Origin of the sequence: Frankia sp. CgMI4 (assembly GCF_001756285.1) — a bacterium.
Taxonomy (GTDB): domain Bacteria; phylum Actinomycetota; class Actinomycetes; order Frankiales; family Frankiaceae; genus Frankia; species Frankia casuarinae.
The window spans coordinates 57,672-115,342 of sequence record NZ_MAQZ01000043.1 but is presented as its reverse complement, the minus strand read 5'-3'; the positions used below and the strand labels follow the sequence as shown (position 1 = coordinate 115,342).

The following is a 57,671-nucleotide window of genomic DNA, read 5'->3' as shown; positions in this document are numbered from 1 at the left end:
TGAACCGGCCGGAGCTGGCCGGCGTGCCCTTCACCCACATCTTCACCTCCTCCGACGCAGGGACGTCGAAGAGTGACGGGCTGTTCCAGCACATGCTCGCAGCGTCGAACCTGCGGCCGTCCCGGGTCGTGCACCTTGGCGACCACCCCGTCGCCGACGTCGAGGGCGCCCGCGAGCACGGGCTTGTCGCCATCCATTACCCGAAGTACTCCGGGGCGCTGGAGCAGACCCTTGAGCTCGAGGGTCTGCGTAAGGCGCCGAGCGACGACCTCCCGATCGACCCGGTAGACGGCGACTACGGGATGACCGCGTTGCGAGCCCGGTCACTGCACCGTGCCGACGCCCTCGCGGTCCCCGCGGGGCTGCGCCGGTACTGGGAGGCCGGCGCGACGGTCTTCGGGCCGGTCTTCACCGGTTTCGCGGAGTGGGCTGTGGAACGGGCCCGTGACTTCGGCGCCGACCACATCCACTGCCTGATGCGGGAGGGCGACTTCCTTTCCCGCCTGCTCGTCGGTCCCGGCGAGGATGTCGGGGTCACCATTTCGACGCTGTGGGCGTCGCGGCAGGTGTGCGCGCTGGCCAACGTCTTCGAGGGCAACCCCGAGGAGCTCAGGAGCTTCCTGGTCCGTCGGCACGCGCCGAGTGTGGGGCAGTTGYTGCGCCAGCTCGGGGTCCGGCTGGAGAACGTCGCCGGCATCTCGGCGCTGGCCGACCGCCGCCTCGACGTGCCCGGCCTGCTCGACGACACCCTCGAGGCGCTCTGTTCCGATGAGCGGATCCGCAGCGAGATCRTGCTGACCGCGTCCCGCCTGCGTGAGCGTTACGTGCGCTACCTCGACAGCCAGCTACCCGAGAGCGGCCGGGTCGTCTTCCTCGACCTGGGYTGGGGCGGGACGATCCAGGCGCTGCTCACCCGGCTGCTCGCCTCCACCGGCCGCGGGCTGGACATCCTCGGCCTGTACCTGGCTACGAACCAGGCGGCGATGACGCACCGGTTGGCCGGTCTGGAGCTGGAGGGATATGTTGCGACAAGCGGTCAGCCCGAGACCCTGGCGAACCAGCTCATGCGTAGCCCCGAGGTACTCGAGCAGCTTTGCATGCCCGACGTCGGGTCACTGGTCTCCTTCGACGAGATGGGTAATCCGGTGCTCAGCATCGACCGGACCTCGCGGACGCAGGTCGCCCAGCGAGCCGCCGTCCAGGACGGCGTCCTGGCCTTCCAGCGGGAATGGCTGCGTTACCGGCGCTCGGAGACCCCGATGCCGTCGCTGGCCTGCGCCGGGGCGCGCCAGGCGGGGCTGCGGACGCTGACCCGCTTCGTCGCCCGGCCGACCGCGGTGGAGGCCGCGGCCTTCGGTGCCTGGGCGCACGACGACAACTTCGGCTCCGACGCCACCGAGGGCCTGCTGCCGCCGGAGCTGGTCCGCCGGATGCCGTATCTCACCCCGGCCGACATCGACCGGATCTCCATGCGCGAGCTTTACTGGCCCGCCGGGGTGGCCGGGGTCGCGAACCGGCCGCTGGCCGTGATCAGCGGGCTGGCCGCCGCCGCGGGCATCCCRCCGGAGGAGGTCTCGCCCGAGGCCGCGGCGGGGCCCGTGGAGGTCTACATCGACACGGGCGGGGACTTCGTCAACGGTCCGAAGGAGACGGCGGTCACCCGGTCGGCCCGCGACGGCCTGTCGATCGTCCGGCTCAGCCTGGAGGCGGTCGGGGTACGCCGGATCCGCATCGACCCGGCGGGTCGGCGCGGTCTGCTCCGCCTGGACTGGCTGACGCTGTCCTTTCATATCAACAACACCCCAGAGCCGGACAAGATAACCATCACCTCGCTGGACGATCCCGCCCAGCAGCTCGCCCTCCTCGGCTGCCGGCTGCTCCAGCCGAACCTGGTAGAGATCACCGGGGACGACCCACAGTTCGYCTACACGATCGACCTCGCCACACAGCCGCAGCTCGCCGGGGTCTACGCCCTCGACGTCGAGCTGGCGTTCGGCTGGATGGGCATCCGGGGTGATCCGCTGGCCCTGCCCGCGGCGGAGCCCGCCCGCGACGGTCTGCCGCTGCGGGCGGCCCGCAAGATCCGGCGCGAGCTCGGGGGATCGCGGTGACGGACCACCCGGACTCAGAGCGCAGCGAGGTTCGGGACAGTTTCGCCGAGCTCGCCGCCGTCGCCGCCGGGATGGACGCCGGAACGGACCTCGAGGCCCGACCAGGCACCGGACCGGGCACCGGACCAGGCACGGCGCCCACCTGGCAGGGCGATCATGCCGTCGAGGTCGGGGACGCCGCCGAACCCACGCTGGCGCCCCTGCTCCTGCACTCCCTGTCCGATCTGCGCGAGATCTGGGTGCCGCTGCTGGAGACGTCCGGGGCGCGCAGCATCGCGGAGATCGGTTCCGAGAGCGGGGTCACCACCTCGCTCCTCGTCGACCTGCTGCGCCGTGGCGGTGGCGGGCGGTTAGTGGTCATCGATCCCGAGCCCGGGGTGTCGCCGGCCTCCGGCGGGGGCCTCGATGTGCACGTGATCCGGGGGCACAGCCCGCAGGCGCTCGACGGCCACGCGCCGACCGACGCCTACCTCATCGACGGGGACCACAACTACGCCACCGTGCACGGCGAGCTCACCGAGATCGACCGAGCGGTCACCTTGTTCGGCCGGTCCTACTTTCCCCTGGTGATCCTGCACGACGTCGGCTGGCCGGCAGGCCGGCGCGACCAGTATTACAACCCCGACCGCATTCCCGAGGGCGCCCGGCAGCCGCACTCGTGGGACGTCGGTGTCGAGATCGACAACAGGGAGACGGTTCCCGGGGGATTTCGGGGCATGGGAGCCTTCGCCTGGGCGCTGACCGAGGGCGGTCCGCGTAACGGGGTGCGCACGGCCGTCGAGGACTTCGTCGCAGACCACCCTGACCTGCGTTTCTTCACCGTGGCACCGATCTTCGGGTTGGGCGTGGTGATCGACCGGCGGGCTCCCTGGGCGCGTCGCGTCGCCGACCTGCTCATTCCGTGGGTGTCCAACCGGCTACTTTCCCGCCTGGAGCGCAACCGCATCGACCTCTACCTGCACGTCCTGCGGTTGCAGGACACCGCGGCGGCGGTCGCCCGGGCGCGGCAGCGGGAGTGGGCGCGCCTGGACGACGAGCGCAGCCGGCTCGCGGCCATCGAGCTCGAGCACCTGCACCGTATCGCCCAGCTTGAGCAGGAGGTCGCCGAGCTCCGCCGGCGCGAGCAGGAACGCGAGGAGCGGTGGGCCCAGAGCCACTGGGCGGCCGCGGACGTCGACGAGCCCAAGCTGATGCAGGTCGCGCGGATCGCGAACTCGGTGCTGCGGTCCCGGCTGAGCACCACCGGACAGGACCGCCTGGCGAGGGTACAGACGCGGATCGCCGATGCCGGCGCGGGTCGCGGCGCCCTGCCCGCGCTGCGCCGTCGCTCGGCCACCCCGGTGCCACCCCCGCCGGCAGCGGCGCCGCCGGGCATGCGGCGACCGCCCTCGGAGCGGACCTCGGATGGTCAGCAGACCGGTTGGTAGGGCACGTCTGAGATGTGGCGCTGCCATTCGGCATCGGTGATCTGCTTCGACGGGTCGGCGCACGCGGCGGCGATCAGGTCGGCGTCACCGATCCGGCTGATGCGCACGGTGTAGTCGTCGCTTGCCGTGGCGATGCTGTGGCTGTCCGGTGTCCACGCCAGGGCCTGCACCCAGTCCCCGTGCCCGGTGATGGTGCCGATCGCCGGCGGCCGGCCCGGTTCGGTGACATCCCACAGGTGCACCGTGGTGTCCCAGCCCGCGGTGGCCAGGGTCCTGCCGTCCGGGCTGAACGCCACGTCGAACACCCATTTCTCGTCGGCCGGGAAGGAAGCGGTGGCCGCCGGCCGAGACGGATTGGTGATGTCCCAGATTCGGGCCGTACCGTCATAGGCGCCCGTGGCGAGGCGCCGGCCGTCCGGGCTGAAGGCGACCGCCCACACGTAGTCGGTGTGCGCGGTGATGGCCGCGAGCGGTCGCGGCCGGCGCGGATCGGTGACGTCCCACAGCCGGGCCGTCCGGTCGGCGCTGGCGGTCGCCAACAGGTGACCATTCGGGCTGAACGCGACCTCGTTCACCCAACTGGTGTGGCGGTCGAGCACGGACAGTTGACTGGGGCGGCGCGGATCGGTGACGTCCCACAGCCGGGCCGTGTTGTCATAGCCCGAGGTGGCGAGGACCTTCCCGTCCGGGCTGAACGCGGCGTCGAGTACCCAGCCGTTGTGTCCGAGGATGACGGAGAGTTCGACGGGGTGGCGCGGATCGCCGAGGTCCCACAGGATCACCGACCGGTCGTAGCTGACCGTGGCGAGCAGCCGTCCGTCCGGGCTGAACGCCGCGTCGAGCGTCCACGAGGTGTGCCTGGCCAGGGTGGCGAGCTTCACCGGATGGGAACGCGCGGAGATGTCCCACAGCTGGACGAGGTTGTCGGCACCGGTCGAGGCCAGCAGGCGCCCGTCCCGGCTGATGTCCACACCGAGCGCCGACTGCGTGTGCCCGTCGAGCACCGTCGCCGTCGCGGCGGCGAAGGAGGTGCGCAGGGCGGCGCGGGCCTCCCGCACCGGGCTGATGCGGTAGGCCGCCAGGGACAGCCGGGCGGCCAGGTTCGCATCGGAGTTGCGGACGGCCTCGGCGGCCAGAGCGACGCGAGCGGCCGTCTCCTCCCGGCTCGGCCGCCGGTCACTGCCGGTGGTGAGCGCGAATGGTATGAGGGCCGCGATGAGCAGGACCGCGAGGAGCGGGGCGGCCAGCAGCGCGACGCGGCGCCAGTTCCACCGGCCGCGGTCCCGTGCCGACAGGTCGACGGGCGGCCCGGCGCCGACCGACCCGCTTGAGGCAGACCCGCCCGGGGCAGACATCTGTCCGGGCGCGCAGCGGTCCGGGTCGGTCCGCTGCGGGGGCGCGGGCATCGACACCCCGGCACGGATGACGCGGGTCACCTCCGGGTCGGGATGCGTGGTCGGACCCATTCCGACCAGACGCAGGAACAGCTCCTGGGCACTCGGCCGGGTGGCCGGGTCCTTGCGCATGGCCTCTTCGACGATCGGCCGCAGGGCTGGAGCGAGACCGTCGAGCAGTGGTTCGCKGTGTACGACGCGGTAGAGCTGCACCGGCGTCGGCCCGTCCCCGAAGGGGAAGGAACCGGTGCCCGCATAGGTCACCAGGCCACCCCACGCGAAGACGTCCGCCGCCGCCGTCACCGGCTCGCCGTTGGCCTGCTCTGGGGCCATGAACGCCGGTGTACCGATCCGCTGGATCTCCTGGCTGAGCATCGTCGGGGCGTCCAGCGCCCGGGCGATGCCGAAGTCGATGACGCGGGGACCCAAGGCTGAGAGCAGCACGTTGGACGGTTTGAGATCACGGTGTACGAGGCCGGCGCCGTGGATGGCGGTCAGCGCCGCGGCCACGCTGACCGCGACGCGCTCCAGGTCGGCCGACCGCAGCGGGCCGTCCGCGGCCACCGTCTGGGCGAGGGTGAGGCCGTCGRTGTRCTCGGTGACGAGGTAGGGCCGCCCGTCCGGCGGATCGACGACGCCGAGTACCTCRGCGGTGCAGAAGCGGGCGACCCGGCGCGCGATGTCGGCCTCCCGGCGGAACCGGGCCCGGAACTCGGGCACCCGGGCCAGGTCGGGCCGAATGACCTTGACCGCGACGAGCCGGCCGGCGTGCTCGGCGACGTCCGGCCTGCCCCGCCCGAGGAAGACGGTCCCCATCCCGCCCTCACCGAGGCGTCCCAGCAGCGTGAACTGGCCCAGTTCGGTCGGGTCGCCGCTGTCGAGGGGCTCGATGGACGGCCCCGTCAGACCGCTGCCGCCCACCGGGCCGAAGCCCGGCGCCGAGGACGTCCCCCGTCCCGACCGAGCGGCGGGTCCGGAGGGCGTCTCGGGTCCCACGGGGTTCGCTTCGGAGGCGGGGTCGGGTCGAGCGGGCGATGCGGACGGGGGCGCCACCGTCCCCGCGTTGCCCGTCTCCCGCTTGCGGCGCAAGACCCCTCCCGAACCGAGATGGTTGACATCGCGGATCCTATGCGCCTCGGAATCACCATCCGAGGCCCCCGAGCCCCGATGCGCAGCGCCGCCGTGGCCGGTTGCGCCTTGTCCGAGGCCCAGGATTCAGTGTTACTCTCCGTGAGAGAACACGCACGATGGTCGGATGGTTTCCGGTTCCTTGTCGGCGATGCCGGATCAGGGGGAGCGCGGATGCCCCGCGGCGGAGGGGCCCTGGCCGGTGGRCTCCGGACTCGTGCCGGCCGCCGGGCCCGAGCCGGTGACCGCCTTCGAGCCGGTGGTGGCATCCGGCGCGCCGGCGGTCCGCGGCCGTTTCGGCGGCAGGTGCGACGGATACGGCGCGAGGGGTGGAGCCGGCCGCTGTCCCGTCGATGGCGACCGTCCCCTGGACGAGGACGGAGGCTGAGCGGGGGCCCCGCCGGCGGAGCGGGTGGCCGGACCGCCGGTGACAAGGACCCCGATGCAGCAGGCCAGGGCTGCCACGGCGAGGACGCACACCGCGCCGGCAAGCCACGTCAGGGCGCCCTGCGGCCATGGGGCCCACGCCACCATCGCGTCCCACGCGTCGCTGAGGTCGCCGCCCGTGGGTCGCCAGAAGTGCGGAAACACCATCGAGATCGCCCAGGCCTGCAGGGTGGTCGCGCCGGCCAGGAAGAGCAGCGGCATGATCCGGGAGAGATAACGGCCGGTCGCCGCCGCACCCATCCCGACCCCGATCGCCAGCGACGCCAGGCCCGCGTACAGGTAGCGGCCGGAGATCCCGCTGACGTGGAAGTACCTGTCGAAGTTCTTCGCGGACTGCAGGGTCATCAGGCCGAACAGCGCCCAGGTGGGCCAGAGCAGGAACAGCAGGTCCACCCGGATGCGTCCGGTCCGGGCCCGGATGAGGGCGAGGGCGAAGAAGACGATGACGACGGCGGTGCCCGTGCGCACCGGGACCGTCGTCAGGTTGACCTCGAACCATCCGAAGGATCCCCACCAGCGCAGGATCGTCCCGTTGATCAGCAGCTCGGTGTAGGCACCCCAGTCGTCGCCCAGATACTGGCCGAGCGGGAATCCCGGCGTCTCCGGTTGGAAGGTGCCGTAGCGGACGATGTTGACGATCCACCACCAGCCGCCGAGCGCGATCGCCAGCGCGCCGCCAAGCAGCAGCTGGCGCCAGGGCACGCGAAGCGCGGAGGCGGGTGGTCCCGCGGGTTCGGCCTCGGCGAGCAGGAAGGGCTCCGTCCCGGTGGGGTGAGGGCCCGTTGTGCGGGGGCCGGTTGTGCGGGGGCCGGCGGGGTAAGGGGTGGCCGGGTAAGGGGCGATGGCGGCTGGTCCGGTTACTGCCACGGCGACCGCTGGTCCCCGCGCCCACGCAGCCCGGGCGTCGCGTCGGGCCCGGCCCCAGGCGACGAGGTAGGCCAGCGCCGCCATGGGAACCAGCGTGATCGCCAGTGACTTCGTCATCAGGGCGAGGCCGACGAAGACCCCCGTCCAGGTCGCGGTGCGCAGGGAGGTGTCCCCGCGCAGCACGTAGACGATCGAGACCGTGGCCAGGCCGCTGGTCAGAACCAGCAGGTTGTCGTTGTTGACGCTGGATCCGATGTGGGTGAGCTGGGGGATCCCGAGCGGTACCAGGGCGGCACAGATCCCCGCCACCCGGCTGCCACCGCTGAGCCGGTTCGCCCCGGCCCAGGCGAGCAACGGCAACGGCGCGACCATTGCCACGCTGATCAGGCGCAGGATCCCGATGATCTCGTCCCAGCGCAGGTGGTCGCCACCGCCGGGGACGGCCTTGAGAATCATGGCGTCAACCCAGTAGTACAGCGGGGGATGCTGCACGAGCTGCTGGATGCTACCCTCCGGCGCCGGCGTCCGGTCCAACTCCTCCCAGCTGGGACGATCGTGGCGGGGGACGGCGTCGGCCGCGGTGAACGGGCCGGCGGACAGGTCGCGGGGCCGCTCCTCGGATCCGTAGGGGGCAGCCATGATCGCCCCCACGCCGCCCTGCGTCACGATCGCATGGCCCGGATGCGGCCAGCCCTTGCCCTCGACGAGCCGCATCACAGCGTCCACGTGGTTTGGTTCGTCGGGCGCATGGTATTGCGGCATCATCACCGACCAGCCGGCCAGCAGCGCGGTGAAGAGCAGAGTGATCACCCAGATGGCCGCGGGGATGGTGCGGAGAATCCCCCACGGCCGGAAGCGCGTCCCCATCGGGAACACGTCTCCGCCGGCCTCGGCGTCGGCGCGGGCCGTTGCGGTCGAATCCACAGAGTCACCCACGAGTGGCAGAGTCCCATCGGACGAAGGTGGAGTCATGCTACGGACCCCCGATTCCCCGTCGACATCATGGGTGCCCTTCTCCCGTCAGCCCTGGTCGCGCACGGTGGTGAGGGTGCTCCCGGGCGGGTGTCCAGACCGTTGTCGCGGTGTTCCCGGACCGTCAGTGTTCCCGGACCATCAACGTCGCAGCCCGCAACCATCATCCTGACCGCCCGAGGGCCGGTTCACCGTCATTGAATCGGGAGGTCGATACGGATGTCCTCGGCTATCCGGCTGCGAAGTCCGCCGGATAGCAGGACCTGTCGGATAGCAGGATCTGTCGGATTTCGGCGAGGCGAAGATTCCGGTTTAGGCGTGGCCGCGGAGGTGTCCGCGTGGCACGCGGACAGCCGAGGCCGCCTTTGACGTCCGACTGCCCCCGACGTCCGGCTTCCCACCCTGGCGTCCGAGGTCCGAGGTCCGGCGTCCGGAGCGCGTGATCCGGACGCCGGATCAGCGCCAGGAGTCGATGTGGCCGACGATCTTCGCGGGGGATCCGGCGGCGACGGCTTTGGGCGGCACGTCCCGGGTCACCACCGAGCCCGCGGCGACGACGGCGCTCTCGCCGATCGTCACGCCCTTGAGCACGATGGCCCCCGCGCCGATCCAGGCCCGGTCCTCCAGCACGATCGGTCCGCTCATCGGCTGCTCCACGCCGTCGACGACCATCGGGTGAAAGTCGTTGTCGAGTAGCTGGGTGTCCCACGAGACGTTGCAGCAGGCGCCGATCGAGACGCGTTCGCGCACGAGGATCTTGGCGAACCCGTTGATGTTCGCCCCGGGGCCGAGTTCCAGCACGCCCGAGTCGACGACGATCCGCACGCCCCGCTGCAGCGACACGACACCTTCGCAGCGCAGGCGGCCCTCGGGATGCACCCGGATGATCGAGGTATCGCGTCGGGTCGACAGCCCGAACGCGCCGAGCCCCACCCGCAGCGCCGCGCCCTCGGCGAACTCGATGCGCTCCCGGCCTTCGATCACGGTGGGGGAACCGGTCCAGATCGGTTGCCTGTATGCGAGCGGGTAACGCAGCCCGGCCACGAACGAGCGGGCCGAGGTCTCCTGCGCCGCCCGCAGCGAACGAACGTGCCGCACATACTCCCGCAGATCACTTTTGAACGCACCCACGGAGCAACAGTAGGCGCTGCCCAGGTGGCCGGACCGCCCGGCTGTCGGCTCGCCGGGTCGGGCGTGCCACCCTAGAGTCGTGCGCGAGCCCTCGACGGAGCGTGCACCACCGCCACGGACCGGCGATCGGAGCGGGAACGACGACGTCGGACCGCCAGGACGCCGGCCCGGGACGCCGCTGGGCCGGAACGACGACCGGGAGCCACACCGACGTGAGTGTCAGCGCCATCCACCGACCTGAACATCCGCAGGCCGGCACCCCAGTGCAGGCGGCTTCCGGGGACGGCGTCGCCGCCGTCGGTCCGGACGCCCCCTACGTGACCATCGTGCTGCCCTGCTACAACGAGCAGGACCATGTGCTGCTCGAACTCGAGCGCATCACCGCCGCGATGGACGCGAGCGGTTACTCCTACGAGGTCCTGGCGATCGACGACAAGTCGACCGACAACACGCTCGCGGTGCTGCGCGAGGTGGCCCCGCGGTTTCCGCGCATGCGGGTGATGCCGTTCCGCCGCAACGGTGGTTCCGGCACGGCCCGCCGGATCGGGACCCAGGAGGCCCGCGGCAAGATCGTCGTCTGGACCGACGCGGACATGACGTACCCGAACGAGCGCATCCCGGAGTTCGTCCGTTACCTGGACGACAACCTCGACGTCGACCAGGTCGTCGGGGCGCGCCGCACCGAGGAGGGCACTCACAAGTGGGCCCGGGTGCCGGCGAAATGGTTCATCCGGATGATCGCCCAGCGGCTGTCCGGCATGAAGATTCCCGACCTCAACTCCGGGCTTCGCGCCTTCCGCCGGGACGTCTCCCTGCCCTATCTGCGGCTGCTGCCCCCCGGTTTCTCCTGCGTCACCACGATCACGATGTCCTTCCTGTCGAACCAGCATCCGGTGGATTACATCCCGATCGATTACGCAAAACGGTCCGGAACGTCGAAGTTCCATCCCTTCCGGGACGCGCGGCGTTACATCCTTCAGGTGCTGCGGATGGTGATGTACTTCGATCCGATCAAGGTTCTCATGCCGGTCGCCCTGTGGATCATGGGCTTGGGTTTCGTCAAGCTGATCGTGGACCTGATCCGCTACGACTTCCATGTGGCGACGTCAACGCTGCTGGCGATTCTGGTCGGCTTCCAGATCGTCGTGCTGGCGTTGATCGGCGATCTGGTGGCCCGCTCGCGCAGCGACACCTGACCGGCGTGCGCATCGCGATCGTCGGTCCGACCCATCCCTACAAGGGGGGGATCGCGCAGCACACCACCGAGCTCGCGCACCGGCTGTCGGCGCGGGGCCACGAGGTGGCGGTCGAGTCCTGGTCGGCGCAGTACCCCGCGCGGCTCTATCCCGGCGTGCAGCGCGTCACCGAGCCCGAGATGGAGCCGTTCGAGGTCACCCGCTACCCGTTGTCGTGGCGCCGGCCGGACGGATGGATCCGGCTCGGCAGGCGCCTGCGGCGGCAGGCCGACGCGGTGATCCTGGTCGTCGTCACTCCCGTGCAGGCCCCGGCGTACCTGGGCGTCCTCGGCGCACTGCGGGCCCGGGGGCCGCGCGGCCGGGGCACGGCTTCCGGGCGAGCGAGTTCCGGGGGTGCGGACCCCGGGGGTGCGGGTCCCACGGTCGTCGCGCTCTGCCACAACGTCCTGCCACACGAGCGCCGGGCCGTGGACGAACCGCTGACCAGTGCGGTGCTGCGCCGGTCGTCGGCTGTTCTCGTCCACACGCCGGCCCAGGCGGAGCTCGCCGCGCGCCTCACCCCTGCTCCGGTCCTGGTGGCCGAGATGGCCACGCACCTGTGGTCCTCGGCTCTGTCGTCCTCGCCGCCCGGGCCGGTGGCCGGCCGCGGTGGGCCATCCGCCGACGTCACCCGGCGCAACCTGCTGTTCTTCGGGCTGGTGCGGCCGTACAAGGGACTGGACGTCCTGCTGCGGGCGTTGGCCCGCGGGCCGGCGGACGTCCGTCTCACCGTCGCCGGCGAGTTCTGGGGCGGGACGGGGGAGATCGCCCGGCTGGTMGAGGAGCTCGGCCTGGCCACCCGGGTGGACCTGCGGTCGGGCTATGTCGACGCGGCGGAGGTGCCCGCGCTGTTCGCTGGTGCCGACGCCCTGGTGCTTCCCTACCGGGCCGGAACGGCGTCGCAGAACGTCGGTCTCGCGCACCTGCACGGCGTGCCGGTCGTGGCGACCACGGTGGGAACGCTCGCCACCACGGTCCGCGATGGGGTGGACGGTCTACTCGTGCCGCCCGACGACGCGGAGGCGCTGGCGGTGGCGCTGCGGCGGCTCTACGAGCCCGGCGTGCTCGCCGGTTTGCGCTCGAAGGTCATACCGCCGGACGTTGACGGGGCGTGGGAGCGTTACCTTGATGTGACGTTGGGCGCGCTTGGGCGCACATGAGCCGTGGCGCATACGCGAGTCACGGCCCATCCATGGGTCACGGCCCATCCATGGGTCACGGCCCATCCATGGGTCACGGCCCACGGGTGAATCGTGGACTCGGAAGGCGGAGTGGAATGAGCAAGGCGGACCGGATCGGCGGGGCTGACTGGACGGGCGGGGCCGACCTGTGAGCCCGGTGCGGGACGACGCCCTCGCCTTCGTGGGCCATCAGGTACATGTCATGCGCCGCCGGGAGGTCGGCACCCTGCTGTCGTGGGCGGGAGAACTGGCCGGGCGCACCCTGCTCGATGTGGCCGGCGGTGACGGCTACTGGGCCGGCCAGGCCGTCCGTCGCGGGGCTCGGGCGGTGTGCCTCGACCTCGCCCGGCACAAGCTGCAGTTCGGTCGCCGGCTGCGCGGGCATCCCGGGCTCGTCGAGGGGGACGCCTTGGCGCTGCCGTTCGCCGCGGCCACGTTCGACGTCGTCATGTCGGTCTGCGCCATCGAGCACTTCGACGATGGTCCGGYCGCGCTTGCCGAGATGGCGCGGGTGCTGCGTCCGGGTGGCGACCTGGTGATGTCCGCCGACGCCCTCACCCGGGCGGCGTCCTGGCCGGACCTGTTCGACCGGCACCGCGAGCGCTACCACGTCAGGCACACCTATTCCGGCGACCATCTCGCCAAGCTGCTCGATGATGTCGGGCTTGAGGTCATCCGGCAGACGTACATGTTCCGCAGCGAACGCGCCGAGCGGCTCTACCTGACTTTGTCCGCCAAGGGCGGCAGGACGGGATGGAACGCCGCGGCCGTGCTCTCGCCGGCCGTCGCCCTGTCGGACCGGCGGGCTCCCGACACCGCGGGCAGCGTCGTACTCACCCACGCCCGCAGACGGGAGGGCTGAACGATGGCGCCCGCCGGCCGGTCGGCAGGCCCGGGCCCCGGCCGTGAACCGCGCCGGCAGCCGGAGCACGACCCGCGGACGGGCCCGCCGGCGCCCCCCACCTCCCTGCGCAACCAGCGCATCCTCGCCGCCGTCCTGACAGTGCTGCTGTTCGGGCTGATCGTGGCCGGGACGGGTGCCGGGTTCGCGCTCTTCGGCCATCGGGGCTGGGGATACCTGGTCGGCGGGATCTCCTGCGTCGTGATGGTACTCGCGGCTCTGCGCGCCCGCGGCCGCTGACCCGCTGACCCGCCGGCCCCGGCTGTCCGGGGACCGGGCCGGCTGTCCGGGGACGGAGGAGGCAGGGGCAGACTGTGACCCGTGCGTGTGKGTTTCCTTGTCGAGCAGCTGCTCGCGCCGGTTCCCGGCGGGACCGGGCGCTACTCCGCCGAACTCGCGGCGGCGCTCGCCCGCACCGCCGCTCCCGAGGATCGGGTGACCGGGTGGTGTGCCGGGCGCCGAGAGGTCGGTCCGGCCGTGCTGCCCGGCGTCCTCGGTCCGTTCCGGCTCGGTCTGCCTCGCCGCGCACTCGCCGTGGCCTGGGCGCGTGGCGTGGGTCCGGCTCCGACGGGGGTAGACGTCATTCACGCTCCGACCCTGCTGGTGCCACCCGCGGGTGGCACCCGGGGGTTCGTGACCGGTTCGGTGGCGGACGCCCTGCGCGGCCTCGACGACCGGACCGGGTCCCGGCGCGGGCAACGGTCCGGTGGCTCCCGGCGTTCTCCTGGTTATCGGCGTTCTCCTGGTTATCGGTGCTCCCCTGGTTATGTGGACTCATATCCACCTTCCGGACTTTCCGGCGCGCCGCCCCGTCCGTCGCTGGCTTCCTGGGCCTCCGGAACCGTCGCGCCGGCCCTGGGCGATGCCCTGGACCGGCGCCGGCCGCGCCCGAAGCTCGTCGTGACGATCCACGACGCCGTTCCCTGGACGCATCCCGAGACCCTGACCCCGCACGGGGTCCGGTGGCACCGGCTGATGGGCGAACGGGCCGCACGCCACGCCGACGCGATCGTCGTGCCGACGCTCGCGGTGGCGGCCGAGATCGCCCGGCATCTGCCGATCCCCGAAGATCGCCTGCACGCGATCGGGGAGGGAGTCGCCGACGCGGTGGTCCGGGTTCCGCCCGATGCCGACGCCCGCGCCGCGCGGATGGGGCTACCCCCTCCGGGGCGTTATCTACTCACCCTCGCCACGCTCGAACCCCGTAAGGGCCTCGACACCGCGCTCGCGGCGCTGCGACGACCGGACGATCCGGGCCTGCCGTTGGTCCACGTCGGCGCGACCGGTTGGGGTGGGCTGGACGTGCGCGCGGCGGCGGCCAGGCACGGTCTGGGCGCGGACCGGGTGCGCACCCTTGGGCGGCTCAGTGACGAGGATCTCGCCGTGGTCCTGTCCCGTGCGGGCGTATTGCTCGCGCCGAGCCGGTCGGAGGGCTTCGGGCTGCCGGTCGTCGAGGCGATGGCGCACGGTGTGCCGGTCATCGTCTCGGATGCCCCCGCGCTGGTCGAGGTCGGCGGGGACGCCGCCGTGGTGGTCGGGGTGGACGACCCGGCCGCGCTGGGCGCCGCGGTGGCGAAGGTCATGGGCGATCCGGACCTGCGGGGGCGGCTGTCGGAGTCTGGACGTCTCCGTGCCCGGTCATTTACCTGGAAAGGGGCAGCACTGGCGACGTGGGCGCTCTACCGTCGAGTCAGCGGTTCCCCCGCCGTGTCCGTCGCCGACGACGGGCGGGCGTAGTGTTGCCCCCGTTGAGAAGCAAGCGGTCACCGTGAAGCAAGCGACCACCCCGTCGCGGGTGGCGCGTCAGGGAGGGAGCGCCGTGGGACCCCGGGTGCTCGTCGACGCCACTTCGGTCCCGGCCGACCGTGGTGGCGTAGGGCGTTATGTCGACGGGTTGGTCGCGKCGCTGGGCGCGACCGGCGCGGACATGGCGCTCGTCTGCCAACGGTCGGATGAGGAACGCTACAGCCGGATGGCCCCACACGCCACCGTTCTGTCCGGGCCGGCGGCCATCGCCCACCGGCCCGCGCGGTTGGCCTGGGAACAGACCGGGCTGCCACTGGTCGCCGAACAGGTGAATGCCGATGTCATCCATTCACCGCACTACACGATGCCGTTGCGGGCGCACCAGCCCGTGTGCGTGACGATTCACGATGTCACCTTCTTCACCGAGCCCGACATGCACACCGCGGTGAAGGGCACGTTCTTCCGGTCCGCGATGCGCACCGCGGTGCGCCGGGCGGCCCGGATCATCGTCCCCTCGAAGGCCACCCGGGACGAGTTGGTGCGGGTGCTCGACGGGGAGTCGACGACCACCGACGTCGCCTACCACGGCGTCGACACGTCGACCTTCCATCCGCCGACCGAGGAGGACAAGCGGCGGGTGCGCCGCCGGYTCGGGCTCGGCGACTCGCGCTACGTCGCGTTCCTCGGGATGCTGGAGCCGCGCAAGAACGTGCCGAACCTCATCCGGGGCTGGGCCGAGGCGGTGCACTGGCGGGACGAGCCGCCCGCGCTCGTCCTGGCCGGCGGCTCCGGCTGGGACGACGACGTCGATGCCGCCGTCGCCTCGGTGCCGAGCCACCTGCGGGTGATCCGGCCGGGTTATCTGCGCTTCTCCGACCTGCCGGGCTATCTGGGAGGTTCGTCACTGGTGGCGTATCCCTCGCACGGTGAGGGCTTCGGGCTGCCGGTGCTGGAGGCGATGGCCTGCGGCGCCCCGGTTCTCACCACGCCGCGTCTGTCGCTGCCGGAAGTCGGCGGCGACGCCGTCGCCTACACTCAGCCGGACGCCGGCTCGATCGCCCGGGAGATGGGCGCCCTGCTCGATGACGCCGAGCGGCGCAGGCAACTCGGTGAGGCCGGTCTCGCCCGGGCCCGGGAGTTCACCTGGGCGGCCAGCGCCGAGGCGCATCTCGCGAGCTACGCGCGGGCGGTCGCCGAGCACTGAGGCGCCCGTCGGCCCGGCCCCGGGGCAAGGACCGCCGCAAAGGGCGCGCTACGGTCTCCTCGGTGCACAAGGTGCCGTGCGTCGTCACGGGAATGTGTCGGGCRACCGGTGGTGGGCGAGAACGGGCGGGCGAGACATGGGTGTGGATCCGGAGATCCGGGTCGTCGTCGTGACCTTCCGGTCCGGGGAGGTGATCGGAGCCTTCCTCGACTCGCTGGCGAAGGCGACCACGCGGCCCTACGAGGTCGTCGTGGTGGACAACTCGCCGCACCTCGACGAGGGCACGGCGGCGGCCGCCGAGCGGGCCGAGGTGCGCTTGGTGCGCCCGGGTCGCAACCTCGGCTACGGCACCGCGGTCAACCGTGGTGCCGCCGGAGCCCGCGGGCCCTGGCTGGTGATCTCCAATGCCGACATCTCCTTCGCGCCCGGTGCGGTCGACGAACTGCTTGCCGCGGCCGACCGCTGGCCGGGGGGCGGGGCCTTCGGCCCGGGGATCATCAATCCGGACGGGGCGCTCTACCCCTCGGCCCGGGACCTGCCCTCGCTCGGCCGCGGGGTGGGGCACGCCTTGTTCGGCTGGTGTTGGCCGACGAACCCGTGGACGGCCTCCTATCGGCGGGAGCGGGGTCTCCCCCAGGAGATGACCGCCGGCTGGTTGTCCGGTTCCTGCCAGCTGCTGCGCCGGGAGGCGTTCGAGGCGGTCGGCGGGTTCGACGAGTCCTACTTCATGTTCATGGAGGATGTCGACCTCGGCCGCCGCATCGGCGAGGCGTCCTGGCAGTCGGTGTACGTGCCGTCCGCGGTGGTCGAGCATCTCGGCGGACACTCGACGAAGCGGTCGTCACGGCGGATGGTGCTGGCTCATCACCGCAGCATGTTCCGCTACCTGTCCTGGCAGTACCCCGGCAACGCGCGCGCGCCGCTGCGGCTGCTGCTCGGGGTCGGTCTCGTGGTTCGGCTGCTGCTCGCGCTGATCTTCGCCCGGGACAGCGCGGGGGCGAAGGCGACCCGTTCTGCGGATCTGCTTCCCCGGGGTGGTGCCGCGCGGGGCGCCTGAGCGGACCGCGGCCGGCCGATGGCCGGCAGGCGAGTTGCTGGTAGTCATGGATGTCCTGGATGTCCGAGATATTTGGAATATCCGGGCGGCTTGGTGAACCCCGGTCCGACACAACGTGTCGAAACCATGGCATGCCGTTCGTCGTATGGTCCTGACCCCGATCCGTTTTCAGCGTCCACCGCGTGTTCTGCGACACTGACGCCCCATGGACGCAGTGATGCTTGTCGGCGGTCAGGGGACCCGCCTGCGACCGCTCACGATGTCGGCGCCGAAGCCGATGTTGCCGGTCGCGGGGGTGCCGGTCACCGCGCACATGCTGGCTCGCGCGCGAGACGCGGGAATCGACCGGGTGGTGCTCGCCACCTCGTACCGGGCGGAGGTCTTCGAGGAGTACTTCGGGGACGGCTCGGCGCACGGACTCCAGCTGGAGTACGTCACCGAGACCGAGCCGATGGGCACGGGCGGTGCGATCCGCRACGTGGCCGAGCGGCTCCACGGGGGACCGGGCGATCCGGTCGTGATCTTCAACGGTGACATCCTCGCCGGTCTGGACATCCAGGCCCTCGTCGCGCGGCACACGGGGACCGGCGCGGCGGTCACCCTGCATCTGACCCGGGTGGTGGACCCGCGTGCCTTCGGGGTCGTGCCCGTCGACGACGATGGTCGCGTCACCGCCTTCCTGGAGAAGACCCCGGACCCGCCCACCAATCTGATCAACGCCGGGTGCTACGTGTTCCGGCGGTCCGTCATCGACACGATCCCGACGGGACGACCGGTCTCGGTCGAGCGGGAGACCTTCCCGGGACTGCYGGCCGCCGGCACGGCGGTCATGGGTTACCCGGATGACACCTACTGGCTCGACCTCGGAACTCCCGCGGCGTTCGTGCAGGGCAGTCGCGACCTGGTGACCGGCCGGATGGCGTCGCCGGCGCTGCCGGGGCCGGTCGGGGACTGCCTGGTGCTGCCCGGTGCCGTCGTGGCCGCCGACGCCAAGATCGGTGGCGGGGCGACCGTCGGGGCCGGCGCGTGGGTCGGCGCGGGTGCCGCGATCGACGGTGCGGTGCTGTTCGACGGTGCGGTTGTCGAGGCCGGGGCGGTCGTGCGGGACAGCGTGATCGGTCGGGACGCGGTGATCGGCTCCGGTGTCGCGCTCGACGGGGTGGTCATCGGCGACGGGGTACGGATCGAGCGAGGCAACGAACTACGGTCCGGGGCGCGCGTGTTCCCCGGAGTCGTCCTCTCGGCGGGCGCTGTGCGATTCAGCTCGGACCGCACCTGAGCGCAGCCGACCGGTTGCGGGTGGCGGCGGACCACTGGTAGCGCCGCCGCGTTTCCTCACGACGCGGCGGCTGCGGTCCGTCCGTGCGGAGATCTCGCGGACATCCACGGACGGGGAACAAAAACCGTCCGCTGAATGCGGCGATTCCGCGCCGTGGCCGAGGACAATCGCACTCATGAGGTTCAGCGTGGAACGCGACGCGTTCGCCGACGCGACCGGCTGGGCCGCTCGGCATCTGCCCAACCGGCCGGGCCCGGCCCGGAACGTCCTGACCGGCATCCTRCTCGCCGCGGGCCATGGCTCCCCGGCGTCTCCCGGTTCCGCGGCGGTTCCCCTGCCGTCGGGCTCCGCGGCGTCTCCCGGTTCCGCGGCGGTTCCCCTGCCGTCGGGCTCCGCGGCGTCTCCCGGTTCCGCGGCGCCCCTGGGGGCGGCCACGGCCTCGGTCCTGACGATCTGCGCGTACGACACGGAGGTGGCGGTGCGGGCTCCGGTCGCGGCCTCGGTGGACGAACCGGGGCGGGTGCTGGTGCCCGGCCGGCTCCTCACGGACATCGTGCGCAGCCTGCCCGCGACGACGGTCGACGTCGTGGTCGACGGTGACCGGCTGGTCCTGCGCTGCGGCAGCGTCCGTTTCACCGTGCCGCTGATGGACCCGGGTGAGTACCCGCAGCTCCCTAGCTTTCCCGGACCGATCGGCGAGGTGGACACGCTTGGGTTCGCGTCCGCGGTCGGTCAGGTCGCCCCGGCGGCCGGCCGGGATGAGACCATGSCCGTGCTCACCGCGGTCCGGATGGAGATCTCCGGGCGTGGGCTGGCCCTCGTCGCCACCGACCGGTACCGGCTCGCGGTACGCGGCATACCCTGGCAGCCGACAGTCGACGATCCGTGGGCGCTCGCGCACGTGCCTGCCAAGGTTCTCGCCGAGGTGGCCCGCACGCCGACGTCGGCCTCCCGCATCGTGATTGGTCTGGACCTCGACGATCCGTCCGGCGCCCGGCTCGGCCTCGCCGCCGGCGGCCGGCAGACCATCGTCCGGCTCATCGAAGGGACGTTTCCCAACTACCGCAAGCTCCTGCCCGAGGCGGCCGCGCTCGTCGTCACCGCGCAGACCGCGGCGCTCGCCGCGGCGGTCCGTCGGGTGGCCGTCGTCGCCACCCGCACCGGGCCGCTGCGGTTCACTTTCACCCACAACCAGGTCGTCGCCGAGGCCGGGGACGGTGGTGGCGCACAGGCCAGCGAGACGATTCCGGTCGAGTACGCAGGTCCCGAGCTCTCGGTGCTGTTCAATCCGTCCTACCTGCTGGACGGRCTCGGTGCCGTCGAGGACGATCAGGCGACGATCGGGTTCGTTGACGACGATCYGGTCGAGGCCGCCGCGAAACCCGCGGTGCTCACCGGCAAGGACAGCGGCCGCGGCGCTGTCGACGAGGGCGCCTACCGCTACCTACTGATGCCGATCCGCCACGRCGGGGGCTGAGCCGAGGGCCAGGACCGTTCCTCCTGATCGTCTGGTTCGGCGGTCCAGGGTATGGATCCGGGGTGATGAGCCGGCCCGGCCGCGGCCCTGACGAGGACCGGACAGCCTTGTACCCGGATAGCCGGAGACAGGCCACAGATACGCCGAAGAAACACCGTGGGAAATTCGTCCCGCGGCCTCCGCGCGACCCCGCTCGGGTTACCGATGCGGAGAGAACCCGACATCTCCCGTTCGGGATCCGGCCCCTCCTGTTTCCCCGGTTCTTACCTCTGGTGCACTGACGATGTCCGGTGGAGGCTCTAACCTGATCTGGCTCCACGGTAAGAACTCGTTGTTACTTTTCTGGTTCCTCGGGAGGCCTGCCGTGTCCGTTCTCGCCGGTGTCCGGCGTTCACGTCTCGTGTTGACCGCGTTTGCCGTCGGTCTGATCGTCGCCGTGCTCGTATCCTGGAATATCGCGCCCGCGCGGGCGGCGGCGCTGCCCAGCCCTGACCATGTCGTCGTGGTGGTGTTCGAGAACCATTCCTACTCGCAGATCATCGGTAGTTCCAGCGCCCCTTACATCAACAATACACTGAAAAGTGGTGGCGCCAACCTCACCGCGTCGTACGGCCTGACCCACCCGAGCCAGCCCAACTATCTCGCCCTCTTCTCCGGAGGTACCCAGGGCATCACCAACGACAACTGCTACACGCCGGGGTTCAGTAGCGCCGCCAATCTCGGCTCCGAGCTGATCGCCGCCGGTCGMACCTGGGGAAGCTACAACGAGGGCCTGCCCGCCGAGGGCTCGACGGTGTGCACCAACAGCAGCACCAAGTATGCGCGCAAGCACAATCCATGGTTCGCCTTCAGTAACGTGCCGCTGAACACCGCCCACACCTTCGCCCAGTTCCCGAGCAACTACTCCACGCTGCCCAAGGTCTCGTTCGTCATCCCGAACCTGTGCAACGACATGCACGACTGCTCGGTCTCCACCGGTGACACGTGGCTGAAGAGCAATCTCAGCGCCTACGCGACCTGGGCCCAGACCAACAACAGTCTGCTCATCGTGACCTTCGACGAGGACAACGGCTCCAGCGGCAATCACATCACCACGGTGCTCTACGGAGCGCACGTCACCCCCGGAAGCAGCTCGTCGACGACCTACAACCACTACAACGTGCTACGTACCCTGGAGGACCTGAGTGGACTGACCACCCACGCGGGTAACGCCGGAAGCGCATCGGACATCACCGGTATCTGGAGCTAGCACCGGTATCTGGAGCTAGCCGGGCGGGCCGTGCCCGGGACGGTGCTCGTCCTGGGCGGCCCGCCTCGTCACCGACATCTCCGCCCCGGCCGAGAGGGTTAGGGTGCCGGGGCCGGGGTGGTGGGCGACAGTGACATGGTGCCCGCGCCGGGGATCGGGGAGGCGGCCGCGCCCGGATCCACCAGGGGGCCGTCCGCCGTCACGTTCAGGGTGCCGCCCGCCGCGCCGGACTCCGGCGCGGTCGGTGAGTCCCAGGTGGCCCCGGCGGCGTCCGGGTTCGCATGCTTGGTGACGAAATCCTTGATTACGTCCGCGGAGACCGTCGAGCAGCGCTGGGTGCGGTCCCAGGCGGTCAGGACGAAGTGCTTGTTGTCGACGAAGGTGCTCMGGGGCCAGGGCACACCGATGAACCGCGGCCCGGCGTCCGCCGCGAGCTTGCGCAGCTTGTCGACCTGATCCGTCGGCAGGCTCTTGTCGTACYAGCCGATCACGAAGCCGTGTTCGAGGTTGTGTACGGCCCGTTCCACCGAGATGCCCGAGTTCGGGTTGTAGAAGGGAATGCCGTCGGGCAGGGGGTCGGGGTTGTGGTTACCCGAGGATGGCGGTGACGCCTCGTACGTGACCGCCGTGCTGACGTGCGTCGAGCCGCGGAACGGGTCGTTCGCCGTGCCGGTGCACCCGGCCGCGGTGGCGGCCGCCGAGGCCGGCGCGACGTAGCCGACCTTGCGGGCCTCGTTCTTCGATCTRCTGTCCGCGACGCTGTAGATGATGATGCCGACGAGGAGCGCGACGGCGACGAGCCCCGACGTCCCGTAGATGAGCAGCGCGCGGCGGCGTTCCCTGCGCTTCTGTTCACGGCGCAACTGCTCGAGCCGGGTGTTGCGTTCGACGCTCTTCTTACCCACGGCAACTGATCCTACGAAGTGTTGAACCACGTCGTCCGGGCAGGATGGATCCGACCCGCCGAACACCACCGGACACGCCCTGTTCCGCCACGCCGCACCGTGACCGTGGCGTCCCGGATCATCCCGGAGCCGGGCCACCCGGAAGAGGTCGGCCACGAGGTCAGCGGTGGAGGACGAACGCCGCGGTATCGCGGTCCGGTCGGGCGGGTGCGGGCGCGGCGGCGTGCCCGACCCCGACCGCGCCCATCGGTGTCCAATCGGCCGGCAGGTCGAGCACCCGGGTGACCACCTCCGGGCAGAACAGCGTCGACGACACCCAGCACGACCCCAGACCCTCCGTGGCCAGGGCGACGAGCAGGTTCTGCACCCCGGCCCCGACGGAGACGGTGAACATCCGCTCCTCGGCGGCGGCGCGGCGGGCGTCCGGATAGGGATGCGCGCCGTCGAGGACCATGATCGGAACGATCAGCAGCGGGGCACGCCGCAGCACCTCGCCGCGCCGAAGCCGACGCTCGACGGCCGCCTCGTCGAACCCGTCGCGTCGTAGATCGTCCGCCCAGGCTTCGGCCATCGCGTCGAGCAGCGCGGCGTGCCGCTCGGTCACGATCACGAAACGCCATGGTGTGGTGTGGTGCGGGGCCGGGGCGGTGAGTGCGGCCGCGATCGCCCGGTCGACCGCGGCCGGGTCGACCGGGGCGTCGGAGAAGTCCCGCACGGTGCGCCGGTCGCGCAGCGCCGCCCGGCGCGCCTCGAGGGTGCCGAGGCGGAACATGTCCTCACCAGCGGGACGCAGCAGTGCCCGCCCGCCGGCGCCGTCGTCGGGCAGCCGGCCGTAGCCGCGGACGACTGCCACCGGTGTGGCGCCCAGCTTGCCCTTGACGAGGTCGGCGGCCGCGGCGAGCTCGTCGGCCTCGGCCACCTCGGTCATCCCCAGCTCGTTGCCGTAGCCGTCGAGGTCGCCGACGTGGCTGCGCAGCGCCGCCATGCCGGCCACCCCGACGGCCATGTCGGTCAGGCCGCGCCGCCACGGCCGTCCGGCGGTATCGGTGACGATGACGGCGACATCCACGCCGAGCACGGTGGCCAGGCCCGACCGCAGCCGCCTGGCGCTGGCGTCCGGATCCACCGGGAGCAGGGCGAGGGAGTCCTTGGCGATGTTCGACGCGTCGACCCCCGCGCTGGCGAGGACGAAACCGTGGTGCGTCTCGACGATCCGGGTCGGGCCGCGCCGGGCGACCTCGCGTACCGATTCACTGTCGATCATGGCCTGTCTGGCTTCCTCGCGGTCGCCGGACACCGTGACGAGCCGTCCCTCGGCCTTCGAAACAATCTTTGAGGTGACCGCGACGACATCGCCGTCGGCGAGTGTCGGGCCGTGCGTCCGGACGGCCGAGGCCACCAGGACGGCGAGATCGTCGCCGGGACGGACCTCGCCGATGCCGGTGAGCGGGAACACGCGCAGCGCCCGTTCCGCGCTGCGCTCAGACACCGGCGAGCTCCAGAGCCGCCCGGACGATCGCCACCGTGGCCTTCAGATCGGTCATCAACAGGGGTGTCGCGGCCACGGTCGCGCCGGGAACGGTCGCGCCGGCGTCGGCGGTGTCGACGAGCCAGCCGTCGAGCAGGCCGTCCGCCGTCCCGTCTCCCGGGCGCGGGGCCGTCCCGTGCCCGGTCGTGGCGGGCGCGGTGGCCGGCTCGGCGGTGCGCCCCCGGCCGCCGTAATGCACGCCTACCGCCTGGGCGGAGGTCTCGACGCCGATGGCGGCCAGGCAGGCGTCCGCCATCCCGCGCACGGCCGCGCCGCCGATGATCGGCGACACCCCGACCACCGGCGCCGCGGTCTCGTGCACGGCCGAGCGGATCCCGGGAACGGCGAGGATGGTGCCGATCGAGACGACCGGATTCGACGGGGGGAGCAGTACGACGTCCGCGTCGGCGATGGCGGCCAGGACGCCGGGCGCGGGCCTGGCCTTTTCCGCGTTTACCGGGATGATCGCCTGTGCCGGCACGGCGGCACGCAGCCGCAGCCACCATTCCTGGAAGTGCACCGCGCGCTGGCCGTCGGCGTCCGAGATCACCACGTGGGTCTCGACCCGCTCGTCCGACATCGGCAGCAGCCGTACCCCCGGCTTCCACCGCTCACACAGCGCCCGGACCACGTCCGAGAGGGAGTAGCCGGCGTCGAGCATCCGGGTGCGCACCAGGTGGGTGGCGAGGTCGCGGTCGCCGAGTCCGAACCAGGCCGGCCCGACGCCGTAGGCGGCGAGTTCCTCGGCCACGACGAACGACTCGCCCTCGCGCCCCCAGCCCCGTTCGGCCGAGATCCCGCCGCCCAGGGTGTACATGACGGTGTCGAGATCGGGGCAGATGCGCAGTCCGTGCAACGTGATGTCGTCGCCGGTGTTGCCGATTACCGTCACGTCGGCCTCCGGCAGCGCCGCGAGCACGCCGCGCAGGAACCGGGCGCCACCGATCCCGCCAGCCAGGGCTGTAACTCTCACACCGACCAATCCTGGCACCGCGCCCCGACGGATGGGGCACCGGTGGGCGGTGGTGGATCTCCCGGCCGGGGTGATAGCGGCCACCGCCGGGCCACGGACGGATTTCTCCGGACCGGGGCGGGCGCGCCGGTCGTGTTCCTGACCGAGCCTCGGTCGGGGTTCCTAACCGAGCCTCGGTCGGGCGAACAACGGCGTCATCCATCCGTGGAACTCCGGCTTCGCCGGTATCGGCGTGTCCGTGCAGRAGGCCGAGAGCAGAAAGTGCACGAGATGGCTGGTCGGCCGGGAGGGTGCAGGGTTGGCGAGCCCGCCCTCGATGGTGGCGACCACCGCGTCCGCCGCGAGCTCCCGATCGGGTTCGGGCACGAAGTCGTGCACCGCGGCGAGCGCGAGCCCGTGYAGCCAGTCGTGCAGCCGCTCGTGGTACTCCATGACCGGCGCGGCGTGCGGGGCGCGTTCGGCGACACAGGGATGCAGCGTGCGGCGCCGCTCGACCGAGTCCAGGGCAAGGAAGAGCTTCGCCGCCGGGTCTCCGGGTAACGCRGCGATCCGGTCGACCTCAACGTCGAGCAGTCGGTTCAGCACCGCCGCGAAGGCGTGGTCCTTCGACCGAAAATACCAGTAGACGGAGCCCGGTTCGATGCCGGMGGAACGGGCGATCTCCGCGATGGACGTCCCGGCGAACCCGCGGGCCAGGAACTGCTCCTCGGCGACGGTGAGCAACGCATCGATCCGTTCCTCGCGGGGAACCTCCTGGCGGTTGCGTGGCACCTGATCAGCGTAACGACTCCCATGGTGGGGCAGGAGAAAATCGATGCCCAGTAGTGGTAGCCCCCGTGCGGTACGCCGGCGCCGTCCCGACGCCGGCATGATCGGAATCGTGTCCCGGTGTCGGTGGGTGCACTCCGGCCGGGCTCGGGTAGCGGGGTCCGGTGGACGTCTCGGGCGGATGTGTCCTGCTCACCGTCTTTCTCTTGATTCCGATTAGAGAGAGCTGTGAGAGTGAATCCCAGCTCTCTACGTTGCTGGAAGGACCGTCATGTCCGATATCAGAACCACCAAGAGCCTCGAAGCCCTGTCTGCCTCCCTTAATCGCGCGCTTGCTGGGGTCCGCGCCCCCCAGGTCGTGGCCGCCCGCCGGGCCCAGATGCGACAGACCACCGGTACGACGCCGGACGGGTCCGACGTCGCCGGCGCCGGCCGGCGAGCCGACCGGACGCAGGCTCTGGTCGAGACGCTGGCCTCGCGCCGGCGGACGAATATGTTGATCGGCACGCTCGACCGGCTGCGCAGACCCGCCACCGGGTGGCGTGCGGCCGGCCGCGTGACCCCCTGACTCCGGGCCGACCGGGTTTCCTCCCGAACCGCTCAGTACCGTTTCGACACCGCATCCCTTCGATCCCGATGGCCACCGACCGGACCGGTTCACCTGCCGGGCGCCGGGGGCGCCGCCGGAGAATCAGAGGAATTCATGATGAGTACGGCGGCGACATCCAGCGGTGCCGAATCCAGCGGTGCCGAATCCAGTTCCCCACCGTCCCCGTCGGCGCTACGCCGGGCGCTGCGCCGGGCCCGGGACGGCGCCACGCTCGACGTGGTAGAGGCCACCATTCTGCTGGCCGCGCGCGGCGATGACCTCGCGGACCTGTGCCGCTCGGYGGCCGGGGTCCGCGACGCGGGTCTGGCGTCGATCGGGCGGCCGGGTGTCGTCACCTACTCGCCGAAGGTGTTCATCCCGTTGACCCGGTTGTGCCGGGACCGCTGCCACTACTGCACCTTCGCCACCGTGCCGCACCGGTTGCCCGCCCCCTACCTCACGGTGGACGAGGTGCTCGGCATCGCCCGGGCGGGCGCCGCGGCGGGCTGCGCCGAGGCGCTGTTCACGCTTGGTGATCGTCCCGAGGATCGGTGGCCGGCGGCCCGGGAATGGCTCGACGCCCACGGCTACGACTCGACGCTGGGTTACCTGCGTGCCGTCGCGATCGCCGTGCTGGAGGAGACCGGTCTGCTTCCGCACCTCAACCCGGGTGTACTGAGCTGGGTGGAACTCGCCCGGCTCAAGCCGGTGGCCCCGTCGATGGGGATGATGCTGGAGACGACCGCGACCCGCCTGTGGTCGGAGCCGGGCGGGGCGCACTACGGATCACCCGACAAGGACCCGGCCGTCCGCCTGCGGGTCCTCACCGACGCCGGGCGGTTGTCGATCCCGTTCACGACCGGCCTGCTGCTCGGCATCGGGGAGACCCGGACGGAGCGGGCCGAGACGATCTTCGAGCTTCGAGGTCTGGCCCGCCGCTATGGGTCGATCCAGGAGGTGATCGTCCAGAATTTCCGCGCCAAGGACGACACCGCGATGCGCTCCGCGCCCGACGTCGGTGCCGAGGAGTTGGCCGCGGCCGTCGCGGTCACCCGGCTGGTGCTGGGCCCCACGATGCGGGTGCAGGCTCCGCCGAACCTCGTTGACACCGTGGAGTGCGCCCTGCTRCTTTCGGCCGGCATCGACGACTGGGGCGGCGTCTCCCCGGTCACCCCCGACCACGTCAACCCCGAGCGGCCCTGGCCGGACCTGGACGTCCTGGCGGCCGTGACGGCGCAGGCCGGGTTCACGCTGCGGCCCCGGCTCACCGTCTACCCCTCCCATCTCGGTGAACCGTGGATCGACCCGCGCCTGGCCGGACACGTCGGGGCGTTGGCCGGCGTGGACGGCCTGCTCGCCKACGGCGTGCTCCCGGTCGGCCGCCCCTGGCAGGAGCCCGACGGCGGACTCGCTGACACCGGCCGCACCGATCTGCACGCCGCGGTCGACACGGTCGGGCGCCGCAGCGAGAAACGGGCGGACTTCGACACGGTCTACGGTGACTGGGAGTCGCTTCGGGCACAGGTCAGCGCGGCCGGGACGGGGGTTGACGGAGTCGTCGGCACGGGCAGCCGGGCCATCGCGAGCCGGGCCGGCGCGGCTGCCGGTGCCGGTGCCATGCGGCGGATCGACCCCGACATGCTCGCCGCCCTGCGCCACGCCGGGTCCGATCCGGCCGGGATCACCGACGCCGAGGCGCTGACCCTGTTCGGCGCGGACGGCGCCGCCCTGGAGGAGCTCTGCGCGCTCGCGGACGGATTGCGCCGCGACGTCGTGGGCGAGGACGTCACCTACGTCRTCAACCGCAACATCAACTTCACCAACGTCTGCTACACCGGATGCCGGTTCTGCGCGTTCGCGCAACGCCGTGGGGACGCCGACGCCTACACGCTGTCCTTGGACGAGGTGGGCAGCCGGGCGGCGCAGGCCTGGGCGGTCGGCGCGACCGAGGTCTGCGTCCAGGGCGGGATCCATCCCGATCTACCGGGCGCCGCGTACTTCGATCTTGCCCGTGAGATCAAGCGGCAGGCGCCGGGGTTGCATCTGCACGCCTACTCGCCGATGGAGGTTCTCAACGGCGTCACCCGCACCGGCCTGTCGATCGGCGACTGGCTCACCGCGGCCCGTGAGGCCGGCGTCGACACGATCCCCGGCACCGCGGCGGAGATCCTCGACGACGATGTCCGTTGGGTGCTGACGAAGGGCAAGCTGCCCGCGGCGAGCTGGGTCGAGGTGGTGACCACCGCGCACCGGGTCGGCCTGCGCTCCTCGGCCACGATGATGTACGGGCACGTGGACACCCCCGCACACTGGGTGGCCCATCTGCGCCTGCTACGGCGCATCCAGGACTCCACCGGCGGCTTCACCGAGTTCGTGGCCCTCCCCTTCGTCCATCACAGCTCGCCGATCTACCTGGCCGGTGTCGCTCGTCCCGGYCCCACCCGCCAGGAGAACCGGGCTGTGCACGCGATGGCGCGCATTCTGCTGCACGGCTCGATCGACAACATCCAGTGCTCCTGGGTCAAGCTCGGGGTGGAGGGCTGTCGGGCCGTGCTCACCGGTGGGGCGAACGACATCGGCGGCACGCTGATGGAGGAGACGATCAGTCGGATGRCCGGCTCGCAGCACGGCTCGCGGCGCTCCGTGGSCGAACTCGAGGAGGTGGYCGCGGGGGYGGGTCGTCCCGCTCGGCAACGCACCACCACRTATGGCCGGATCCCTGACGAGCGCTTTCGCGCTGCCCGGGGCCGCACCGTCCGGGCCATGCTGCCGGTGGTGTCCTGACACCCGCCAAGTTCTGATCACCAAAAACTACTCTCCGTAGTCGAATGGGCTGGGGTTGCCGGGTCTGGCGGCTGATCGGTATGCGCCTGCGGCGGTTRCCCGAGCTCAGACCTGCCCTTTTAGGGGTTTATGCCCTTTAGATCTKGGCGGGATAATGCCGTTGCCGCGACCCGTCTGATCGCGCAGAGTGACGGAAGGGAGGGTTGCGTGGACCCTCGGCGACAGGCTGTAGTGACTGTGAGCTATGGTCTCATCGCTGGTTGTAGAAGATGTTGCGACGGTGGGGTTGACGCGATCGAGTCTGGAGCGTGTAATTACCGGCGTGTCATTCCCCCCGCTGGCGGGGTTCGTGCGGTAGTGCGTCGCCTGACCGGTGTGGAAACTAGTCACCTGCGCGCCGGCGCCCAGGGGTGGCCGACCGCACCGCGACGGGTCTGGAGGAGWCCACATGGAGCACGCCGACGCGGGCGTCCACACTGTCCTCGCGGACGTCGAGCGTCCCGCTGAGCATGACCCGTTCGCTGATCACCCTGAGCGGGTGYTCACCGAACGGCACACCCGGGCCACATCCGAAACGGTCCCGCGGGCGCGGGCGCGGGTGCCGGCCACGGCCGCTCCCGCCCTCCCCGAGTTGACCGGTCGGTCCGTCGCCGAGGGCACCGACCTCGTCGAGGACATCCWGGACGATTCCGTCGAGGACATCGACGATGTCGACGATGTCGACGATGTCGACGAGGCTGACGAGGCTGACGAGGCTGACGAGGCCGAGACCRAGGACTTGGAGGATCTTGGTGGATCGGCCGGGAGGTCCGCCCTCGCCCAGGTGATCGATCTGGGGATGGGGGACCTTCTCGGCGAGGCGATGGAGTGGCAGGAACGCGCGCTGTGCGCGCAGACCGATCCCGAGGCGTTCTTCCCGGAGAAGGGCGGCTCGACCCGCGAGGCCAAGCGCATCTGCTCGGGCTGTGAGGTCCGGGCCGAGTGCCTGGAGTACGCGCTGGAGAACGACGAGCGGTTCGGGATCTGGGGCGGCATGTCCGAGCGGGAGAGGCGCAAGCAGCGACGCCGAGCGGTCTGATCCCGACCGGTGACCGGCGGTCGGCGCATGACGGGCGATCCGGGCAGGTCACAGGCGGCCACGGTCGCCGCGGTGACCGTGGCCGATGACGCGGGGCCGCCGGTCGTCGCGGTCTGCGTGCTCGGTCGAGGGGGTGGTGGACCCGACGTTGCCGCCCAGGTCCGGGCCGCCCTGCGTGCCCAGACCAGACCGCCGGACCGGGTCGTCGAGGTGCGGCTCGGTGGCGGGGGATGCGTTCCCCGGCAACGCGCGTCTCCCCTGGACGGGGAGGGTCGCCTCCCGTCCGCCGACCATCCCGTCGACCCGGGCACCGACGGCGCGGATGCTCAGGCCGGTGACCCGGTCGCCGAGCCCCTCGTCGTAGAGGTGCCGTCCGCCACACCGTTCGGCGCCGCCGTRGCCGTGGGGCTGGCTCGGCTGGGGAACCCACCGGAGCACGGATTCGTCTGGCTCCTCGACGACACCGCGATCCCCACCCCGGGCGCGTTGCRCACCCTGCTGGCCTACGCCCGGCTGGACCGGGGCGCCGCCGTCCTCGGCCCCAAACTGCTCGCCCGCGCTCCGGAATCCGCCCCACCCGCCAAATTCGTCCCACCCGCCGGAGCGGGCGGTTCCGCTGGACCGGCAGGTGCGCGGTCCCGGCCGGTGACGAGACCCCGGGTGGTTGAAGCCGGGGTGAGCGTCGACCGGGCCGGGCGACGGCATCCCGGAATTCGCCCGGACTATGATGATCATGGACAGTGTGACGGGGTACGTGACGTCCTCGCCGTCGCGTGTTCGGGCATGCTCGTGCGGGCGGTGGTCTGGCGACTGCTGGGTGGACTCGACCCCGAGCTCGATGGTGGTCATGACATCGATCTCGGCTGGCGGGTGGCCCGTGCCGGCCTACGGGTCGTCGTCGTCCCGTCGGCCACGGTGACCGTGACCTCGGCCTCAGCCTTTTCCGGGGGGCCGGCCTTCCCCAGGGCATCGGCCGACCGCGCGGGGGTTCTACGGGTCCGGCTGGCGAACACGGCGACGGTGCTGTTTCCGGCGATGGTGGTCGCCCTGCTCGTCGGAACGGTCGTGCGCACCCTCGGCCTGCTCCTGCGCGGCCGACGCCGGGCGGCGCTCGCCGAGCTCACGCTCGCCGGTACCGTGCTGGGGCGGCCATGGCAGCTGCGCCGGATGCGTCGGCGCGCCGCCCGCACGTGGGCGGTGCCGCATCGGGCCGTCCGCCCGTTGTTCCCGGCCCGCCTGCCGTGGCGGCGCGGAGCCGGCGCCGATGATCTCCTTGATCGGGCCGGAGCCGCCGAAGACGTCGCCGACACCACCTTGATGGTCACCGGGCCCAGACCGGATGTGCACCCGCGCCGGCCGGCCTGGCCGCCGACGACCCTGGCGGCCCTGCTGGGTGCCGTCGGGCTCCTGGCCATGCGGGGGATGCCGGCGGACATGCTCGGCGGGGGCCTGCCGCTCCCGGCAGGCAGCCGGAACCTGTGGTCGGCCGTGTGGTCTGGATGGGCGGGGGCGCCCGATGGACCTCTGAGTGGTCCTGGGCCGGCACCCCCTTTCACCGCGCTGCTCGCCGCGGCAGCCACTCTGCTGGGGGGGAGGCCGGCGCCGGCCGCTTGGATCCTGCTGGCGGCCGGCCCGGCGCTCGCGGGCCTGAGCGTCTACCGGGCCCTCGCCCGGCTGGGACCACATCCGATCGCCCGGTTCGGGCTCGCCGCCGGCTACGGGTTGAACCCGGTGATGACCGGGTCGGTCCTCGCCGGCCGCACCGACACCGTGGGCGCGGTGATCGGCCTTCCCCTGGTGCTCGCCGCCGCCGACGCGGTCCTGCGGGACCGGCGGGACGGCTCCGGCTTTGGCGTCGGYGGGGCGCCGGGCCGGCCGGTGTGGACGCTCGCGATCTGTCTGGTCGGGTTCATCGCCTGCGCCCCGTCGACGCTGGCCATCGCCTGGGCGGGCCTGGTCGTCGTCGCGTTCCTGACCGCGCGGTCCAGGCTGCCCGGGATGATCGTCGCTCTGCTCGCGACGATCATCCCGGTGCTTCCGGACCTGCGGGTGGATCCCGTCGCTGTCCTCACCGAATCGGCGATCACCCTGGCCCGGTTGCCCCAGTACTCCCTGGCCCTGCTGGCCGGTGCGGACAGCGGACCCAGGGCCGATGTGGCCGGCTTCGTCGGTGGATGTCTGGCCTGCTGGTTGTTCGGCCGCCTCGCGGGCCGGGAGCGGGGCCGCCGGCGGCGCACGGCCGTGCTGGTGGTCCTTCCCGTGACGCTGCTCCTCCTCGTCGGGCCGCTGATCCTTGCCGCCCGCTTCCTGGCCGTGGACGTGGCCCGGCCCGGCGACACCACAGGGGCGAACCCGGCCGGCGTCGAGGGGTCCGCCCTCGCCCACGCGGTCGCGGCCGTGACCCGCGCCGCTGGGCCGGGTGCCCGCGTCCTCGTCCTGCACCAACCGGCCTCGGCCAGAACGATCCGGTACACCCTGGCCTCCGCGTCCGGGCCGACGTTTCCCGAGGCCGGCGCCCGCACCCCGCGGCGGTCCGGCCGGTTCCTCGCCGACATGGTCGCGGACCTCGCCACCAACGGTGGCCGGGCAGCCGGCTGGCTCCCGCTTCTGGGCGTGACATCGGTCGCTGTACCTACGGTCGACTCGGCCTCTCAGCTCGTCGCCCGCCTGGACGCGACGCCGTCCTTGATCCGGGATCGTCCCCGCCCGGGGGCGATCCTCTGGCGCCCCGCCGTTKCGGCCCGTGGTGCGACGGCCTTGGGAGAGCCCGGTGGGGCCGGCGCGCCGCGACCGGACGCATCCGGGTGGGCGGGCGGACCCCTGGCCTGGGTGATGGAGTCCGATCGGGCCGATCGTCGTGAGCCGGTGGCGCGGCACTCCGCTCCCGCGGCGACGAGGCCGACAACCCGCCCGATCGGTACGGCGCCGGGTGTTCCTCCCYTCCTCTCGGCGCCGCTGCCGCCAGCGCCCTCCTCGGTACGTCGGTTGGCCTCCGGCGAGCGGTTGCCCGCCCTCGCAGCCCGGTCCGGCCCGGCACGCTGCCTGGTGCTCGCCGTGCCGGCGGATGCCGGATGGCACGCGTGGCTGGAAGGCCGGCCGCTGGCTCCGTTCCGGGCGTGGGGCTGGGCAGCCGGATTCCAACTGCCGCCCGACGGCGGTCGGCTCCGCATCGACCACGACCGGACTTCACCCCACCGGGCAGTGGTGGGCCAGGCTGCGGCACTCGCCGCGCTCGTCCTGCTGGGAATCCCGGTCATGCTGGGAATCCCGGTCATGCGGTCGCGGCGGATGGCTCCCCCGGCTGCGACGCAGCCGGGGCGGGTCGGGAAGGTCGAACGGCCGTCATACCAGCGGCCGTCGTGTCACGTCGTGGTCGTTTCGCGGACGGTCGTTTCGCGGACGGTGCTGCCGCTGGCGGTCCTCGGACTGCTCGGGCTGACCGGGGCGTTCCTCGCCGGCACCGGCACCGGCACCGGCACCGGCACCAGCACCAGCACCAGCACCAGCACCGGTGCCGGGAAGGGACGGATCTGGCCGCTGTCAGGMGCCATGCTGGCCTGCCCGGACCTGACGCTGGTGGCACCCGATCCGGACGGGCCGGGCGGGCGGGCCCGTTCGCTCGGCCTGGACGTGGCCGCCGGCGGTGGACCGACGGGCCGGGTGCGGGTGTCCACGGTGGGGTCCGAGGTTCCAACCAAAGGGCTTGGACTACGGATGGACGCCCGTGGTCGACGTCACCTGGACCTTCCGCGGCCCTCGGAGAGCAGCRCCGTCACCGGCGTGGCGGGCAGCCGCGGATCGATCCTGGTGACCGCCCAGGGTGCGTCCGCCGGGGGACTGTCGGCCACCGTGACGGCCCGGGACAAAGACGGCGTCGGGTCAATGGACGGCGTCGGGCCGATTCAGGCGCGTTGCGAGCCGTCCCGGGCCCGGGTCTGGTTCACCGGACCATCGACCGTGGCCGGTCGGGATCCGGTGGTGATCTGGTCGAATCTGGCAGATGAACCGGCCCTGATCAACGTGCGGGTGCTTTCCGACGGACCGGCGACGTCGCCGCAGGACATCACCGTGCCCCCGGAGCACGCGGTGATCCGGCGACTCGCCTCCCTCGCACCGGAGGCCACCGCGACCGCGCTCGACGTCCAGGTGCGCTCCGGCCGGGTTCTCACCTGGGTCGCGGACCGGCCCAGCGCGGGGCGTACGGACTCGGTGCCGGGGACGGACCGGGCGGGGCGTGCGGATCCGGTGAGCCTTGTCCCGAGCACCTCCGCCCCGGCCCGGCGTCTCCTGCTTGGCGGGGTCGTCGTCCCRGCGGGGTCAGCGTCCTCGACGGCGCACCTGGTGCTCGCCGCACCGTTGCGGGAGGCCACGGTGCGCATCACGGTCCTCACGGGTACGGGTCGGCACACGCCGATCGGCCTGGAGGCCGTCGTCGTGCCCGCCACGGGTGCGATCACCACGCCCGTGCCGCTGCCGGCGGGCGCCGCCTCGGCGGTCCTGGTCGAATCGGCCGATGACGCACCGGTGCTCGCCGGACTGGCCGCACCGTCGGGCCGGGCGGGAGAGCGGTCGACCGGCTCGGCCGGCGGATCCACCTGGGTCGGCGCCACCAGCCTTGATCCTCCGCTCGACCCGCGCGGGCTCGACGCGTACGGCCAGGCGGTCGGCCTCTCCGGGCCGACGGGGCTGGCCGCCGGGGCGGGATCCGCGCCGGACGCGGTCGTCTCCCTCCCACCGGTGCCGCCCGGCGCGACCGGCGTCGTCGTGCTCGCAGCTCCGGCGGGAGCGGTCACGGCGTGGATCGACGGCGAGCTGGTACGGGTACGGCCGGGCACCGTCGCGACTGCCCGCATGCCGATCGGACGGGCCGGTGGACGGCTTGTCGCGGTCGGCGGCCCGCTGGAGGCCACCGCCGTGATCGGCCCTCCCCCCGGTACGYCGGGGGAGGGCCGGGTATCCGGGGATCCGCCCCGTGGGCCTACCCCCTCCGGTTCCTCCGGCTCCACCGGCTCCGCGTCGTCGACCGCCGCGTCGTCGACCGCCGCGTCGTCGACCTTCGGGATGCCCAAGCCCGTGATGCYGCGGAGCATCTCCACCGTCGTTCCGTTGTGGGGGGCGTCGAGGCTCCTCGACGCTCCGGTCTCCATCGAGGATCCCACCGTCCTGTATCAGCGCGGCTAGGCCTGTGTCCGCCGACCTTCGACCTTCGCCTCGTGGCGGGCCGGGCACCGGTCGGCGTCCTCCCAGGACGTGCGGGAGGTTCGTGACGTTTCCGGTCTTCCGGGCCGTCAGCACCCCGCCCTGTCGGTGGCGTCGCCCGTCAGCGGCCGGAAGCGGCGAGAAAGACCCGACCGGTGCCGGTGAGGGTCAACGCGGCGGATCCGGCCAGCAGGGCGGACCGGCCCCCGCGCAACTCCACCGGGGCGACGGTCGTCCCGTCGTCGGCGGTGCCGGTCACCCGGACCGCACCCTCGATGGCCAGCAGCAGCATGGGCCGTCCCACGTCCAGGGCACCCCCGGTGCAGATCGCCTCGGTGAGGGCGAAGTCCCCGACGGGGACATCCCAGCCGCGGAGCAGACCACCGGAGGAGACCGCGAGGGTACGGGGCATGAGGATCGGTGCCGCGCTCGGAGTGGGATCGAGGATGCGTAGGAGCTCKTCGACATCGATGTGCTTGGGGGTGAGCCCGCCGCGCAGCACGTTGTCCGAGGCCGCCATGATCTCGATACCCAGGCCGGAGACGTAGGCGTGGAGCAGCCGCGCGGGCTGGAAGAGCCCCTCCCCGGGGCGCAGGGTGACGTCGTTCAGCAACAGGGCGGCCGCGATCCCGACGTCGCCCGGGTGCGCGGCCGCGAGCAGACCGATCAGATCGGCCGCCCGCGCGACGTCATCGGCTTCGGCGCCGTCCACCGCGGCCCCGTCCGTCGCCGTGTCGTCCGTTTCGGCGCTGGGCGGCCCCGGCGCCGTCGGCGCTGCCGCGCCGTACGGGCCGGCGGCGAGCCGGCGGGCCGTCGCTACGAGGCCGCGAACGAGGTCACGGGCGGGTTCGCGCGGCATGGTCAGCAGGGAGCGGAGCACCTGTGCGGCGCCGCCCGAGGGATCGTCGGCCAGTGGTCGGAAGGCGGCGGTGAGGGCCGGTGAGCCCAGCCGGGCGACGATGGCGAGGGTCCGGCCGGGATCACGCATGCCGGCGAGAGCCCGAAACGGGGACAGCGCGACGATCAGTTCGGGCTTGTGATTCCGGTCACGGTAACGTCGACGTGGATCGCCCAAGCCGAGACCGGCCGCGTCGTCCGCGTCGAAGCCGGCCCGGGCCTGCGCCAGGTCCGGGTGCACCTGCAGCGACAGCGCCTTCTCGGCGGCCAGCACCTTGAGCAGAAACGGCAGCTGACCGACGAGGTCGGTGGCCGGACGGCGGATGCCGTCGTCCTCGGCGAGGGCCGTCGCCACCGGATGGGTGCCGAGCCACAGCTCCGCGACCGGCTCACCGGTCGCGGCCGCCCCGAGCAGGTTCGGAATCGCGGTTGGGGACCCCCAGGCGTACGACTGCGCCTGACCGTGCAGTGGCAGGACCCGGGCGCCGGATGCCGTCGCCCGAGCGGGCTCGTTCCTGGTGGTCACGGTCTCCCTCGTGGTGGGTGTCCTGCGGCCGGCCAGCCACCGCGGCTCGGCTGTTCCTCGCTGTTGCTCGCTATTCCTCGTCGCCCCAGCCGTGGCCCTCCGGGTCGATCACGGCGGGGTCGACCCCCATCATCTCAGCCATCTCGTGGATGATCGCATCGAGGACGAGCTCGGCCAGGTCCTCGCTGTCGACGGCCCGCGCCTCGATCGGGCGGCGGTAGACGACGATGCGTCGCGGGGTTCCCGACCGACCCTTGCCGCCGGCCGGCTGGTAATGGGCGAGCGGGATCTCGTCATCGGTCACCGCCACCGGCGGTACGTCCTCGACGGCGAACTCGACGTCCGCGAGCTCAGTGGACCACCGGTGGTCGAGATGCTCGACGGCGTCCAAGACGAGATCGTCGAAGCGGTCGCCGCGGGTGGCGTAGGCGGGCACGTCCGGCGGAAGGAGAGTGCCCCGGATGCCACGGCCGCGCCGGTCGCGCCGGCGCCGTGGCGGGATCGRCCGGGCGACTGCCGGGAACCGCTCGGGCTCGGTCACCCTGTCAGCGTAGCGTTCAAGGATGGACGGTCGTCCGTCGATCGCGGTGAACTCCGCGCCGCTTCCGGMATCGCTCGGAGTGGTGCGCCGATCCGTGGGCGCGGCAACGACGGTTCCGGTCACATCCCTGCGCTCCATCCCCCATCGCTACCAGCTCGAGGACGGTCCATGATCTCAAAATCGCTCTGGATACGTGCTGAACGAGGGATATTGTATGCGGGCCGCGATGGCATGGTCGACGCCGCGTGACGATTAGTCGTCGCGCCACGCGACACGACCCGAGGTGGTGGCCGTCGTCCGTTCCGGGGGCTACCGTCCGGAACGTGAAGCCTCGGCGCTGCTCCCRCTCGGYCTGTTCCGCAGCCGCGGTCGCCACGCTCACGTACGCCTACGCKGAATCCACGGCGGTGTTGGGCCCRCTCTCCCCGTACGTCGAACCACACTCCTACGATCTGTGCGGCACCCACGCGGATCGGCTCACCGTGCCGCTTGGCTGGGCTGTGGTCCGGCTCGAGGCCGAGGCACCCCGTGAGGGGGGTCGTGAGGTGGCCGGGGACGATCTGGAGGCCCTCGCGGACGCCGTGCGTGAGGCGTCCCGGCGGGGAGGGCCGGAGCCCCCGCAGGGTCCGCAGGCCCCACCCCCGGGTGGCCGGCGGGGTCACCTGCGGGCCGTTCCCAGTCCGTCCTGATCCGGAGCGCTCCCACCTCTTGGCCGTCCCGGTCAGGTGGTCGTCCCGATCTTCCGTTTGTCCTGGTACCGGTGGTTCGGCGAGTGGTTCGGCGCGAGTTCGCCCGGACGCGGTTCCAGCGGTGTCGGACCCGGCGGATAAGGTCAACCGAGCCGGTCGCAGTAGTGGCCGCGCGGCCGGGAGGCACCATTCACCCGGTGCCGGGGGACACCAGGGAGAAGGGTTGGAAGGGATGCGTGACCTCTCGCGGATCTTCAAGGCGTACGACGTGCGTGGCGTGGTGCCGGCGGAGTTCGACGCCGACGTCGCCCGAGCCACCGGAGCCGCCTTCGTGCGGCTGCTCGGCGCCCCGCGGATCGTGACCGCGCACGACATGCGGGAGTCGTCGGTCCCGCTCGCCGAGGCCTTCGCGGAAGGGGCGGCCAGCCAGGGCGCGGACGTGATCGCCGCCGGGCTGGGATCCACCGATCTGCTCTACTTCGCCGCCGGTTCGCTGAACATTCCGGGTGCGATGTTCACCGCGTCGCACAACCCGGCGAAGTACAACGGCATGAAGCTCTGCCGGGCCGGCGCGGCACCCATCGGCCAGGAGACCGGGCTCGCCGACATCCGCGCGATGATCGAGGCGGGCATTCCCGCCGGTCCCGGTCGTCGCGGCACCGTGGCTCGGCGGGACCTGCTGGACTCCTACGTGCGTCATCTGCGCACCTTGGTCGACTTGGCGCAGATCCGGCCGCTGACGGTCGCCGTGGACGCGGGCAACGGCATGGGCGGGCTGACCGTCCCGGCCACCTTCACCGGGCTGCCGCTGACAGTGATCCCGCTCTACTTCGAGCTGGACGGCTCCTTCCCGAACCACGAGGCGAACCCGATCGAGCCGGCGAACCTGCGGGACCTGCAGGCCGCCGTCCGCAGCTCCGGAGCCGACATCGGCCTGGCCTTCGACGGCGACGCCGACCGCTGCTTCGTCGTCGACGAGCGGGGGGAGATCGTCTCTCCGTCGACCATCACCGCCCTGGTGGCCGATCGCGAGCTGGCCCGGGAGCCGGGGGGCACGATCATCCACAACGTCATCGTCAGCCGGGCGGTCCCCGAGCTGGTCACCGAGCGCGGGGGGGTCCCGGTCCGGACCCGCGTGGGCCACTCGTTCATCAAGGCCGAGATGGCCCGTACCGGCGCGGTTTTCGGTGGCGAGCATTCCGGTCACTTCTACTTCCGCGACTTCTGGCGAGCGGACTCCGGCATGCTCGCCGCGCTCCATGTGCTCGCCGCGTTGGGCAGCCAGGACCGGCCGCTGTCCGAGCTGCTCGGGGGGTACGCCCGTTACAGCGCGTCCGGTGAGATCAATTCCGAGATCGCGGACGCCGCGGCGGCGATGAACGTGATCGAGAAGGCGTACGCGCCGGACGCTGCCGACGTGGACCACCTGGACGGGTTGACGATCTCCTTCTCGGACGGATCCTGGTTCAACCTCCGCCCGTCCAACACCGAGCCGCTGTTGCGGCTCAATGTGGAGGGGCCCGACGACGCCACGATGCACCGGCTGCGCGACGAGATCCTCGCTCGGATCCGGAGCGGAAGGGAAGCCTGATGAGTCTCGACCCGCTGCTGTTGGAGATCCTTGTCTGCCCGTGCAGCAAGCACGGTGAGCTGCGGCCCGACGAGCTGAGCGGCGCCCCCGTGCTGGTGTGCCTCGCCTGCGACCTGGCGTTCCCGGTGCGGGACGACATCCCGGTGATGCTGCTCGACGAGGCGATCCCGTTCTCCGGCGCGTCGGCGTCGAACTGACGCCGCGGCCTCGACGTGTATCTCGACGAGGCGATCCTCGACGACACCGCCCGGATCGACGCCGGTCACGCCGGCGGTCTCCTGCCGCACATCGCCTCCGCCGCCCGCCAGGTCCGTCGCGGTGCCACCCTCGCCCAGGAGGCCGGGGTCGGTCGCCTCGCCGCCGACGGACGGCCCCGGGCGGTCGTCGTGGTGGGTGTGGGCGGCGCGGCGCTGGCCGCCGAGGTGCTCGCCGCCGTCGCCGGGCCGGCCAGCCCGGTGCCCGTCATCGGTCACCACACCTACGGCCTTCCGGGCTGGGTGGGGGTGGCCGACATCGTCCTCGCGGTGTCGGCGTCCGGTGCCTCCGCGGAGACCTGTTCGGCGGTGGAGGAGGCGAACCGGCGCGGCGCGCGGGTGGCCGTGGTCGCCCCTGCCGACACCCCCCTGGCCTACCTGGCCGGGGTGGCCGGTGCGCCCCTCGTCGTGACTTCGGCGGAGCGGCCCGCTCGTGCCGTCCTGTGGTCGTTGTCGCTGCCACTGATCATCGTCGCCCGGGCCCTGGGTATCGCGCGGGTGGCGGACGAGGCGATCGAGGCGGCCGCCGTCCGCCTCGAGGACGTCGCGACCCGTTGCCGTTCGTCCAGCGAGTCGTTCGTCAATCCGGCGAAGACGCTCGCGCTCGAGCTGGCCGGTACGTTGCCGCTCATCTGGGGAACCTCACCGGTGACGAACGTGGTGGCCGAACGTGCCGTCACCCAGCTCGCGACGAGCGCGAAGTATCCGGCCATCGCCGGGGCGCTGCCGCATCCCGCCCGCCACCAGGTCGCGCTGTTCGACGGTGCCTTCGGGGCGGGTCTCGCGGCGGCTGGCGACCCGGCGCGCGACGACCTCGACGACTTCTTCCGCGACCGCGCCGAGGAGGACGAGTCGATCCGGCTCCGCCTGGTCCTGCTGCGCGATCCCGACGTCGAACGTCCGGATGTCGCCCGGCAGGCCGAGGCGGCGGTGGCGGTGGCGGCCGAGCGAGGCGTCGGCGTCACCGAACTGCGCGCCGACGGCGGCGGGCCGTTGGAACGGCTCGCCTCACTCATCGGCCTGTTCGACTACACGGCCGTTTATCTCGCCTTGGCGCTCGGGGTCGATCCCGTGCAGGTACCCGCCGCCCACGACCTCAGGCGCTGACAGACCTCAGGCGCTGACAGACCGCCGGAAGGCGGGCTAGTGGGCGGCAGGCTGATCCCCTCTGCCGGATCCCGGTTCGGCGCCGTTCTGGGGTTGCTGCGGCTGTCCCTGGTTCTGCCCGCTCTGGTCCGTGCCGGGCTGGCCGAGCGGGGTGCCGCCTCCCTGCGGCTGCCCGCCCGTGCCAGGGAAGATCTGCTGACCCAGGTTCTGCAACAGGTCGCCGAGGCCCTGACCGGGTGCCGGCGCTGGCGGGGTGTTCTGCAGACCTCCCTTGATGCCGCGCGCGACGGTCGGATCGGCACCGGGCAACGGGACTACCGGCTGGTTGGCTAGGGCGGCCCGCATCGACTTGCTCCAGATGATCGCGGGCAGGTCGCCGCCGAAGACACGGGGCCAGGTCCGGCCGTCGGCGACGACGCCCCGCAGCGGGTGGCTCTCCGCTCCCATGGGATCGCCGACGGCTACCGCTGCGGTGATCTGCGGGGTAAAGCCGACATACCAGGCGGCCGAGAACTCGTCGGTGGTGCCGGTCTTGCCCGCCGAGGGGCGGTCGATGGCCGCCTTGGTCCCGGTCCCGTGGAGCGGGACGCCGGCGAGCACGCTGGTCACGGTGTCGGCGACACCCTTGGCGAGTACCTGTTCGCACTGCGGCGGCTGGGCGATGTCGATCGGGTCGTGGCTGGAGTCGACGGCCCCGGTGGCGAAGCGGGGCGTGCAGCGCACCCCGCCGCCGGCGATCGTCGCGTAGGCGTCGGCCATCTGCAACGGGGAAACGTACATGTACTGGCCRCCACCGATGGCGGTGGCCCCGTCGGTGGAGCCGATCTTGTCCGCCTTCGGCGGTGTGACGCCCAGGCGTTTGGCCATCTCCAGGACCGCCGGGATGCCGGTCTTCTCCGCGAGCTGCACGTAGAAGGTGTTCACCGAGTCCCAGGTGCCCTTGGGGATGTCGTAGATGCCGGCCTCGGCGGGATCGGAGTTCGAGAAACCCCTGGGGCAGTCGCCCTCACCGCGGTCCAACGGGAACTTCTTGCTCTCGTAGCAGGCCGGGGAGTAGAAGGCCGTCGAGGTGCCGTAGCCCTGTTCGAGCGCGGCGGCGAGCACGAAGGTCTTGAACGTCGACCCGGGCTGGAAGGTGGCGTTGGTCGGCAGCGGCACCACCGTCTGGTTGGCTGCTGTGTTCGAGCCGTACACCCGGTTCACTGCCATGGCGAGGATGTTGCCGGTACCGGGCTGGATGACGACCTCGGTCGCCGACACCCGGTTGCTCGGCGATATGGTCGAGTTGACGGCGTCCTGCGCCGCCTGYTGCACCAGTGGGTCGAGAGTGGTCCTGATGACCAGGCCGCCCTCGTAGATGCGTCGGTTGCGTTCCTCCAGGGTGGAACCGAGCGCCGGGCTCGCCCGCAGCTGGGAGCGCACGTAGTCGCAGAAGAACGGCGCCGACGACGTCTCGCAGGAGTCCGCGGCTGGCGGCGGGGCTTTCACGACGTTCAGCGGCAGCTGCTTCGCCGCCTCCGCCTGGATGGTAGAGACATACCCCTCGGCGGCCATCTTGTCCAGCACGGTGTTGCGCCGGGCCAGCGCGGCCTCCGGGTGAGCTGCGGGGTTGTACCGGGACGGACTCTGCACGAGCCCGGCTAGYAGCGCCGCCTGTTCGAGGGTGACCTGGGAGATGGGCACCCCGAAGTAGTGCTCGGCRGCGGTGCCGATCCCGTACGCGCCGTCACCGAAATACGCGATGTTGAGGTAGCGCTCCAGGATTTCGTCCTTGGAGAACCGCTTCTCGATGTCCAGGGCGTACCGGAGTTCCTGGATCTTGCGGTCCAGGGAGTCTCCGGCCACGACCTCTCGCTCCCGCGTGGTGCGGGCGTTCTGCAGCAGCACGTTCTTGACGTACTGCTGAGTCAGCGTCGAACCGCCCTGAGCGACTCCGCCGRCCTCGCTGTTGCGCAGCGCGGCGCGGAAGACGCCCTGTGGGTCGACGCCGCCGTGCTTGTAGAAGCGGGCGTCCTCGATCGAGACGATCGCCTCGCGCATGATCTTCGGGATCTCGTTGCCGGGCACGACGATGCGGTTCTCGGCGCCGCGCAACGTGGCAATCACTGATCCGTCGGCGGCCAGAATCGTCGAACTCTGCGGCAACGGAGGCGTGACGAGCTCGCCGGGCAGCCCGAGGAAGTGGTCCGCGCTTTCCTTGGCGAACAGGCCGACCGCACCGACGAACGGCAGGGACAACAACGCGACGACCAGCCCCAGAACGATCGCCGTCAGCCCCATCTTCTTCAGGACCCGACGCCGGTTCACGGGCGGACGGGGGTTGAGCGGCCTACCCGCTCCACCGGCCCCGGCCGCGCCGGCTGCGGCCGGACCGTCGCCCGTGCCGCCGGGGGAGCGACGCGCGGAAGCGCCGTCGTCCGCATAGGTGACGCCGCTCGCCACGTTGCCCGGCCTGGCGGATCGGGATGGCCTGGCGGATCGGGATGGCCTGGCGGATCGGGGCGATGCGGCGGATCGGGGCGATGCGGCGGATCGGGGCGATGCGGCGGATCGGGGCGGGGCGGGGGCACGTTCCGGCGCGACGGCGCGCGACGGGACACCCGGCCGGGCCGGCTTGCTCGGGTCGGCCGGCTTGCTCGCGCGCGGGGGCGGGGTGGCTTGAGATGGAGTGCTCGACTCCCGTCCGACAGACGTCAACGTCACCCCCTCCGTGGACCGGCGCAAGGGCCGGAGTCTTCCTGGGACCTGTCCAGCATGCGTGAGCCGGCACTTGGTCGCTCACCGGCATCACCGCCTCGAACCCGGTGCGACGTGGCAGCGGGTGCGCGCCGGGTTCGAGGCGGTTGGTGCGGACGGTCTGATTCCTAGGTAACGCTAGACGAGCGTTTCACCGGCGGACCAGCCGCCACGTCCGGTGTGTGCGGTACGCCCCACATTGTTTAGCAGACGTTAAGGAAGTGTGGATCTGATGGTGCGTGTCCCGGCTGGTCCGGGCGGGTGCGGCCGGATGATGGGCTGGCTGCCTGCCGGGGACCGGTGAGGGCGGCGGGGGTTACCGGCCCGGCGGGGGTTACCGGCCCGGCGGGGGTTGCGGGGCCGTGGGGTAGGGGGGTGGCGGGGATTGGTCTTGGGCCGTCGGGTACTGGGCCGTCGGGTACTGGGCCGTCGGGTACTGGGCCGTCGGGTACGGGGAGAAGACGGGAGAGGGTATCGATCTCGGCCGGTTCGCCGTCAGCCGATGGTAGGCACGCCGGGTTCGCTCGGCCAACACGGCGGACAGGTAGGCCCAGCCCGGCGTGCCGGGCGGCGGCGGTGGTGTCACGACGGCCCGCACCTGCCGGACCAGCCCGCTGCCGAGGCGTTCGAGGGCCTGCGGGGACAGCTCGTGCGCCCGGCCGAGGAACTGGCGGGCACGCAGGGCCAGAGCATCATCCAACCCGGTGAGGTCGAGGGTGGCGGCCCAGCCGACGAGCTGGGGCGGGACGGACGGCGGCGCTCCGCCAGGGCGCGGCACGCTGGCCTGCAGGACGACCGTGCCGGCGAAGACGTCCCCCAGCCGCTTCGCGTGTTTCGACACCAGCATGCTGATCACCGCGGGCAGGCCCAGTAGCAGTCCGGGACGTTCGACGACCGCCCCGACCAGACCCCGGGCGAACGCGTGCCGGAAGTGGATGGGACCTCCGTCGTCGCGGACGACACGCAGCCCCATGGCCATCTTGCCGAGGGTCCGCCCGCGCGTCAGCGTCTCGCAGGTGACCGGATACCCGAGCACGACGCCGACGTAGACCAGCAGGAATACYGCGGCGATCAGGGCGTCGTTGTCGGGCCGCACGATCAGCAGGGCCGCGGCGCCGACCGCGTAGAGGATGTAGAGCTGGATGAGCAGGTCGAGCAGGCCGGCGATCAGACGGGAGCCCAGCCGAGCCACCCGCAGTTCGATGGTGATCGCTTCACCTGTGACGATCGCCTCACCCGTGAGGACACCCGTGCCGGCGAGACCGGCGGATCCCTTTCCCGTGACGACCTGGTTCATCTGGGCCCCCCGGGACCTCGATGKGTATCCGGACATCACCTTATGGCTTACGCCGCCCGGTTCGATCCTCCTCGCCGGGTGGTGCCGCCGACGGCGGTGAGGACGGTTCGGACGCGTGCGGCTCGAGGTCTGGGAGGATCTCGACGGGCTGGGAGGATGAGACCRCCATGGATCTCGATGCGTACGTCGCCGTGCACCGTCCGGAATGGGTCCGGCTTGGTCGGCTCGTCGACAAGGCCGGCCGGCCGCGGCGGATGGCACCGGACGAGCTCGACGAACTGGTCGAGTTGTACCAGCGCACGGCTACCCACCTCTCGGTCATCCGCAGCCGGTCGTACGACACGACCCTGGTCGACGATCTGACGAACCTGGTGGCGCGAGGCCGGGCGGCGGTGGGCGGCGCACCCGACCCCGGCTGGCATGTCGTCGGCCGTTTCTTCGCGGTGACGTTTCCGGTGGCCGTGTACGAACGCCGATGGTGGGCTGTCGCGACGGCGCTCGGTTCCCTGCTCGTCGCGCTGGCCGTCGGTCTGTGGGTCGTGCACGACGCCGAGGTGCAGGCGAACCTGCGTGCGCCGGACGCGGTCGCGGATCTGTGCCGCCACGACTTCGCGTCCTACTACACCGAGAATCCGGCCTCGTCCTTCGCCAGCCAGGTGTGGACGAACAACGCCTGGGTGGCCGCGCAGGCGGTGGTCTCCGGGGTGCTGCTGGGTCTCCCGACCCTGCTGGTCATGTTGCTGAACGCGCTGAATCTCGGCGTCGTCGGCGGATACATGTCCAGCTGTGGGGAGAGCGGGCAGTTCTTCGGCCTGATCCTCCCGCACGGCCTGCTGGAGCTCACGGTCGTGTTCGTCGCGGGCGGGGTCGGGCTGCGTCTCGGTTGGACGATCATTGCGCCGGGTCCGCGCAGGCGGGTGGAGGCCTTGGCCGCCGAGGGGCGCGCGGCGGTGGCCATCACGATGGGGATGGCGCTCGTGCTGGCCGCCTCCGGGCTGATCGAGGCGTTCGTGACCCCGTCGGGGTTGCCCACGGCGATCCGGATCGGGATCGGCGCGGTAGCGTTCGGCGRCTTCATCGCCTACGTCCGGCTGTATGGCGGCCGGGCGGCCGCGGCCGGAGAGACCGGTGACATCGACACCGGACGCGGCGGCGCCGACCTGCTCCCGGTGGCCTGAGCGCGGGTACACCGACTACCCGGCACCATCTCATGGGTGGCGAGCACCATCGGTTTTCAGAACGGGGGCTCCGGCCGTGGTTGAAAGCCACTGCTCGGTGATCCTCCTGAGCTCGCCGCTGGCGGTCAGTTCCGCCAGCGCGGCGTTGACGTTGCGCACCAGCGGATTACCCTTCTCGAACAGCAGGCCGAACTGCTCGGGCTCGCCGGTCGAGGGAAACTGACCGATGATGACGGAATTCTCGATCTCGGTGGCGGTCAGTTTGAACGCGGTGGGCAGGTCGACGACGATCCCGTCGATCGGGCCGTTCTCCAACGCGGTCTCGGCCTCGTTGGTGTCGTTGAAGACGGCCGGCTGCGCTGCCGGTTTCACCTGCTTGTTGATGGCGGTCAGACTCGTCGTGCCGATCGCGGCGCCGAGCTTGGCGTTCTTCAGCCCGGCGAGAGTCGTCACGTGCGCGATACGTGAGGATCTGAGCGCCACGACGGCCTGCGCGACGTCGTAGTAGCCGCTGCTGAAGTCGACTGCCTGCCGCCGTTCCGGCGTGATCGAGATCTCGTTGATGTCGAAGTCGAAGTTCTTCGCGCCGGGTGCGAACGAACTGTTGAACGGCACGTTCATCCAGTGCACCTGCGCCGCGGTGAAACCGAGTTTCGCGGCGACGGCGTAGGCGACTGCGCTCTCGAATCCCTGGCCGCTCTCCGGTCTGCCGTCGGCGAACCACGGCTCATATGCCGGTGAGCCGGTGGCGATGGTCAGCTGGCCGGGCTTGACCAGGTGAAGGGAGGCCGACCCGGTGGTGCCCGACGAGCCCGGGGTCGAACCACCCGACGACGCGCAGGACGCGAGTGCCAGTACCGCCGCGACCACCAGCGCGAKAGCGGCAGGCCGCCGTGGGCGTTGCATGGAAGACCTCCTGAGATGCCCCACCCTCGCGGATGGGCGCCGGAGCGCGGACTCTCGGGTCGCGCCGGCCTCGGGCCGGGCGGTGGGAGGGGCATGGTGTGCCTCGGCCGGCCAAGAACCGCGGAAACCGGCCTCCTGGACAAGGGCGCGACGCGGTCGGTGCGATGTCCCGTGACGCCGCCTTGGCAGCGGCCATCCCCGGACCATGCTGGTCAGAGTACCGTCTACCGCCACGGAACCATCCGGGGACACCGGCCGGCCCGGCCGGCACCTCGCGAAATCACCTTCGATGATTTCGCTGAGATAGTCGTCTAGAGCCGGCCGAGGGATTTCAGGGTGAGGTAGATGTCGGTGACGGCCGCCGCGTAGCCGCTCGGCGGTGCGTCCACCACCTCGACCCCGCGGCGGCGCAGCGTCTCGGTGAGCTCCCGTCGCCGCAGCAGAGTCTGTTCGGCCGCCGCGGCCGCGTACACCTCACGGACGTCACCTCGGCCGGTCGTCATCTCGTCCACGCGCGGGTCGCGCAGCGCCGCGACCACGACAGTGTGCCGCGCGGCCAGCGTCGGCAGAGCCGGGAGCAGCCCCTCCTCGATCACCGCTGGTACCAGGTCGGTGAACAGGACGACCAGGGACCGCCGCGAAGTCCCGCGCAGCACCGTCGACACGATTCCGCCATGATCGGCCTCGATCAGGGCCGGTTCCAGGGTGGCCATCGCGTCGCTCATCCGGGCGAGCAACCCGTGATCGTGCCCGCCTGGCAGGGTGATCCGAGGAACGCTGTCGTGCGCCACGAGACCCACCTGGTCACCCGCGCGTAGCGCCACCGCGGTGAGCAGCAGCGCGGCGTCGAGCGCGTGGTCCAGTCGGGGGGTATCGCCGATTCGCCCGGCCGAGGTCCGACCCGTGTCGAGTACGCAGACGACCCTGCGGTCACGCTCCGGTCGGAAGGTACGGACGACGACGGTCCCGCGCCGGGCGGTACCCCGCCAGTCGATCAGCCGAACGTCGTCGCCGATCACATAGTCCCGCAGGCTGTCGAACTCGCAGCCGGCGCCCGCGCCGCGGATGGCGACCTCGCCCTCGACCTCCCGCAGCCGCGCGAGAGCGGCCGGCAGATGGCGGCGTGACGTGAACGGCGGCAGCACTCGGACCCGCCATGCGCAGTGATGCCGTCCCTGCCGGCCGGCGAGGCCGAGTGGCCCCAGCGAACGGATCGTGATGCGGAACGGCTCCCGGTCGCCGCGCCGGGTCGGATGCAGCGTCGTCTCCAGGAAGCGCCGCTCCCCCGCCGGAACGGTGACCCGGTGCTCCCGCGGCCGGGACCCCGAGGACGGCGGCCAGGCGTCGCGGATGTGGGCACGCACCGTGCGGGTGCCGCCGTTCGTGACGCCGAGCACCAGCGGAACGGGCTGACCCAGCCGCCCGGCGGTCGGTCCGGAGCGGCTGAACTCCAGCGTGCGGACCCCACCCGCCAGGGCGAGGTCGAGGGCGACCAAGCCCACCACCACCAGGTCGACCAGCACGAGGGTCAGGCCCGGGGCGGGGGACAGGACGACGACCAGCGCCCCGAACAGGGCCAGTGCGACGGTACGGCCGGTGATCGCCACCGTTTCCGCCTACCGGGGCACCGGAACGGTGGCGAGTACCTGTTCGAGCACGACATCGGCCGTCACGCCGTCCAGTTCGGCCTCCGGACGGAGGCTGATCCGGTGCCGCAGGGTTGCCCGGGCCAGCGCCTTGACATCGTCGKGGGTCGCATAGCCGCGTCCCGACAGCCACGCCCAGGCCCGGGCCGTCGCCAGCAGCGCGGTGGCGCCGCGGGGGGACACCCCGAGCTGTACCGACGGTGCCGCGCGGGTCGCCCGGGCCAGATCGACGATGTAGGCCAGCACCTCCGGGTGGACTGCGACGGTGAGCACCGCGGCGCGGGCCGCCGCGAGGTCCGCTGGTCCCGCGACCGGGTGGACCCCCGCGGCGGGCAGGTCGGWGGGGTCGAACCCGTCCGCATGGTGGGCGAGGACACGGACCTCGTCGTCGCGGGGCGGCAGTGGCAGCGTCACCTTCACCAGGAAGCGGTCGAGTTGCGCCTCGGGAAGCGGATAGGTGCCCTCGTGTTCGATCGGGTTCTGGGTGGCGAGGACTGCGAAGGGGGCCGGCAGCGGCCGCGGGACGCCCGCCACACTGACCTGACGCTCCTCCATCACCTCCAGCAGGGCGGCCTGCGTCTTCGGCGGAGTCCGGTTGATCTCGTCGGCCAGCAGGAGGTTGGTGAAGACCGGGCCCTCCCGGAAGGTGAACTCGGAACTGCGGTTGTCGTACACCAGCGAGCCGGTGACGTCGCCGGGCATGAGGTCCGGGGTGAACTGCAGGCGCTTGGTGTCCAGTGCCAACGCGGTCGCGAGCGTGYGGACCAGCAGCGTCTTCGCGACGCCGGGCACCCCCTCGAGCAGTGCGTGTCCCCGGCACAGCAGGGCGATGACGAGCCCGCTGACCGCCGCGTCCTGACCGATCACCGCCTTGGCCACCTCACCGCGCAGCGCGATCAGGGACCGGCGGGCCGTCTGCGCGTCCGGTGGTGCCGGCTGCTCTCCCGGACCCGGCGCCGCGGCGGACGACGATGCGGTCGAGGGCGGGGGGGCTGTCGTCGGCGCGTCGATGCGCGGGGATGTCACCGTATGCCTACCTGTCGATCGAGCTCGTCGAGCGCGTGGGCCAGCGCCAGCAGCGCCGCGTCCTGCGTATCGCGTCGAGGGGCGCCGACGCCGGCCCGGGGAACGCCGGCCCGGGGAACGCCCGCCGCGGCGGTCCGCTCGGATCCGCCGTCGCGATACCGTCCGGCCCCGCCGGATGCCGCCCGCTGTCCGTTCTCGGCCGGGTAGCGGCCTGACTGGTACCAGTCCCTGGCCCGCCSGAGGTGACCGGGCGGTCCGGCGGTCTGCGGCGGCATGCCCGAACCGTACAGGAGCGATCCGATCTCCGAGGGTGACCGTCCCGTCTGCTCGCTGGCAGTGGTCACCAGAGCGACGGGATCGGGGCTCAGGGAACCGGCGGGGGTCCAGATCAGGGGCAGGCCCATCCGTTCGGCCAGCCGGACGCGCGTCCCGGCCCGCAGCGCGTCGGCGGTCCTGTCCCGGGCGTGTGCCGCCGCGTACAGTCGCCCGCGTCCCTCGACCGTCTCGGCCGCCCGGACGACCACCGGAAGGGGCTCCGGCACCGGCGGCCCGAGCCGCCGGCCACGCCACAGCGCCAGCAGCGCCAGGACGACGACGATGTGCAGAAAGGTCCACCAGAAGGCGGACGGCAGCAGATCCATCATGCTTTTCGTGCCGACCCCGCCGGCCCCACCCGCGTCGGGTGTGATCCAGGACAGTACGGGTTGCCGGGCGAGCAGGCCGAGGGCCAGCGCYGCGTTCCCCGTGCGGCCGAGGTGTTCGTTGGTGAGGAACCCCGCCGAGCCGAGCAGTACCAGCCGCCCGCCACCGGCGCGTGGTGAGCCCGATCGGGTGGGGGTCAGCACGGCGAGGCGTGCCTCGCCGTGCGGGTCGCCGTAGCACAACGAGACCGCCATGTCGCCGAGACCGGCTCCGTCGCCCTGGCGGGTGAAGGTCTCGTCGGCGCCGATCGAGGTTGTTCCGGCCGTGGTCGCCTCGGGCAGGAGGCACCGTGGATCACTCTGCTCGCCGCTGGGCGCGGAGCCTGCTGTGACCACCCCGACATTTAGGGCACCGAGCACCGTGGCGTCCGGCGCCACGAGGACGACGTCGGCGCCCTGCCAGACCCGTCCGAGCAGGGCGATCAGCTCGTCATGGGTGAGCCGTCCCGGATGGACGACGACCAGCGTCGCCCTACCGCCCGCCCCGGCTGGACCGACCCCGCCGCCCAGACCACCGGGGTTCGGCCCCTGCTGCCGGCCGCCGGAAGGGTTGTCCGTGGCGGAGACGATGATCCCGCGTGCCCGCAGGATCTCGGCTAGGGCCCGGGTTCCTCCGGGCTCGGCGGAGGCCACGTCCAGGTAGGCCTGGCCGTCGGGCCGCCCGGCCAGCGCCGAGACGACCACGTAACAGAGGACCAGGACGCCGAGGACGGCCACCACGAGGATCCCGCGGCGCACCGCTGGGGGCCTGGGACCGCTGCGCAACGCGCTCGGCGACCCCCGCCCGGACCGGCCGCCGGCCGTCCCGCCGCCACCGAGATGGTCGCCGGTGATCGCCGGGGCGCCGGGGATGGTCATGCCGGGACCGCGAGGGTGCCGGTGCCGCCGGTGCCGCCGGTGCCGTCTGTGCCGTCTGTGCCGTCTGCGCCGTCTGTGCCGTCTGTGCCGTCTGCGCCGCGACGCAGCTGGATCAGGGCGCGGTCGGCCTCGACCAGGACCCGGTAGCCGGCCGCGGACCCCGGGCGCCCGCCGTACCAGATCTCGCTGAAGACCTCGACCGCCGCGGCGAGCGCCGCGGCCGGCTCGAACGCCGTGCCGGGTCCATCGCCCGCCGCGCCCGTCGTCGCGCCCGGCCGGTCCGTTCCGCCCCGGGGTTGCCCGCCGTCGGGGGACGGCGCGATTCTCGCCACCTCCTCGACGAGTTCACCGGCCGTACGGCCGGGGCGCGGATCGAGCACGCCCTTCTCCTCCAGCATCCGCACGATGGCCCGTAGCCGGGACCGAACCGCCTCCGCATAGGCTCCGCCGGCGGCGTGGCCGTCAGCCTCGGCACGCAGCTGCGCCGCGGTTGACGAACTGGACAGGTCGTTATCCTCCCGCCTGGTACGCGCGCTGCGGCGCACCGGGCCGAGCCACCACCGCAGCGCCACCGCCACGACGACGAGTACGAGGACGAGCGCGAGGACCCCGAGACCACCCGACCCTCCGCCGAGGCCGTCTCCGCCGGGGAGCAGCCAGTGGACCAGATCCCCGATCCTGTCGTCGATCCACCGGACCGCCCGGCTCCACCAGCTGGGTTCGGAACTTCTGTAGAGGTGCCTGGAAAGTTCCCGCCGAGCCTCCTCCCGAGCTCCGTCCCGAGTGACAGGACCGCCGAGCGTCATCCGGAGGGCCGCAGGCCGGCGGTGCGGGCGCGGGCCGCCTCGGCGAGGGTCACGTCCAGACCCTCGCGTCTGATCCTGAGGTCGACGTAGAGCAGGACGACGGCTCCGGAGACGATCGGCGTGGAGATCGCGGTGGCGAGCAGACTGCCGATCGCCTGGACGATGTAGCCGGTGACGGTGAGATCACCCCTGATCGGGTCGCCGAACACCGACTCGGAGGAGGCCATCACGATGCTGGCGGCGATGGCGAAGATCGCACCGAGGAACCCCGCCACCAGCATGGCGAGCAGCAGAATACCGAACGTCCGCCACCATGATCCACGCACGATCGCGATCGACCGTCGCAGCGCGTCGCGCACGGTGCCGCCCTCGAGGACGYACGCGGGCGTGGCCAGCGCCAGGTAGACCCCGACGACGATCGCCCCGACCAGCAGCGCGATCAGCCCCARTACCACCGACAGCGCCACGATGACCGTGAGGCCGAGCAGGCCGGGCAGCCGCGGCGCGACCCRTCGGACCGCGTCGATTGTGGTGATTCGGCTTCCCAGGATCGCCTCGCTCACCACGACGCTGAGCACCCCGGAAAGAAAGAGCCCGAGGATGAGATCGAGACCGAGCATCGCGACGGTGATGGCGGCCCTGGCGCCCGGCGACGCGTCCTCGCCGCTGATCGCGACGGTGGTGGACACCGTCTCCACCACCGCCGCGGCCGCCACCGTCACCCCGACGGTCGCGCCGGGATTCGTGCGGATCGTGGCGAACGTGCCGTCCAGGATCTCGCCCAGAGCGAGGGGGCGCAGCGGGATGATGYCCGGTTTCGGGACGGCCGGGCCCCACCGCCACTGTCCCCACGGGCCCTGCGGGGCGCCGGGCGGCGGGGTGCCGGGCGAGGCCCAACCGGGTCCGTCGGCCATCGGTGTGTCTCCACTCGTCGCGGTCGGTGTCGAGGTTCGGTGTCGAGGTTCGATGTGTCGAGGTAAGGATGCCGTGCTTGTGGTGGGCATGCCGCGGCCACTGTGAGGATTCTGTGCTCTCGGCCAGGATGGATGCTGGCGATGCCGGCGGAATTACGCGGTCTGGCCGGGATGTGCTGGCCGGGACGTGCCGGCCGGGACGTGCCGGCCAGGCCGGCCCCACCTCGGCTGCGGGGCCGGTGGCCGACCGCGTCGCCCGGGATTGTCCACAGCCGCTTCGCGACTGCCGGGGGCGGTATCCACAGATCACCACTCGGGGCTGGTCGGCCCGCGGCCCGCGGCTGATCCTTCCTGTCATGCCTCGAGCCACGTTGTCCCTGCTCACCAGGAATCTTGCGATTCTCGCTGATCTGATCATGCCGCTTGCCTGCGCCGGATGCGGCGACTGGGGGGCGTCGGCGTGCCCGGCGTGTGTCGCCGAGCTTCGTGGTCCCGTGTTCCTCGCCGCCGCGGGCTCCCTGGCCACCCCGTGGCGGCGAGGGCTGCCGCCGTGCCTGGCCGCCGCCCGCTACGCCGACCGGGTCCGGGCGCTCCTTCTCGCCTACAAGGAGCGTGGCCGGCGCGACCTGGCCGGTCCGCTGGGCGGTGCGCTCGCCCGCGCGGTAGCGCGGGCGGTGTCGTCGGGCGCGGTGGGTGCCACCGACGTGCATCCCGGTCGCTGTCCTCGCGGGCGCGGTGTGGTGCTGGTCCCGGTGCCTTCGAACCGCGCCGCGCGGCGTCGGCGTGGTTTCGACCACCTCGAGCTGCTGTGTTCCGTGGCGGCCGCGGTCCTGCGCCGACGCGGGCACCGGGTCGGAATCGCTCCCGTGCTGCGGCCGGTGCGGCACACGGCGGACCAGGCCGGGCTGGGGGCGGCGGCACGGTTCGTCAACCTCACGGGCGCCTTCGGCCTGGTCGGTCCTGCCCGCACGGCCCGGCTGGTGCGGGCCGCCGACGATCTCTCGGACGGACCTCCCGCGGACCCGCGCATCGTCGTGGTCGACGACGTACTGACGACGGGAGCCACGGCGGGTGAGGCGGTACGGGCCCTACGAGCCGGCGCCCTGCGGGCGAGCGCCGTCGCGGTGGTGGCCGCTTCGGGCCCGACGCGCGGACGGGACCGCTTGCTCGCAATGACGGGGCCGTCGGGGTGAAACTACCAGTACGCACCGCCTGACCAGGCAGTCGGCGCAACGGCCGAGTGGCCCGACGGAGCGGGAGTGACCGCTTGTCGGTCGCAGTGCACTCGTCGTGCGGATACCGGGCCGGCGGACGGAGTAGCGCCGCCGCTGAAGGGAAGGGAGCCGAATGCGGGCAGCCAGCCGCAGAACGTTGGGAAGGTGCGACAACCGTAGATAGGGCGCCCGGGGGATCGTCTCGGCCCCGCGGAGACGGTTCCCTCCGGAAGTTCCGAGACACCGGCGCACGGTCGGCAGCCTTGGCGAGGGCCGTGGGCGTCGGACAGGCGAACAGGAGGTGGATCGCGTGGACATCGTGGTCAAGGGCAGGCACACCGCGGTTCCGGAACGGTTCCGCAATCATGTCCAGGCCAAGCTCGCCAAGTTGGAACGGCTGAATTCCAACATCATCCGGGTGGATGTCGAGCTGTCGAAGGAACGCAACCCCCGGCTGTCCGACGTCTGCGACCGGGTCGAGCTGACCGTGTACTCACGGGGTCCGGTGATCCGGGCCGAGGCCGCCGCGGCCGACTGCTACGCCGCCCTCGACCTGGCCGCCGGCAAACTGGCCGAGCGGCTGCGCCGGGCCGCCGACCGGCGGGTCCGCCACCACGCCAACCACGCTGGAGCCAAGCCGACCGGGATCACCTCGGTTCCGCTCGGCAGTCTCATGCCGTTGGAGGGCACGAAGCCGGCGGCTGCCCTACCGACCGGTGCCGAGGAGGCCGGTGCCGCCGGAAGGAGCGGCAGCGGCGGATCCAGGCCGGTCGTCGCCGCCCCGGCCGACGAATCCACCGCCAGGATCGGTGCGGGCGAGCAGAGCGAGCAGGCTCCGCTGATCGTCCGGGAGAAGACCCACGAGGCGGAGCCGATGTCGCTGGAGGAGGCCCTGTCCAACATGGAACTGGTGGGGCATGATTTCTATCTCTTCCTCGACGTCGATCTTGGCCTCCCCAGCGTCGTCTACCGGCGGGTCGGTTACGACTACGGTGTCATCCGGTTGTCCGGTTCGGCGGCGGCCGRCAGGTCGGGGCCGGCGGGCGCCGATCAGCGGGACGAGCGGCCGTCGCCAACCCGAGGCGCCTTCGTGAGCTCGGCCGCCGCCGTTTAGACGATCTGAAGGCCGCGTCCGCCGGCCGACGTGCGACCATTTGCCTCGGGTGTCGGAGTACACGGCGCACCGCCCCGCGTGGAGGCACGCGGGGCGGTGCGCCGCGGGCAGTGGTCCAGGGAGGTCAGATGACGGTGGAGGAGCAGCGCTCTGAGGAGATGCTGCCGACGCCATCGGAGGCGAACCCCATCCGGGTGCTGATCGTTGACGACCATGCGCTGTTCCGGCGTGGGCTGGAGATGGTGCTGGGGCAGGAGGTTGACATCGAGGTCGTCGGGGAGGCCGCGGACGGTGCCGAGGCGGTGACCATGGCTAAGGAGATGGCGCCGGACATCGTGCTCATGGATGTGCGGATGCCGCGCCGTGGCGGGATCGACGCCACGAGCGCCATCAAGGAGGCTGTCCCGAGCGCCAAGATCGTCATGCTGACCATCAGCGACGAGGAGGCCGACCTCTATGACGCGATTAAGGCGGGGGCCATGGGCTACCTGCTGAAGGAGATCTCTATCGACGAGGTCGCCGCGGACATCCGCGCCGTGTACGGGGGGCAGAGCCTCATCAGCCCGTCCATGGCGTCGAAGCTGCTCAGCGAGTTCGCAGCCATGATTAAGAACAAGGATGACCGTCCGCAGCTCCCTACCCCCCGGCTGACCGACCGGGAGATGGAGGTGCTGCGGCTCGTCGCCAAGGGCATGAACAACCGTGACATCGCCAAGCAGCTCTACATCAGTGAGAACACGGTCAAGAACCACATCCGCAACATCCTGGAGAAGCTCCAGCTGCACTCCAGGATGGAGGCGGTCGTGTACGCGGTCCGGGAGAAGCTGCTCGAGATCACCTGAGGCCCGGTCGGGGGGGCGTCACCGCGGCGCGGGATCGTCCGGTAGGAGCGATCCCACCCAGCAGTCCCTCCGGTTACCGTCGCCCAGCAGCAGGGCCCGGCGCAGGGTGCCCTCCACGGTGAAGCCGGCCTTCTCGGCCACGCGGCGAGACGCGAGGTTGCCCACCGCGGCCCGCCACTCGATCCGGGCCAGCCCCAGAGCTCCGAAACCCCAGCGGGTCAGCGCGGCAACGGCCTGGGAGGTCACTGCCCGCCCGCGCGCCGGCGCCGCGCACCAGTAACCAATCTTCGCGTCGCCGTCGCCGGAGAGATCCGTCAGTCCGACCGAGGCAAGGAGTTGCTCGGTCGTGGCATCCACCACCGCGAACAGCGCCCCGGTCCCGCTGGCCCAGCTCTGCGGCGACTGGCGTGAGACAAAGTCCACCGCGTGTTGGTACAGATACGGCGTCGGGACTCTCGTCCACCGGCTTATCTCCGGGTCCTGGCAGGCCAGGTGTACGGCGTCGGCGTCCCGGGGGTGCYAGGGGCGCAGATGCAGACGGCCCGCCGTGATCTCCGCCGGTTCGAGAGGTGCCATGCTCCAACCTTGCACCGGCCGCCACCGTTGCCGCCGATCCAGGGCACCCATCCGCGCTCCCGGTCGTTGGACAGTGCGGCGTGKCATGGGCGGACCATGCACGCCGTGTTGTCATCCCGTTCTGGTCGTTCCCGTCCGTACGACCCCTGGCCTCGCTCGCCGGCACCCCTTCCCGTCGCCCGCTCCTCACCGGTCCCAGCCGGAGGAACCGCGCGCGGATGGATGTTGTAGGCGGCTGTCGAAGGGCTAGCATCGTGGGGTCGGTGACCTCGCCGACGCGCCTGCCGGAGGAGTTTCGCCCGTGGTACTAGACAAGATCTTGCGTGCCGGCGAGGGCCGGATCCTGCGCAAGCTCAAGGCGATCGCCGAGCAGGTGAACCTGATCGAGGACGACTTCACCGGCCTGTCCGACGGTGAACTGCGAGGCATGACCGACGAGTTCCGCCAGCGGCTCGCGGACGGGAAGGAGACCCTCGACGACCTGCTGCCCGAGGCCTTCGCCGCCGTGCGCGAGGCGGCGCGGCGCACGCTGGGCCAGCGGCATTTCGATGTGCAGATCATGGGGGGCGCGGCCCTTCATCTCGGCAACATCGCCGAGATGAAGACCGGTGAGGGCAAGACGCTGGTCTCGACCCTGCCGACCTACCTCAACGCGCTGGCCGGTAAGGGTGTGCACGTCATCACCGTCAACGACTACCTCGCCCAGCGCGACGCCGAGAACATGGGCCGGGTCCATCGTTTCCTCGGCCTCACCGTGGGGGTGATCCATCCGCAGATGCCGCCGCCGGTCCGGCGGGCCCAGTACGCCTGCGACATCACCTACGGCACCAACAACGAGTTCGGGTTCGACTACCTCCGTGACAACATGGCCTGGAGTTCGGAGGAGCTCGTCCAGCGTGGCCACAACTTCGCGGTCGTCGACGAGGTGGACTCCATCCTCATCGACGAGGCCCGCACGCCGTTGATCATCAGCGGTCCAGCGGATCATCCGACCAGGTGGTACACGGAGTTTGCCCGGATCGCCCCGCTGCTCGAACGCGATGTCGATTACGAGGTCGAAGAGGGSAAGCGGACGGTGGCCATCACCGAGTCCGGGGTTGAGAAGGTCGAGGACCAGCTCGGCATCGAGAACCTCTACGAATCGGTGAATACCCCGCTCGTGGGCTACCTGAACAATTCGCTGAAGGCCAAGGAGCTCTACAAGCGGGACAAGGACTACATCGTTACCGACGGTGAGGTTCTCATCGTCGACGAGTTCACCGGCCGCGTGCTCCACGGTCGTCGCTACAGCGAGGRAATGCACCAGGYGATCGAGGCCAAGGAAAAGGTCGAGATCAAGCAGGAGAACCAGACCCTCGCGACGATCACGCTGCAGAACTACTTCCGGCTCTACGACAAGCTCTCCGGCATGACCGGTACCGCCATGACCGAGGCGGCCGAGTTCCACCAGATCTACTCGCTCGGGGTCGTCCCCATCCCGACGAACAAGCCGATGGTCCGGCTCGACCAGCCGGACGTCGTCTACAAGACCGAGATCGCGAAGTTCGACGCCGTGGTGGAGGACATCGCCGAGCGGCACGAGAAGGGCCAACCGGTCCTGGTCGGCACCACCAGCGTCGAGA

Annotated in this window: 43 protein-coding genes (2 of these 43 cut by a window edge); 25 read left to right on the top strand and 18 right to left on the bottom strand. The window is 71.7% G+C overall.

Going from position 1 to position 57,671, the window contains the following annotated elements:
- Together Manayef4_RS03690 and Manayef4_RS03685 are read left to right on the top strand one after the other, a co-directional pair.
- Positions 1-2,111, top strand: partial view of a haloacid dehalogenase gene (locus Manayef4_RS03690; protein WP_070130604.1) — the 3' portion only. It extends 478 nt beyond the left edge of the window; only the last 2,111 of its 2,589 coding nucleotides appear in the window; the start codon falls outside the window, past its left edge; it ends in the stop codon at positions 2,109-2,111.
- The gene (locus Manayef4_RS03685) at positions 2,108-3,538 is read left to right on the top strand and encodes a class I SAM-dependent methyltransferase (RefSeq protein WP_011435179.1); all 1,431 of its coding nucleotides are present in this window, start codon (positions 2,108-2,110) and stop codon (positions 3,536-3,538) included. Before Manayef4_RS03690 ends, Manayef4_RS03685 begins: the two co-directional genes overlap by 4 nt.
- Here the strand turns inward: Manayef4_RS03685 and Manayef4_RS03680 are convergent.
- The 3 genes from Manayef4_RS03680 to Manayef4_RS03670 all read right to left on the bottom strand — a co-directional run bounded on the left by Manayef4_RS03680 (position 3,520) and on the right by Manayef4_RS03670 (position 9,477).
- Positions 3,520-5,853, bottom strand: a complete 2,334-nt coding sequence (locus Manayef4_RS03680) for a serine/threonine-protein kinase (protein ID WP_256388606.1) — start codon at positions 5,851-5,853, stop codon at positions 3,520-3,522. The genes Manayef4_RS03685 and Manayef4_RS03680 overlap by 19 nt on opposite strands.
- Positions 5,854-6,219: 366 nt before the next feature.
- Positions 6,220-8,298 carry a DUF2142 domain-containing protein gene (locus Manayef4_RS03675; protein WP_254665444.1) on the bottom strand — a complete coding sequence of 693 codons (2,079 nt, stop codon included), beginning with the start codon at positions 8,296-8,298 and terminating at the stop codon, positions 6,220-6,222.
- Between the two features lie 504 nt (positions 8,299-8,802).
- Positions 8,803-9,477, bottom strand: a complete 675-nt coding sequence (locus Manayef4_RS03670) for an acyltransferase (protein WP_011435182.1) — start codon at positions 9,475-9,477, stop codon at positions 8,803-8,805.
- 263 nt (positions 9,478-9,740) lie between these two features.
- Here Manayef4_RS03670 and Manayef4_RS03665 point away from each other — a divergent pair, with 263 nt between their 5' ends.
- From Manayef4_RS03665 to Manayef4_RS03620, 10 genes are all read left to right on the top strand, one after another.
- Positions 9,741-10,673, top strand: coding sequence for a glycosyltransferase family 2 protein (locus Manayef4_RS03665; protein ID WP_049761042.1), 933 nt, complete (start codon positions 9,741-9,743; stop codon positions 10,671-10,673).
- 5 nt (positions 10,674-10,678) lie between these two features.
- Positions 10,679-11,872, top strand: coding sequence for a glycosyltransferase family 4 protein (locus Manayef4_RS03660; RefSeq protein ID WP_070130602.1), 1,194 nt, complete (start codon positions 10,679-10,681; stop codon positions 11,870-11,872).
- A gap of 169 nt (positions 11,873-12,041) precedes the next feature.
- Positions 12,042-12,755, top strand: coding sequence for a class I SAM-dependent methyltransferase (locus Manayef4_RS03655; RefSeq protein WP_070130601.1), 714 nt, complete (start codon positions 12,042-12,044; stop codon positions 12,753-12,755).
- 3 nt (positions 12,756-12,758) lie between these two features.
- Entirely contained in the window at positions 12,759-13,034 is a 276-nt protein-coding gene (locus Manayef4_RS03650; RefSeq protein WP_011435186.1) for a hypothetical protein, read from the top strand.
- Between the two features lie 81 nt (positions 13,035-13,115).
- Positions 13,116-14,531 (top strand): glycosyltransferase family 1 protein, encoded by a 1,416-nt coding sequence (locus Manayef4_RS03645; RefSeq protein WP_070130600.1) that lies wholly within the window; start codon positions 13,116-13,118, stop codon positions 14,529-14,531.
- 82 nt (positions 14,532-14,613) lie between these two features.
- Positions 14,614-15,744 (top strand): glycosyltransferase family 1 protein, encoded by a 1,131-nt coding sequence (locus Manayef4_RS03640; RefSeq protein ID WP_070130599.1) that lies wholly within the window; start codon positions 14,614-14,616, stop codon positions 15,742-15,744.
- Between the two features lie 136 nt (positions 15,745-15,880).
- Complete coding sequence (locus tag Manayef4_RS03635; RefSeq protein WP_023839899.1) at positions 15,881-16,801, top strand: glycosyltransferase family 2 protein; 921 nt, start codon at positions 15,881-15,883, stop codon at positions 16,799-16,801.
- Between the two features lie 205 nt (positions 16,802-17,006).
- A complete protein-coding gene (locus Manayef4_RS03630; RefSeq protein WP_070130598.1) occupies positions 17,007-18,080 on the top strand; it encodes an NDP-sugar synthase in 1,074 nt (357 codons plus the stop codon).
- A 175-nt stretch (positions 18,081-18,255) separates the two neighbouring features.
- Positions 18,256-19,557, top strand: a complete 1,302-nt coding sequence (gene dnaN / locus Manayef4_RS03625; protein WP_070130597.1) for a DNA polymerase III subunit beta — start codon at positions 18,256-18,258, stop codon at positions 19,555-19,557.
- A 364-nt stretch (positions 19,558-19,921) separates the two neighbouring features.
- Positions 19,922-20,806, top strand: coding sequence for an alkaline phosphatase family protein (locus Manayef4_RS03620; RefSeq protein ID WP_070130596.1), 885 nt, complete (start codon positions 19,922-19,924; stop codon positions 20,804-20,806).
- Between the two features lie 98 nt (positions 20,807-20,904).
- On the opposite strand, the gene Manayef4_RS03615 is transcribed toward Manayef4_RS03620, so the two are convergent.
- The 4 genes from Manayef4_RS03615 to Manayef4_RS03600 form a co-directional block, all read right to left on the bottom strand.
- On the bottom strand, positions 20,905-21,711 hold the full coding sequence (locus Manayef4_RS03615) for a DUF3105 domain-containing protein (RefSeq protein WP_070130646.1): 807 nt from the start codon (positions 21,709-21,711) through the stop codon (positions 20,905-20,907).
- Positions 21,712-21,871: 160 nt separating this feature from the next.
- The gene (locus Manayef4_RS03610) at positions 21,872-23,200 is read right to left on the bottom strand and encodes a coenzyme F420-0:L-glutamate ligase (protein ID WP_011435194.1); all 1,329 of its coding nucleotides are present in this window, start codon (positions 23,198-23,200) and stop codon (positions 21,872-21,874) included.
- Positions 23,193-24,212: a 2-phospho-L-lactate transferase gene (gene cofD / locus Manayef4_RS03605; RefSeq protein WP_023839904.1), complete on the bottom strand. Its 1,020-nt coding sequence runs from the start codon at positions 24,210-24,212 to the stop codon at positions 23,193-23,195. The genes Manayef4_RS03610 and cofD overlap by 8 nt, the downstream gene beginning before the upstream one ends.
- Before the next feature lie 162 nt (positions 24,213-24,374).
- Positions 24,375-24,983 carry a TetR/AcrR family transcriptional regulator gene (locus Manayef4_RS03600; protein WP_070130595.1) on the bottom strand — a complete coding sequence of 203 codons (609 nt, stop codon included), beginning with the start codon at positions 24,981-24,983 and terminating at the stop codon, positions 24,375-24,377.
- A 268-nt stretch (positions 24,984-25,251) separates the two neighbouring features.
- Here Manayef4_RS03600 and Manayef4_RS03595 point away from each other — a divergent pair, with 268 nt between their 5' ends.
- The 4 genes from Manayef4_RS03595 to Manayef4_RS25645 all read left to right on the top strand — a co-directional run bounded on the left by Manayef4_RS03595 (position 25,252) and on the right by Manayef4_RS25645 (position 34,612).
- A complete protein-coding gene (locus Manayef4_RS03595) occupies positions 25,252-25,548 on the top strand; it encodes a hypothetical protein (protein WP_011435197.1) in 297 nt (98 codons plus the stop codon).
- Between the two features lie 138 nt (positions 25,549-25,686).
- Complete coding sequence (locus tag Manayef4_RS03590; protein WP_070130594.1) at positions 25,687-28,353, top strand: bifunctional FO biosynthesis protein CofGH; 2,667 nt, start codon at positions 25,687-25,689, stop codon at positions 28,351-28,353.
- A gap of 448 nt (positions 28,354-28,801) precedes the next feature.
- Positions 28,802-29,431: a WhiB family transcriptional regulator gene (locus tag Manayef4_RS26535; RefSeq protein ID WP_070130593.1), complete on the top strand. Its 630-nt coding sequence runs from the start codon at positions 28,802-28,804 to the stop codon at positions 29,429-29,431.
- Between the two features lie 27 nt (positions 29,432-29,458).
- Complete coding sequence (locus tag Manayef4_RS25645) at positions 29,459-34,612, top strand: DUF5719 family protein (RefSeq protein WP_070130592.1); 5,154 nt, start codon at positions 29,459-29,461, stop codon at positions 34,610-34,612.
- 139 nt (positions 34,613-34,751) lie between these two features.
- Here the strand turns inward: Manayef4_RS25645 and Manayef4_RS03575 are convergent, their stop codons facing one another.
- Both Manayef4_RS03575 and Manayef4_RS03570 read right to left on the bottom strand, forming a co-directional pair.
- Positions 34,752-36,053, bottom strand: a complete 1,302-nt coding sequence (locus Manayef4_RS03575) for a type I phosphomannose isomerase catalytic subunit (RefSeq protein ID WP_070130591.1) — start codon at positions 36,051-36,053, stop codon at positions 34,752-34,754.
- A 70-nt stretch (positions 36,054-36,123) separates the two neighbouring features.
- Entirely contained in the window at positions 36,124-36,516 is a 393-nt protein-coding gene (locus Manayef4_RS03570; protein ID WP_035940918.1) for a metallopeptidase family protein, read from the bottom strand.
- A 401-nt stretch (positions 36,517-36,917) separates the two neighbouring features.
- On the opposite strand from Manayef4_RS03570, the gene Manayef4_RS03565 reads away from it, so the two are divergent.
- The 4 genes from Manayef4_RS03565 (at position 36,918) to Manayef4_RS03550 (ending at position 40,235) form a co-directional block, all read left to right on the top strand.
- Positions 36,918-37,283, top strand: coding sequence for a DUF3499 domain-containing protein (locus tag Manayef4_RS03565; RefSeq protein WP_070130590.1), 366 nt, complete (start codon positions 36,918-36,920; stop codon positions 37,281-37,283).
- A gap of 232 nt (positions 37,284-37,515) precedes the next feature.
- Positions 37,516-38,874: a phosphomannomutase/phosphoglucomutase gene (locus tag Manayef4_RS03560; protein WP_011435204.1), complete on the top strand. Its 1,359-nt coding sequence runs from the start codon at positions 37,516-37,518 to the stop codon at positions 38,872-38,874.
- Complete coding sequence (locus Manayef4_RS03555; protein ID WP_011435205.1) at positions 38,874-39,071, top strand: Trm112 family protein; 198 nt, start codon at positions 38,874-38,876, stop codon at positions 39,069-39,071. Before Manayef4_RS03560 ends, Manayef4_RS03555 begins: the two co-directional genes overlap by 1 nt.
- 15 nt (positions 39,072-39,086) lie before the next feature.
- A complete protein-coding gene (locus Manayef4_RS03550; RefSeq protein WP_011435206.1) occupies positions 39,087-40,235 on the top strand; it encodes an SIS domain-containing protein in 1,149 nt (382 codons plus the stop codon).
- A gap of 36 nt (positions 40,236-40,271) precedes the next feature.
- Here the strand turns inward: Manayef4_RS03550 and Manayef4_RS03545 are convergent, their stop codons facing one another.
- The gene (locus tag Manayef4_RS03545; protein WP_254665445.1) at positions 40,272-42,515 is read right to left on the bottom strand and encodes a transglycosylase domain-containing protein; all 2,244 of its coding nucleotides are present in this window, start codon (positions 42,513-42,515) and stop codon (positions 40,272-40,274) included.
- 790 nt (positions 42,516-43,305) lie between these two features.
- Entirely contained in the window at positions 43,306-44,268 is a 963-nt protein-coding gene (locus tag Manayef4_RS03540; RefSeq protein ID WP_023839910.1) for an RDD family protein, read from the bottom strand.
- Positions 44,269-44,435: 167 nt separating this feature from the next.
- Between Manayef4_RS03540 and Manayef4_RS03535 the strand changes: the two genes are divergently transcribed.
- Positions 44,436-45,446, top strand: coding sequence for a stage II sporulation protein M (locus Manayef4_RS03535; protein WP_070130589.1), 1,011 nt, complete (start codon positions 44,436-44,438; stop codon positions 45,444-45,446).
- A 30-nt stretch (positions 45,447-45,476) separates the two neighbouring features.
- Here the strand turns inward: Manayef4_RS03535 and Manayef4_RS03530 are convergent, their stop codons facing one another.
- The 6 genes from Manayef4_RS03530 to Manayef4_RS03505 form a co-directional block, all read right to left on the bottom strand.
- The gene (locus tag Manayef4_RS03530; protein WP_070130588.1) at positions 45,477-46,352 is read right to left on the bottom strand and encodes an ABC transporter substrate-binding protein; all 876 of its coding nucleotides are present in this window, start codon (positions 46,350-46,352) and stop codon (positions 45,477-45,479) included.
- 311 nt (positions 46,353-46,663) lie between these two features.
- Entirely contained in the window at positions 46,664-47,959 is a 1,296-nt protein-coding gene (locus tag Manayef4_RS03525; protein WP_023839911.1) for a DUF58 domain-containing protein, read from the bottom strand.
- A 9-nt stretch (positions 47,960-47,968) separates the two neighbouring features.
- Complete coding sequence (locus Manayef4_RS03520; protein WP_217494089.1) at positions 47,969-48,898, bottom strand: MoxR family ATPase; 930 nt, start codon at positions 48,896-48,898, stop codon at positions 47,969-47,971.
- 122 nt (positions 48,899-49,020) lie between these two features.
- Positions 49,021-50,583, bottom strand: coding sequence for a DUF4350 domain-containing protein (locus tag Manayef4_RS03515; RefSeq protein WP_254665442.1), 1,563 nt, complete (start codon positions 50,581-50,583; stop codon positions 49,021-49,023).
- On the bottom strand, positions 50,580-51,389 hold the full coding sequence (locus Manayef4_RS03510; protein ID WP_023839913.1) for a DUF4129 domain-containing protein: 810 nt from the start codon (positions 51,387-51,389) through the stop codon (positions 50,580-50,582). The genes Manayef4_RS03515 and Manayef4_RS03510 overlap by 4 nt, the downstream gene beginning before the upstream one ends.
- On the bottom strand, positions 51,386-52,303 hold the full coding sequence (locus Manayef4_RS03505) for a hypothetical protein (protein ID WP_254665441.1): 918 nt from the start codon (positions 52,301-52,303) through the stop codon (positions 51,386-51,388). Before Manayef4_RS03505 ends, Manayef4_RS03510 begins: the two co-directional genes overlap by 4 nt.
- Before the next feature lie 356 nt (positions 52,304-52,659).
- Between Manayef4_RS03505 and Manayef4_RS03500 the strand changes: the two genes are divergently transcribed.
- The 3 genes from Manayef4_RS03500 to Manayef4_RS03490 all read left to right on the top strand — a co-directional run bounded on the left by Manayef4_RS03500 (position 52,660) and on the right by Manayef4_RS03490 (position 55,473).
- Positions 52,660-53,496: a ComF family protein gene (locus tag Manayef4_RS03500; RefSeq protein WP_011435216.1), complete on the top strand. Its 837-nt coding sequence runs from the start codon at positions 52,660-52,662 to the stop codon at positions 53,494-53,496.
- A gap of 331 nt (positions 53,497-53,827) precedes the next feature.
- Complete coding sequence (gene raiA, locus Manayef4_RS03495; protein WP_070130585.1) at positions 53,828-54,631, top strand: ribosome-associated translation inhibitor RaiA; 804 nt, start codon at positions 53,828-53,830, stop codon at positions 54,629-54,631.
- 128 nt (positions 54,632-54,759) lie between these two features.
- On the top strand, positions 54,760-55,473 hold the full coding sequence (locus Manayef4_RS03490; protein ID WP_011435218.1) for a response regulator transcription factor: 714 nt from the start codon (positions 54,760-54,762) through the stop codon (positions 55,471-55,473).
- Positions 55,474-55,491: 18 nt separating this feature from the next.
- On the opposite strand, the gene Manayef4_RS03485 is transcribed toward Manayef4_RS03490, so the two are convergent.
- Complete coding sequence (locus Manayef4_RS03485; RefSeq protein WP_070130643.1) at positions 55,492-56,049, bottom strand: GNAT family N-acetyltransferase; 558 nt, start codon at positions 56,047-56,049, stop codon at positions 55,492-55,494.
- A 301-nt stretch (positions 56,050-56,350) separates the two neighbouring features.
- On the opposite strand from Manayef4_RS03485, the gene secA reads away from it, so the two are divergent.
- Positions 56,351-57,671, top strand: partial view of a preprotein translocase subunit SecA gene (secA, locus tag Manayef4_RS03480; RefSeq protein ID WP_070130584.1) — the 5' portion only. 1,664 nt of this gene lie beyond the right edge of the window; only the first 1,321 of its 2,985 coding nucleotides appear in the window; it begins with the start codon at positions 56,351-56,353; its stop codon lies beyond the right edge, outside the window.

Coding starts and splice junctions, on each gene's coding strand:
- Manayef4_RS03595 (WP_011435197.1), top strand. CDS start 25,252: ATGTCCGATATCAGAACCACCAAGAGCCTCGAAGCCCTGTCTGCCTCC.
- Manayef4_RS03500 (WP_011435216.1), top strand. CDS start 52,660: ATGCCTCGAGCCACGTTGTCCCTGCTCACCAGGAATCTTGCGATTCTC.
- Manayef4_RS03555 (WP_011435205.1), top strand. CDS start 38,874: ATGAGTCTCGACCCGCTGCTGTTGGAGATCCTTGTCTGCCCGTGCAGC.
- Manayef4_RS03635 (WP_023839899.1), top strand. CDS start 15,881: ATGGGTGTGGATCCGGAGATCCGGGTCGTCGTCGTGACCTTCCGGTCC.
- Manayef4_RS03490 (WP_011435218.1), top strand. CDS start 54,760: ATGACGGTGGAGGAGCAGCGCTCTGAGGAGATGCTGCCGACGCCATCG.
- Manayef4_RS03650 (WP_011435186.1), top strand. CDS start 12,759: ATGGCGCCCGCCGGCCGGTCGGCAGGCCCGGGCCCCGGCCGTGAACCG.
- Manayef4_RS03510 (WP_023839913.1), bottom strand. CDS start 51,389: ATGACGCTCGGCGGTCCTGTCACTCGGGACGGAGCTCGGGAGGAGGCT.
- Manayef4_RS03560 (WP_011435204.1), top strand. CDS start 37,516: ATGCGTGACCTCTCGCGGATCTTCAAGGCGTACGACGTGCGTGGCGTG.